At 70.9% G+C, this 54,753-nt stretch carries 59 protein-coding genes (1 of these 59 only partly in view); 35 read left to right on the top strand and 24 right to left on the bottom strand.

Annotated features, from left to right (window positions below; all coding sequences use genetic code 11):
* Positions 1-400 carry the 3' portion of a phosphatase PAP2 family protein gene (locus ACIRPX_RS38515; protein ID WP_404204149.1) on the top strand. 308 nt of this gene lie to the left of the window's left edge, so 400 of the gene's 708 nt are visible here — the last part of the coding sequence; the start codon falls outside the window, past its left edge; the stop codon is at positions 398-400.
* A gap of 69 nt (positions 401-469) precedes the next feature.
* Here the strand turns inward: ACIRPX_RS38515 and ACIRPX_RS38510 are convergent, their stop codons facing one another.
* Positions 470-2,032, bottom strand: coding sequence for an FAD-binding oxidoreductase (locus ACIRPX_RS38510; protein ID WP_404204147.1), 1,563 nt, complete (start codon positions 2,030-2,032; stop codon positions 470-472).
* Between the two features lie 317 nt (positions 2,033-2,349).
* On the opposite strand from ACIRPX_RS38510, the gene pstS reads away from it, so the two are divergent.
* The 4 genes from pstS to pstB all read left to right on the top strand — a co-directional run bounded on the left by pstS (position 2,350) and on the right by pstB (position 6,524).
* Positions 2,350-3,480 (top strand): phosphate ABC transporter substrate-binding protein PstS, encoded by a 1,131-nt coding sequence (gene pstS, locus ACIRPX_RS38505; protein ID WP_404204145.1) that lies wholly within the window; start codon positions 2,350-2,352, stop codon positions 3,478-3,480.
* 134 nt (positions 3,481-3,614) lie between these two features.
* Positions 3,615-4,604 (top strand): phosphate ABC transporter permease subunit PstC, encoded by a 990-nt coding sequence (gene pstC / locus ACIRPX_RS38500; protein ID WP_404204143.1) that lies wholly within the window; start codon positions 3,615-3,617, stop codon positions 4,602-4,604.
* Positions 4,601-5,680, top strand: coding sequence for a phosphate ABC transporter permease PstA (gene pstA / locus ACIRPX_RS38495; RefSeq protein WP_404204141.1), 1,080 nt, complete (start codon positions 4,601-4,603; stop codon positions 5,678-5,680). The genes pstC and pstA overlap by 4 nt, the downstream gene beginning before the upstream one ends.
* A gap of 67 nt (positions 5,681-5,747) precedes the next feature.
* Complete coding sequence (gene pstB / locus ACIRPX_RS38490; RefSeq protein WP_404204139.1) at positions 5,748-6,524, top strand: phosphate ABC transporter ATP-binding protein PstB; 777 nt, start codon at positions 5,748-5,750, stop codon at positions 6,522-6,524.
* 117 nt (positions 6,525-6,641) lie between these two features.
* On the opposite strand, the gene ACIRPX_RS38485 is transcribed toward pstB, so the two are convergent.
* Both ACIRPX_RS38485 and ACIRPX_RS38480 read right to left on the bottom strand, forming a co-directional pair.
* The gene (locus tag ACIRPX_RS38485; protein ID WP_404204137.1) at positions 6,642-7,640 is read right to left on the bottom strand and encodes an anion permease; all 999 of its coding nucleotides are present in this window, start codon (positions 7,638-7,640) and stop codon (positions 6,642-6,644) included.
* 7 nt (positions 7,641-7,647) lie between these two features.
* Positions 7,648-8,268, bottom strand: coding sequence for a DUF47 domain-containing protein (locus ACIRPX_RS38480; protein ID WP_030576801.1), 621 nt, complete (start codon positions 8,266-8,268; stop codon positions 7,648-7,650).
* Positions 8,269-8,492: 224 nt separating this feature from the next.
* Between ACIRPX_RS38480 and ACIRPX_RS38475 the strand changes: the two genes are divergently transcribed.
* Entirely contained in the window at positions 8,493-8,831 is a 339-nt protein-coding gene (locus ACIRPX_RS38475; protein WP_404204134.1) for a metal-sensitive transcriptional regulator, read from the top strand.
* Positions 8,832-8,908: 77 nt separating this feature from the next.
* On the opposite strand, the gene ACIRPX_RS38470 is transcribed toward ACIRPX_RS38475, so the two are convergent.
* Positions 8,909-9,091, bottom strand: coding sequence for a hypothetical protein (locus ACIRPX_RS38470; protein WP_384251197.1), 183 nt, complete (start codon positions 9,089-9,091; stop codon positions 8,909-8,911).
* Between the two features lie 111 nt (positions 9,092-9,202).
* Positions 9,203-10,030 (bottom strand): hypothetical protein, encoded by an 828-nt coding sequence (locus ACIRPX_RS38465; protein WP_404204131.1) that lies wholly within the window; start codon positions 10,028-10,030, stop codon positions 9,203-9,205.
* Between the two features lie 108 nt (positions 10,031-10,138).
* On the opposite strand from ACIRPX_RS38465, the gene ACIRPX_RS38460 reads away from it, so the two are divergent.
* Positions 10,139-10,324, top strand: a complete 186-nt coding sequence (locus tag ACIRPX_RS38460) for a hypothetical protein (protein WP_404204129.1) — start codon at positions 10,139-10,141, stop codon at positions 10,322-10,324.
* Here ACIRPX_RS38460 and ACIRPX_RS38455 read toward each other — a convergent pair.
* The 6 genes from ACIRPX_RS38455 to ACIRPX_RS38430 form a co-directional block, all read right to left on the bottom strand.
* Complete coding sequence (locus tag ACIRPX_RS38455) at positions 10,321-10,734, bottom strand: NUDIX hydrolase (protein ID WP_404204127.1); 414 nt, start codon at positions 10,732-10,734, stop codon at positions 10,321-10,323. The two genes, ACIRPX_RS38460 and ACIRPX_RS38455, sit on opposite strands and share 4 nt — an antisense overlap.
* A gap of 33 nt (positions 10,735-10,767) precedes the next feature.
* Positions 10,768-11,847 carry a CHAD domain-containing protein gene (locus tag ACIRPX_RS38450; RefSeq protein ID WP_404204125.1) on the bottom strand — a complete coding sequence of 360 codons (1,080 nt, stop codon included), beginning with the start codon at positions 11,845-11,847 and terminating at the stop codon, positions 10,768-10,770.
* Positions 11,828-14,062, bottom strand: coding sequence for an RNA degradosome polyphosphate kinase (locus tag ACIRPX_RS38445; RefSeq protein WP_404204123.1), 2,235 nt, complete (start codon positions 14,060-14,062; stop codon positions 11,828-11,830). Before ACIRPX_RS38445 ends, ACIRPX_RS38450 begins: the two co-directional genes overlap by 20 nt.
* Before the next feature lie 350 nt (positions 14,063-14,412).
* Entirely contained in the window at positions 14,413-15,369 is a 957-nt protein-coding gene (locus tag ACIRPX_RS38440; protein ID WP_404204121.1) for a hypothetical protein, read from the bottom strand.
* Positions 15,366-16,286: an ABC transporter ATP-binding protein gene (locus tag ACIRPX_RS38435; RefSeq protein ID WP_404204119.1), complete on the bottom strand. Its 921-nt coding sequence runs from the start codon at positions 16,284-16,286 to the stop codon at positions 15,366-15,368. The genes ACIRPX_RS38440 and ACIRPX_RS38435 overlap by 4 nt, the downstream gene beginning before the upstream one ends.
* Positions 16,283-16,690, bottom strand: coding sequence for a GntR family transcriptional regulator (locus tag ACIRPX_RS38430; RefSeq protein WP_404204168.1), 408 nt, complete (start codon positions 16,688-16,690; stop codon positions 16,283-16,285). The genes ACIRPX_RS38435 and ACIRPX_RS38430 overlap by 4 nt, the downstream gene beginning before the upstream one ends.
* Before the next feature lie 111 nt (positions 16,691-16,801).
* On the opposite strand from ACIRPX_RS38430, the gene ACIRPX_RS38425 reads away from it, so the two are divergent.
* From ACIRPX_RS38425 to ACIRPX_RS38405, 5 genes are all read left to right on the top strand, one after another.
* Positions 16,802-17,353, top strand: coding sequence for an RNA polymerase sigma factor (locus tag ACIRPX_RS38425; protein ID WP_404204117.1), 552 nt, complete (start codon positions 16,802-16,804; stop codon positions 17,351-17,353).
* A gap of 172 nt (positions 17,354-17,525) precedes the next feature.
* The gene (locus tag ACIRPX_RS38420; RefSeq protein ID WP_404204115.1) at positions 17,526-18,341 is read left to right on the top strand and encodes a zf-HC2 domain-containing protein; all 816 of its coding nucleotides are present in this window, start codon (positions 17,526-17,528) and stop codon (positions 18,339-18,341) included.
* On the top strand, positions 18,338-19,198 hold the full coding sequence (locus tag ACIRPX_RS38415; protein WP_404204113.1) for an ABC transporter ATP-binding protein: 861 nt from the start codon (positions 18,338-18,340) through the stop codon (positions 19,196-19,198). Before ACIRPX_RS38420 ends, ACIRPX_RS38415 begins: the two co-directional genes overlap by 4 nt.
* Positions 19,195-20,718, top strand: coding sequence for an ABC transporter permease (locus ACIRPX_RS38410; protein ID WP_404204111.1), 1,524 nt, complete (start codon positions 19,195-19,197; stop codon positions 20,716-20,718). Before ACIRPX_RS38415 ends, ACIRPX_RS38410 begins: the two co-directional genes overlap by 4 nt.
* A complete protein-coding gene (locus ACIRPX_RS38405) occupies positions 20,715-21,386 on the top strand; it encodes an ABC transporter (RefSeq protein ID WP_404204166.1) in 672 nt (223 codons plus the stop codon). Before ACIRPX_RS38410 ends, ACIRPX_RS38405 begins: the two co-directional genes overlap by 4 nt.
* Here the strand turns inward: ACIRPX_RS38405 and mshD are convergent.
* Positions 21,346-22,272: a mycothiol synthase gene (gene mshD / locus ACIRPX_RS38400; protein ID WP_404204110.1), complete on the bottom strand. Its 927-nt coding sequence runs from the start codon at positions 22,270-22,272 to the stop codon at positions 21,346-21,348. The genes ACIRPX_RS38405 and mshD overlap by 41 nt on opposite strands.
* Before the next feature lie 155 nt (positions 22,273-22,427).
* Between mshD and ACIRPX_RS38395 the strand changes: the two genes are divergently transcribed.
* Together ACIRPX_RS38395 and ACIRPX_RS38390 are read left to right on the top strand one after the other, a co-directional pair.
* A complete protein-coding gene (locus ACIRPX_RS38395; protein ID WP_404204108.1) occupies positions 22,428-24,233 on the top strand; it encodes a bifunctional metallophosphatase/5'-nucleotidase in 1,806 nt (601 codons plus the stop codon).
* Positions 24,234-24,753: 520 nt separating this feature from the next.
* Positions 24,754-26,538 carry an ABC transporter ATP-binding protein gene (locus ACIRPX_RS38390; RefSeq protein WP_404204106.1) on the top strand — a complete coding sequence of 595 codons (1,785 nt, stop codon included), beginning with the start codon at positions 24,754-24,756 and terminating at the stop codon, positions 26,536-26,538.
* On the opposite strand, the gene ACIRPX_RS38385 is transcribed toward ACIRPX_RS38390, so the two are convergent.
* The 7 genes from ACIRPX_RS38385 to ACIRPX_RS38355 form a co-directional block, all read right to left on the bottom strand.
* Complete coding sequence (locus tag ACIRPX_RS38385; protein WP_404204104.1) at positions 26,528-27,238, bottom strand: response regulator transcription factor; 711 nt, start codon at positions 27,236-27,238, stop codon at positions 26,528-26,530. The two genes, ACIRPX_RS38390 and ACIRPX_RS38385, sit on opposite strands and share 11 nt — an antisense overlap.
* Positions 27,239-27,343: 105 nt before the next feature.
* A complete protein-coding gene (locus tag ACIRPX_RS38380) occupies positions 27,344-28,786 on the bottom strand; it encodes an ATP-binding protein (RefSeq protein ID WP_404204102.1) in 1,443 nt (480 codons plus the stop codon).
* A complete protein-coding gene (locus tag ACIRPX_RS38375) occupies positions 28,783-29,520 on the bottom strand; it encodes a response regulator transcription factor (protein ID WP_404204099.1) in 738 nt (245 codons plus the stop codon). The genes ACIRPX_RS38380 and ACIRPX_RS38375 overlap by 4 nt, the downstream gene beginning before the upstream one ends.
* 128 nt (positions 29,521-29,648) lie before the next feature.
* Positions 29,649-29,855, bottom strand: coding sequence for a hypothetical protein (locus ACIRPX_RS38370; RefSeq protein ID WP_404204097.1), 207 nt, complete (start codon positions 29,853-29,855; stop codon positions 29,649-29,651).
* 27 nt (positions 29,856-29,882) lie between these two features.
* Positions 29,883-31,055: a S1C family serine protease gene (locus tag ACIRPX_RS38365; protein ID WP_404204095.1), complete on the bottom strand. Its 1,173-nt coding sequence runs from the start codon at positions 31,053-31,055 to the stop codon at positions 29,883-29,885.
* 172 nt (positions 31,056-31,227) lie between these two features.
* Entirely contained in the window at positions 31,228-32,253 is a 1,026-nt protein-coding gene (locus tag ACIRPX_RS38360; RefSeq protein ID WP_404204093.1) for a LacI family DNA-binding transcriptional regulator, read from the bottom strand.
* Between the two features lie 96 nt (positions 32,254-32,349).
* Positions 32,350-33,129 carry a response regulator transcription factor gene (locus tag ACIRPX_RS38355; protein WP_404204091.1) on the bottom strand — a complete coding sequence of 260 codons (780 nt, stop codon included), beginning with the start codon at positions 33,127-33,129 and terminating at the stop codon, positions 32,350-32,352.
* 192 nt (positions 33,130-33,321) lie between these two features.
* Here ACIRPX_RS38355 and ACIRPX_RS38350 point away from each other — a divergent pair, with 192 nt between their 5' ends.
* The 8 genes from ACIRPX_RS38350 (at position 33,322) to ACIRPX_RS38315 (ending at position 38,657) form a co-directional block, all read left to right on the top strand.
* The gene (locus tag ACIRPX_RS38350) at positions 33,322-34,185 is read left to right on the top strand and encodes an alpha/beta hydrolase (RefSeq protein WP_404204088.1); all 864 of its coding nucleotides are present in this window, start codon (positions 33,322-33,324) and stop codon (positions 34,183-34,185) included.
* Positions 34,186-34,240: 55 nt separating this feature from the next.
* Positions 34,241-34,495, top strand: a complete 255-nt coding sequence (locus ACIRPX_RS38345; RefSeq protein ID WP_393871096.1) for a MoaD/ThiS family protein — start codon at positions 34,241-34,243, stop codon at positions 34,493-34,495.
* A gap of 2 nt (positions 34,496-34,497) precedes the next feature.
* Positions 34,498-35,748 (top strand): hypothetical protein, encoded by a 1,251-nt coding sequence (locus ACIRPX_RS38340; RefSeq protein WP_404204086.1) that lies wholly within the window; start codon positions 34,498-34,500, stop codon positions 35,746-35,748.
* A 142-nt stretch (positions 35,749-35,890) separates the two neighbouring features.
* Positions 35,891-36,631: a DUF2993 domain-containing protein gene (locus ACIRPX_RS38335; RefSeq protein ID WP_404204084.1), complete on the top strand. Its 741-nt coding sequence runs from the start codon at positions 35,891-35,893 to the stop codon at positions 36,629-36,631.
* A gap of 207 nt (positions 36,632-36,838) precedes the next feature.
* Positions 36,839-36,946: a putative leader peptide gene (locus ACIRPX_RS38330; RefSeq protein WP_404204082.1), complete on the top strand. Its 108-nt coding sequence runs from the start codon at positions 36,839-36,841 to the stop codon at positions 36,944-36,946.
* 122 nt (positions 36,947-37,068) lie between these two features.
* Positions 37,069-37,908 carry a sulfurtransferase gene (locus ACIRPX_RS38325; RefSeq protein ID WP_404204080.1) on the top strand — a complete coding sequence of 280 codons (840 nt, stop codon included), beginning with the start codon at positions 37,069-37,071 and terminating at the stop codon, positions 37,906-37,908.
* 76 nt (positions 37,909-37,984) lie between these two features.
* Positions 37,985-38,272 carry a DUF1416 domain-containing protein gene (locus ACIRPX_RS38320; protein ID WP_006348354.1) on the top strand — a complete coding sequence of 96 codons (288 nt, stop codon included), beginning with the start codon at positions 37,985-37,987 and terminating at the stop codon, positions 38,270-38,272.
* A gap of 124 nt (positions 38,273-38,396) precedes the next feature.
* On the top strand, positions 38,397-38,657 hold the full coding sequence (locus tag ACIRPX_RS38315; RefSeq protein WP_404204079.1) for a DUF3099 domain-containing protein: 261 nt from the start codon (positions 38,397-38,399) through the stop codon (positions 38,655-38,657).
* 37 nt (positions 38,658-38,694) lie between these two features.
* Here the strand turns inward: ACIRPX_RS38315 and ACIRPX_RS38310 are convergent, their stop codons facing one another.
* Positions 38,695-39,057: a DsrE family protein gene (locus tag ACIRPX_RS38310; RefSeq protein ID WP_404204077.1), complete on the bottom strand. Its 363-nt coding sequence runs from the start codon at positions 39,055-39,057 to the stop codon at positions 38,695-38,697.
* Positions 39,058-39,293: 236 nt separating this feature from the next.
* On the opposite strand from ACIRPX_RS38310, the gene ACIRPX_RS38305 reads away from it, so the two are divergent.
* The 6 genes from ACIRPX_RS38305 (at position 39,294) to ACIRPX_RS38280 (ending at position 44,383) form a co-directional block, all read left to right on the top strand.
* Positions 39,294-39,965 carry a hypothetical protein gene (locus ACIRPX_RS38305; RefSeq protein WP_404204075.1) on the top strand — a complete coding sequence of 224 codons (672 nt, stop codon included), beginning with the start codon at positions 39,294-39,296 and terminating at the stop codon, positions 39,963-39,965.
* Between the two features lie 482 nt (positions 39,966-40,447).
* Positions 40,448-41,209 (top strand): hypothetical protein, encoded by a 762-nt coding sequence (locus ACIRPX_RS38300; RefSeq protein WP_404204073.1) that lies wholly within the window; start codon positions 40,448-40,450, stop codon positions 41,207-41,209.
* Positions 41,206-42,153: a hypothetical protein gene (locus tag ACIRPX_RS38295; RefSeq protein WP_404204071.1), complete on the top strand. Its 948-nt coding sequence runs from the start codon at positions 41,206-41,208 to the stop codon at positions 42,151-42,153. Before ACIRPX_RS38300 ends, ACIRPX_RS38295 begins: the two co-directional genes overlap by 4 nt.
* A gap of 224 nt (positions 42,154-42,377) precedes the next feature.
* Positions 42,378-42,953, top strand: a complete 576-nt coding sequence (locus ACIRPX_RS38290; RefSeq protein WP_404204069.1) for an FABP family protein — start codon at positions 42,378-42,380, stop codon at positions 42,951-42,953.
* 16 nt (positions 42,954-42,969) lie between these two features.
* Positions 42,970-43,407: a Fur family transcriptional regulator gene (locus ACIRPX_RS38285; RefSeq protein ID WP_393871106.1), complete on the top strand. Its 438-nt coding sequence runs from the start codon at positions 42,970-42,972 to the stop codon at positions 43,405-43,407.
* A gap of 10 nt (positions 43,408-43,417) precedes the next feature.
* Positions 43,418-44,383, top strand: a complete 966-nt coding sequence (locus tag ACIRPX_RS38280; protein ID WP_404204067.1) for a YgfZ/GcvT domain-containing protein — start codon at positions 43,418-43,420, stop codon at positions 44,381-44,383.
* Positions 44,384-44,401: 18 nt separating this feature from the next.
* Here ACIRPX_RS38280 and dtd read toward each other — a convergent pair whose 3' ends face one another.
* Positions 44,402-44,827, bottom strand: a complete 426-nt coding sequence (gene dtd, locus ACIRPX_RS38275; RefSeq protein ID WP_404204065.1) for a D-aminoacyl-tRNA deacylase — start codon at positions 44,825-44,827, stop codon at positions 44,402-44,404.
* 157 nt (positions 44,828-44,984) lie between these two features.
* Here dtd and ACIRPX_RS38270 point away from each other — a divergent pair, with 157 nt between their 5' ends.
* Entirely contained in the window at positions 44,985-45,596 is a 612-nt protein-coding gene (locus ACIRPX_RS38270) for an aerial mycelium formation protein (RefSeq protein WP_404204063.1), read from the top strand.
* A 168-nt stretch (positions 45,597-45,764) separates the two neighbouring features.
* Entirely contained in the window at positions 45,765-47,021 is a 1,257-nt protein-coding gene (locus tag ACIRPX_RS38265) for a GNAT family N-acetyltransferase (protein ID WP_404204061.1), read from the top strand.
* Between the two features lie 229 nt (positions 47,022-47,250).
* Here the strand turns inward: ACIRPX_RS38265 and ACIRPX_RS38260 are convergent, their stop codons facing one another.
* Positions 47,251-47,436 carry a hypothetical protein gene (locus ACIRPX_RS38260; protein ID WP_404204059.1) on the bottom strand — a complete coding sequence of 62 codons (186 nt, stop codon included), beginning with the start codon at positions 47,434-47,436 and terminating at the stop codon, positions 47,251-47,253.
* A gap of 173 nt (positions 47,437-47,609) precedes the next feature.
* Between ACIRPX_RS38260 and ACIRPX_RS38255 the strand changes: the two genes are divergently transcribed.
* A complete protein-coding gene (locus tag ACIRPX_RS38255) occupies positions 47,610-48,533 on the top strand; it encodes a winged helix-turn-helix domain-containing protein (protein WP_404204057.1) in 924 nt (307 codons plus the stop codon).
* Positions 48,534-48,569: 36 nt separating this feature from the next.
* On the opposite strand, the gene ACIRPX_RS38250 is transcribed toward ACIRPX_RS38255, so the two are convergent.
* Positions 48,570-48,758 (bottom strand): hypothetical protein, encoded by a 189-nt coding sequence (locus tag ACIRPX_RS38250; RefSeq protein WP_404204055.1) that lies wholly within the window; start codon positions 48,756-48,758, stop codon positions 48,570-48,572.
* Between the two features lie 205 nt (positions 48,759-48,963).
* Between ACIRPX_RS38250 and ACIRPX_RS38245 the strand changes: the two genes are divergently transcribed.
* Positions 48,964-49,842 carry a winged helix-turn-helix domain-containing protein gene (locus tag ACIRPX_RS38245; RefSeq protein WP_404204053.1) on the top strand — a complete coding sequence of 293 codons (879 nt, stop codon included), beginning with the start codon at positions 48,964-48,966 and terminating at the stop codon, positions 49,840-49,842.
* 29 nt (positions 49,843-49,871) lie between these two features.
* Positions 49,872-50,591 (top strand): HAD family hydrolase, encoded by a 720-nt coding sequence (locus ACIRPX_RS38240; RefSeq protein ID WP_404204051.1) that lies wholly within the window; start codon positions 49,872-49,874, stop codon positions 50,589-50,591.
* Here the strand turns inward: ACIRPX_RS38240 and ACIRPX_RS38235 are convergent.
* A complete protein-coding gene (locus ACIRPX_RS38235; RefSeq protein ID WP_404204048.1) occupies positions 50,582-50,764 on the bottom strand; it encodes a hypothetical protein in 183 nt (60 codons plus the stop codon). The genes ACIRPX_RS38240 and ACIRPX_RS38235 overlap by 10 nt on opposite strands.
* 176 nt (positions 50,765-50,940) lie before the next feature.
* Here ACIRPX_RS38235 and ACIRPX_RS38230 point away from each other — a divergent pair, with 176 nt between their 5' ends.
* Positions 50,941-51,816, top strand: a complete 876-nt coding sequence (locus tag ACIRPX_RS38230) for a winged helix-turn-helix domain-containing protein (RefSeq protein ID WP_404204046.1) — start codon at positions 50,941-50,943, stop codon at positions 51,814-51,816.
* A gap of 312 nt (positions 51,817-52,128) precedes the next feature.
* On the top strand, positions 52,129-54,291 hold the full coding sequence (locus ACIRPX_RS38225; RefSeq protein ID WP_404204044.1) for a phosphotransferase: 2,163 nt from the start codon (positions 52,129-52,131) through the stop codon (positions 54,289-54,291).
* The last annotated feature ends 462 nt before the right edge of the window (positions 54,292-54,753 follow it).

Here is a 54,753-nt window from a genome sequence, read left to right as displayed (position 1 = left end):
GGGGCTGGACGTCCTGGTGTCCGGCAAGACCGACTACTCGTTCGTGAGCGACCACGCGACGATCACCATGGCCCTGGGGGTCGGGCTGTTCGTCGCCCACCGCAAGTTCGGTCTCGTCGGGATCGGGCTGGCCCTGCTCGAAGGGTTCTGCCGGGTCTACATGGGGGTGCACTACCCGACCGACGTGGTGGGCGGGTTCGCGCTCGGCACGGCGGTCGCGCTGCTGCTCTCGCCCGTCGCGATGGCCCTGCTGACGCCGCTGATGGCGGCGGTCGGGCGGTCGTCGTGGGGCGGCCCGCTGGTGTGGTCCCGCTCGCGCTCGGCGACGGGGCGGGACGCCGTGATCCCGGAGGCCCGGTCCGGGGCGGCGGGGCCGCAGGAGCGGGACCTCGCGGCCTGAGCGCGCGGCCGGCCGCGCCGCCGGCCGCCGGCGTCGTGGAAACCCGGAACAGGCGCGGTGCGGCGGGCCCTACAGCGCCTGCGGGTAGGTGAAGAAGCGGTTCGGGTCGTACTGCTTCTTCAGCGTCGCCAGGCGGGTCGCCGCGTCACCGTAGTAGGCCTTGCGCCAGTTCGTGAGCGTCGGGTCCGTGTAGTTCTGGTAGGCCGCCCCGGAGGCGTACGGCTTCATCGCGTCGTGGGCCGAGGTCAGCCAGGACTGGGCGGTGGAGCCCGTCGTGCCGGCCCGCCAGGACGCGATGTACTGCGCCAGCATGCGGGAGCGGCGGTGGACGAAGGCCGTGGCGGTGGGGGAGACGCGGTTGACCGCGCCGCCGAGGGCCGTCAGGGCGATGCTGCCGGAGCCGCCGCGTACCGACGTCATCTGCCTGAGCAGGGTCTGTATCCCGGCGGCCGAGAGCGAGCGGTCGAAGAAGTCGGAGCGTGCCGCGTACGTCTCCCTGCCGAGTGCGCCCTGCGTTGAGCGGCCCGGGGTGGGGCCGGGGAGGTGGCACTGCGCCTGGGAGGAGAAGGAGGAGCAGCCGGCGTAGATCTCCATGGCCTCCTCGTAGCCGCGGCGGCGCAGCGAGACGCTGCTCGCGTTGGCGCCGACCTTGTCGGCCAGGCGGTCCACCGCGTTCTTCAGCTCGCCGTAGCCGCCGACGGAGAAGCAGGCGACGGAGACGGTCGGGGTGCCTCCCGCGGCGTTCGCCAGGTGCAGCGCGGACCAGATCTCGTCGGGCTGGCTCGGGCCCCACTCCTGCCAGGCCCTGACCACCGCGGCCGCCTTCGACCAGGGCCAGGTGAGATAGCCCGTCACGGCCTGCGGGGCCGGATGGGTCCTGAAGTGCAGTTCGGTCACGACGCCGAAGTTGCCGTTGCCCGCGCCGCGCAGGGCCCAGAACAGGTCCTTGTGCTCGGTGGCGCTGGCGACGAGTTCCTTGCCGTCCGCCGTGATCAGGGTCGCCCGGGTGAGGTTGTCGCAGGTCAGTCCGTAGGCCCGGGAGACCACGCCGTGGCCGCCGCCGAGGACCAGGCCGGAGACGCCGACCGTGGGGCAGGAGCCGGCGGGGATGGTCACGCCCTTCGCGGCGAGACCGCGGTAGACGTCGATCAGCTTGGCGCCGGCGCCGACGACGGCCTGGCCGCCGCTCACCCGGATCTGCTTCAGCCGGGAGACGTCGAGGACCAGCTTGCCGTTGCCCGAGGACCAGCCGGCGTAGGAGTGGCCGCCGTTGCGGATCGCGACCCGGATGTGGTGGGCGCGGGCGTAGGCGAGGACCGTACGGATGTCGTCGGTGTGGGCGGCGTAGGCCACGGCCGCGGGCTTCAGGCCGTCGAAGCGGGTGTTGTAGAGCTGGTGGGCCGCGGCCCAGTCGGCCTCGCCCGGGCGTATCAGGGTGCCGTCCAGGCCGTGCGCGAGAGCGGTCCAGTTCGCGGGGGCGGCGGGGGTTCCGGTGGCCCGGACCGACGTACCGGTGGACGATGAGGAGGACGACGAACTGCTGGTGTCCGCGTCGGCGGCCCCGCCCTTGCAGGCCGTGGCGAGCGCGGCCAGGGCGGCCGTGCCGCCGCCTATGAACGTACGCCGTTGCATGCTGTGCCTCCCGATTGCTCTCGGGGAACGAGACGGCTCGCCGACCTCATGGGTTCCAGAAGGAAGTATCACCGCTCTGCCACCGTGGACCGGAACCAGGGTGTGCCCTCGCCGTAAGCGTTCCGTGACCTAACCACAACGTCTGCAGGGGTTCACCTCGCGTTCATTTGCGGCCATCGGCGGCTTCACCTGATCTGCCTAATTTCGGCCTTACGCGACGCGGGCCGCTCGAAGTGGGGCGACCTCAGGTCGCCCAAGTTTTCGACTCCGCACGCCGCCGGATTCAGGACGGCGGCTCCTGGAAGGAACTCTTTCAAGTGAAGCTTCAGCGCATGAATCGGCGGGCCATCGCCCTCGGTGCCATCGCCGCGTCGAGCGCCCTGGTCCTCACGGCGTGCGGTTCGGACGACAACAGCAGCGGCGGCAGCAGCAGCGCATCCTCGTCGACGAACGCCAGCGCCATCAAGTGTGCGGACGCCAAGGGCCAGCTCCTGGCCTCCGGTTCCACCGCGCAGCAGAACGCCATGGCCACCTGGTCCAAGAACTTCATGCAGGCGTGCTCCAGCGTCCAGGTCAACTACAAGGGCGTCGGCTCCGGTGCGGGCATTCAGGAGTTCCTGCAGGGCAGCACCTCGTTCGCGGGCTCCGACTCGGCGCTGAAGCCGGAGGAGATGGCGCAGTCCAAGAAGGTCTGCAGCGACAGCCAGGCCATCGACCTTCCGATGGTCGGCGGGCCGATCGCCCTGATCTACAACCTGCCCGGTGTGGACGGCCTCGTCCTGGACGCCTCCACCACGGCCAAGATCTTCGACGGCAAGATCACGAAGTGGAACGACAAGGCGATCCAGAAGCTGAACCCGGACGCCAAGCTGCCCGGCACGTCCATCCAGGCCTTCCACCGCACCGAGGACTCGGGCACCACGGACAACTTCACCAAGTACCTGAAGGCCGCCGCCCCCGACGACTGGAAGTACAGCGGCGGCAAGTCCTGGCAGGCCAAGGGCGGCCAGTCCGCCAAGGGTTCCTCCGGTGTCGCGGCGGGCGTCAAGCAGACCCAGGGCGCCATCGGCTACGACGAGATGTCGTACGCCACCTCCAACAAGCTCCAGACGGCCAAGCTGGACACCGGTGCCTCCGCGCCGGTCGAGCTGACCACCGACAGCGCCTCGAAGGCGATCTCGGCCGGCAAGGTCGTCGGCACCAACGGTGACCTCTCCCTCCAGCTCGACTACGCCACCAAGGAGGACGGCGCCTGGCCGATCGTCCTGGTGACCTACGAGATCGCCTGCCAGAAGGGCAACAAGGCCGAGACCCTGCCCGCCACCAAGGCGTTCCTGAACTACATCGCCAGCGAGGACGGCCAGGCGACGCTGAAGGACCAGGGCTACGCCCCGCTGCCCGACGAGATCGCCACCAAGGTCCGCTCGGCGATCGACTCCCTCGCCTGATCGCCACGAGCAGGAAGACGACGGCATGAGACTGGTCCCGTGGTCCACCGACCGCGGGACCGGCCCCATGACCGTCCCCCATCCGGTGCACCGCCGCCGGGGGTGAGATCCCCCCACCCAGACCGGAGAAATCCATGGGAATACCCGTACAGCAAGAAGCACCCGCGCCCGACGCGGGCACGAGTACACGAACCGTCACCCGCCCCGGTGACCGCGTCTTCGCCGGCCTCTCCCGGGGCTCCGGCATCCTGCTGCTCGTGATCATGGCCGCCATCGCGGTCTTCCTCACCACCCGTGCCGTGAGCGCCATCTCCAAGGACCACGGCAACTTCCTCACGACGTTCGAGTGGAACGCCAACGCCACCCCGGCGGTCTTCGGCATCGCGGTCCTGCTGTACGGCACGGTCGTCAGCTCGATCGTCGCGATGGTCCTGGCGGTCCCGATCGCGATCGGCATCGCGCTCTTCATCACGCACTACGCGCCGCGCCGGCTGGCCGGCCCGCTCGCGTACATCATCGACCTGCTCGCCGCCGTCCCCAGCATCGTCTACGGCCTGTGGGGGGCGCTCTTCCTGGTGCCGCACATGGAAGGGACGACGGCGTGGCTGGACCAGTACTTCGGCTGGACCGTCATCTTCGACCAGTCCAACCCCGGTACCGCGCCCCGCAACCTGTTCACCGTGGGCATCCTGCTGGCGATCATGATCCTGCCGATCATCACCAACGTCAGCCGTGAGGTCTTCCGCCAGGTCCCGCTCGCGCACGAGGAGGCCGCGCTGGCCCTGGGCGCCACGCGGTGGGAGGTCATCCGCATGTCGGTCCTCCCCTTCGCCCGCTCCGGCATCATCAGCGCCTCCATGCTCGGCCTGGGCCGCGCGCTCGGCGAGACCATGGCCGTGGCCACCGTGCTCTCGTCCTCGGACGTGCTGAGCCTGCACCTGCTCGACCCGGGCGGCGGCACCTTCGCCGCGAACATCGCCTCGCACTACGGCGAGGCCACGGGGCTCGGTCTGAACGCCCTGATCGCCTCCGGTCTGGTGCTGTTCGTGATCACCCTCGTGGTGAACGGCGCGGCCCGGGTGATCATCGCCCGCCGCAAGGAGTACTCGGGGGCCAACGCATGAGCGAGACCATCACCCACAAGCGTCCGGCCGCGGGTCCCCGCGTCCCCGGCTCGGCCCTGTCCCATCGCAGGATGCCCCGCTGGGCTCCGGTCGCCATCGCCGCGGGGGCGATCGCCCTCGGCGTGCTGATCGGGATCGTGTTCGGCCTGTCCAGCAGGATCCAGTGGGGCCTGATCGCCCTGATCCTCTTCATCGCCGGCACCTATGTGATCACCTCCGTCGTGGAGGACCGCCGGCAGGCCAAGGACCGCGTGGCCACCAGCCTGGTCTGGGCCTCCTTCGTGGTCGCGGTCGTCCCGCTGTACTCGCTGGTCGAGGAGACCGTCGTGCGCGGCGTGAAGGCCCTCGACGGGAACTTCCTCAGCCACTCGATGGCGGGCGTGCTCGCCACCGACGACGGGGGCGGTGTCTACCACGCGATCATCGGCACCCTGGAGCAGGTGGGCCTCGCCTCCCTGATCGCCGTCCCGATCGGCGTGCTGACCGCCGTCTACCTGGTCGAGTACGGACGGGGCAAGCTGGCCCTGGCCGTCACCTTCTTCGTGGACGTCATGACGGGCATTCCGTCGATCGTCTCCGGTCTGTTCATCCTGTCCTTCTGGATCCTCACCCTCGGCTTCCACTACTCCGGTTTCGCCGGTTCGCTCGCCCTGGTCATCCTGATGATCCCGGTCGTCGTCCGGTCGACCGAGGAGATGCTGAAGCTCGTGCCGAACGAGTTGCGCGAGGCGTCCCTGGCCCTCGGCGTGCCCAAGTGGCGCACCATCCTGAAGGTGGTCCTGCCCACCGCCATCGGCGGCATCATGACCGGCATCATGCTGGCCGTGGCCCGCATCGCCGGTGAGACCGCCCCGGTCCTGCTGCTCGTGTTCGGCAACCAGCTGATCAACAACGACCCGTTCGACGGGCCGCAGTCGTCGCTGCCGTACTACATCTACGAGCAGTACGTCGGCGGTACGCCGCAGGCGTACGACCGTGCCTGGTCGGCGGCGCTCGTCCTGATCGCCTTCGTGATGATCCTGAACCTGGTGGCCCGGGCGATCGCCCGCTGGAAGGCCCCGAAGACCGGTCGCTGAGGCGACAATTTCCGGCTCCGCCGGGCGGGGCCATCGGCGACCGAAGAAATCTGGAAGTGACGTAATCATGGCCAAGCGAATCGACGTCAGCGGACTGACCGCCTACTACAGCTCCCACAAGGCGATCGAGGACATCTCGATGACCGTGGAGCCCCGCACCGTGACGGCCTTCATCGGCCCCTCCGGCTGCGGCAAGTCGACGTTCCTGCGCACCCTCAACCGCATGCACGAGGTCACCCCGGGCGGCCGGGTCGAGGGCAAGGTGCTGCTGGACGACCAGGACCTGTACGGCACCGGGGTCGACCCGGTGTCCGTACGGCGCGAGATCGGCATGGTGTTCCAGCGCCCGAACCCCTTCCCCACGATGTCGATCTTCGACAACGTGGCCGCGGGGCTGCGGCTGAACGGCAACTACAAGAAGAGCGAACTCGGCGACATCGTCGAGAAGTCGCTCAGGGGCGCGAACCTCTGGAACGAGGTCAAGGACCGCCTGAACAAGCCCGGCGCGGGTCTGTCCGGTGGTCAGCAGCAGCGTCTGTGCATCGCCCGCGCGATCGCGGTCGAGCCGAAGGTGCTGCTCATGGACGAGCCCTGCTCCGCCCTGGACCCGATCTCCACCCTCGCCATCGAGGACCTGATCGGTGAGCTCAAGGAGCGCTTCACGATCGTCATCGTGACGCACAACATGCAGCAGGCGGCGCGCGTCTCGGACCGTACGGCGTTCTTCAACCTCGCCGCCGTCGGGCAGCCCGGCAAGCTGATCGAGATCGACGACACGGAGCGGATCTTCTCCAACCCGTCGGTCCAGGCGACCGAGGACTACATCTCCGGCCGCTTCGGCTAGGCCGGCAGGACCCCCCGCGGTGCTGCATGGCGGTGCCACCGCGGGGACGATAGGGGCCCGCCCCCGGCTCCCGGGGGCGGGCCCGTCGTCGTCGCCGCCCGAAGGGGCCCCGGCCTCCTACAGGAACGCCAGGTCCACGAGCCAGTACGCCGCCGCTGCCACCAGGGCCGCGGCCGGCATCGTGATGAACCAGCCGAGGACGATGTTCTTGGCCACGCCCCAGCGGACCGCGTTCACGCGCTTGGTGGCGCCGACGCCCATGATCGCCGAGGTGATGACGTGGGTGGTGGAGATGGGGGCCTTGAAGAGGAAGGCCGTGGTGAACATGATCGCCGCGCCGGTGGTCTCCGCGGCGAAGCCCTGCGGCGGGTCCAGTTCGATGATCTTGCGGCCGAGGGTGCGCATGATGCGCCAGCCGCCGGCGTAGGTGCCCAGGGAGAGCATGACCGCGCAGACGATCTTGACCCAGACCGGGATCGGGTCGCCGTAGGTCTCGTGGCCGGAAATCACCAGTGCCATCACCACGACGCCCATCGTCTTCTGGGCGTCCTGGAGGCCGTGGCCGAGCGCCATGCCCGCCGCCGAGACCGTCTGCGCGATCCGGAAGCCGCGCTTGGCCTTGTGCGGGTTGGACCGGCGGAAGAGCCACAGGATCGCCGTCATGACGAGGTAGCCGACGATCAGGCCGACGATCGGCGACAGGAACATCGGGATGACGATCTTGTCGATCACGCCGTGCCAGATGACCTCCGTGCCGCCGGCCAGCGCCGCGCCCACCAGGCCGCCGAACAGGGCGTGGGAGGACGAGGAGGGCAGCCCGAAGTACCAGGTGACGAGGTTCCAGACGATCGCGCCGACCAGGCCGGCGAAGAGGATGGCCATTCCCGTCGACCCCTGCGGGGTCTCGATCAGGCCCTCGCTGACGGTCTTGGCGATCCCGGAGCCCAGGAAGGCGCCCGCGAGATTCATCACGGCGGCCATCGCGAGCGCCGCCCGGGGGGTCAGCGCGCGCGTCGACACCGACGTCGCGATCGCGTTCGCCGAGTCGTGGAAGCCGTTGGTGTACGTGAAGAAGAGCGCGACCGCGATGGTCACGATGAGAGCGAAGGTGTCCATCGACGCCTCAGGACTCCTTGACGGCGATGGTCTCCACCGTGTTCGCCACATGCTCGAAAGCGTCGGCGGCCTCTTCCAGCACGTCCACGATCTGCTTGAGCTTCAGCACCTCGATCGCGTCGTACTTGCCGTTGAAGAGGTGCGCGAGCAGCTTGCGGTGGATCTGGTCGGCCTGGTTCTCCAGCCGGTTGACCTCGATCCAGTACTCGGTGAGGTTGTCCATCGTCCGCAGGTTCGGCATGGCCTCGGCCGTCAGCTCGGCCGCCCGCGCCAGGACCTCGATCTGCTGTTCGACGCCCTTGGGGAGTTCCTCCACGTTGTAGAGGACGACCAGGTCGACGGCCTCCTCCATGAAGTCCATGATGTCGTCGAGGGACGAGGCGAGGGAGTAGATGTCCTCGCGGTCGAACGGCGTGATGAACGAGGAGTTCAGCTGGTGGAAGATCGCGTGCGTGGCGTCGTCGCCTGCGTGTTCCGCGGCCCGCATACGCTCTGCGATCTCGGCCCGGGCAGGAGTGTCCGCCCCGAGCAGTTCCATCAGGAGCTTCGAGCCCGTGACGATGTTGTCCGCGGACGCGGCGAACATGTCGTAGAAGCTCGTCTCCCTGGGGGTCAGACGAAAGCGCACGTGGGGTCCTCTAGGTGCTTCGGTTTCGGTCAGGCTGATGCTAGGCGCATCATCCGGCCACGGCTAACGGGCCGTCCCCCAGTGTCGCCCATCGGGCAGAGTGGTCGGCACGGGGGCGGTGCGAGGCTTCGGATCCGGTGTCGGCCAAGGGCCCTATACCCGGCAAAGTTCGGTACGATATACCCACCTGGGGTATATGTCCGCACGACTTGTGGGAGGACGCGATGACGACCACCGAGGCCGGCGCGACCGCGCCCACCGGCAGCAGCGCACAGAACGTGACGCACGGGTACCACAAGCAGAAGGACGAGCATCTCAAGCGGCTGCGCCGGATCGAGGGCCAGATCCGGGGACTGCAGCGGATGGTGGACGAGGACACCTACTGCATCGACATACTGACCCAGGTGTCCGCCTCCACCAAGGCCCTGCAGTCCTTCGCGCTGCAGCTGCTGGAGGAGCACCTGCGGCACTGCGTCGCCGACGCCGCTCTCCAGGGCGGCGACGAGATCGACGCGAAGGTCGAGGAGGCCACGAAGGCCATCGGGCGGCTGCTGCGCACCTGAGCGGCCCCCCGTGTGGGGTCCGGCGGCGGGCCGAGGCGCGGCGGGCAGGGGCCCGGCCGCGCCCCGAGGCATGGAGGTCAGGCGTCCGTGTCCCCCGCACGGGCACGCTCTTCGGCCACTTTCAGCACCTCGTCGATGCTCTCCAGGCTGAGCCGCTCCTCCGCGGCCGAGGCCGCGATGATCAGCTCTCCGCACAGCTCGATCTCGGCGAGGGCCACGTGGTCCTGAACTGCCGTACCGCCGACCGGAGCCACGTGCATCACCTCATCTCTGCCGTTACCGACTTCCTAGAGTAGGGAGCGGCCTACGCACCGCGCATGGCACGGACGGGCTAGTTCTTGACGCCCGCAGGCCGTCCCGCCCCCGGCCCGCTACTCGGCGATCTTCCCCGCGTAGATGTCCTTCGCCGCGGGCAACCGTACGTCGACGGGGGTCCCGAAGCCGTACAGCAGGGTCGTCGAGGCGACCGCGACGGCGCTCTTCTCCCGCCCGTTGACGAAGCTGAACCGGTGCCGGATCTTGCGGATGCGGCCCTGGTCGTCGAGGTAGGCGTCGAACGGCACCTCGGCCGTGGCGAACCCTTTCGCCGCCGCGGCGAGCGAGGCGCGGACGCCTTCGGAGGCGCCCTTCGCCGCCGTCGCGAGGTCGGCGGTGCCGCGGTAGTGCCGCACCTCGACGCCCGCGAACTCGGTGCGGCCGAGATAGGTCGCCGTGCGCGTCCCGCGCAGCAACTCCGCGGCGGCGTAGGGGTCGGTGGCCCCGCCGGTGACCAGATTGCCGTCGGAGAGGGACGCCGTGTCGACCCGTACCCATTTGTCGGCCGGCACGCCCGCGCCCCGGTTCTTCATGAACAGGGCCCCGGGTGCGAGCAGTTCGGTGATCGGGCGGTGCTCGGCGGTGCCGGCCGGGGTCTGCGGGAGCTGCACGCGCAGGCTGCCGAGCCGCCGCCGGAAGTCGTAGTCGCCCTCGCCGCGGATCGTGACGCGGGTGCCGCCGGTGGCCATCTCCATCGAGGTGCGGGCCTTCGACGTGCCCGCCTCCACCAGGGTCCCGGCGGCGTGCCGCAGGGTCTCCACGGGGTCGGAGGCGCGGGGGTCCTCGGCGGCGGCCCCGGTGCCGGCGCAGCCGGCCGCCCCCATGCAGACGCAGACCATCAGTCCCGCCGCGACGAGCGTCCCCGTCCGCTGCAGCTCCGCCATCGCCTGTCTACCCCCCAGCCGGTACGTCCGTCACGGGCTCGTTCCGCTTAACGACGGGTGGGAGGGGGCCGTCACGCCCCTGCGGAAGCCCGCTGCCGGAGGCAGCTGATGAATGCGGCACGCGGGCTCGGTACCGTGGTCGGCGTGGCGCAGCAGGAACATCGCACGACGACGGTCGAACAGGGCCGGTTCTGTTTCGCACGGTGCAGCTGCGGGTGGCGCGGCCCCGCGCGCAGAGCCCGCAGCCAGGCCCGTACGGACGCCGACGGGCACGCGACCTCGGTGAAGACCTAGGAAGCCGTGAACAGTTCGTCGACGAGGGTGCGGTCGCGGAACTGGGTCAGGCGGCTGCGGGCCGCCGCGGGGGAGAGCCACAGGATGCGGTCCACCTCCTCGTTGGGCGTGAAGTGGCCGCCGGACGCCTCGGCCGCCCAGTAACGCACCTGCTTGGGGCGGCCGTTGACCATGTACCGCAGGGTGGCCAGCTCACCCCCGGGGACGGCGGTGTACCCCGTCTCCTCCTCGACCTCGCGCAGCGCGCCCGTGACCGGGTCCTCGCCGCGCTTCAGCTTGCCCTTGGGGTGTGACCAGTCGTCGTACTTCGGCCGGTGGACGAGGCAGATCTCCAGCTCGCCGTCGACCGGGGAACGGCGCCACAGGACGCAGCCGGCCGCCAGGATGAGGGTGTCGTTGGTCTGAGTCACCGGCTCACCGCCTCCTTCGACGGGGTTCACAGCTCAGGACGTGCTCACGGCCTGCTTCTGCCAGCACTGCTGGAAGGCGAAGCGGGCCGCCTCCACCTCGTGCCGCTGGTCGGCGTGCAGCACCCCGAGCGCGTAGGCGGTGGCCGGGGCGATGCGCGGGGTGCGGGCCGCCGAGGCCGCCGCGGCCGCGGCCTCCGAGGCGTCGCGGTGGCGGTCGAGGGCCTGGCCCGCGGTCAGCAGGCGGATGTCGACGGGACCCTTGGTGCCGTACAGCGTCTCGCGGGCGTAGCGGTGCAGCCGCAGCAGCAGCCGGACCTGGTGCCAGGGGGCGTCCTGGGGGTGCGGCGAGGGGTCCGGGGAGAGGCCGTGGATCAGGGCCTCCGCGTTGTACGGGCTGCCCGCGGTGACGAGCGGCAGCGCGGTCACGGCGTCCGTCAGCCGCTCCTCGGCCGCGGCGGCCGACGGGCGGAGGTCGGCCGTGGGGGCGGCGGCGGTGAGCGGGACCTCGCTGGCCAGTACGGCGACCTTGTCGGCGACGGCGTGGAAGCGGCTCGATCCCAGGGCCTGCAGGGCGGTGCTGTGGGCGCGGGTCCGGGCGAGGGTGAGCTGGCGTTCGAGCAGGGCGCCCGCCTTCGCCGCGCCGACGGTCAGGTTGCCGCGGTCCGCCGTGGGCGCGTCCCGGCCGCCCGGGGTCGCGTCCACGACGGCGGACATGCCCGCCGGGGCCGCCGTCTGGACCGGGAACGCCGCCGCCCCCGACAGCCTGTGCAGCGCCAGCAGCAGTCGTTCCAGCCGTGCCGCGTACGCGTGCTCCATCGTCAGTGTCCCCGACAGCCAGGCGAGTTCGGGGCGCAGGTCCTCGGACCAGTCGGCGTCCAGCAGGGGGCGGAAGGTGTGCAGGCTGCCGCTGATGCGGCGGACCGAGCGGCGCAGGGCGCGCGCCGCGTCGACGGGATCCTCCGTGCCGCCCTGGGCCGCGGCTCCGGTCTCCCGGTGCTGGCGCAGGGCGCGAAGGAACTCCGTGGCCTGGGCCCGCAGATAGCCCGCGAGGGCGTCACCTGTGGGGGCGGGCCCGGCCGCGGGGTCCGTCGGGTCAAGGTGTTGCTGTGCCACGCCGGCGCCTCCGGGCGTCTATGAGCATCTCCTGGACATTCCGCAGGGGTTGGCCGTCCGCGTCGGTGGCGTGCCGGACCCAGTCGCCGTCCGGCCCGAGGTGCCAGGAGGAGGTCGTGTCGGACATGCCCGTCTCCAGCAGCCGGTTCAGGGCTGCGCGGTGGGCCGGGTCGGTCACCCTGACCAGGGCCTCGATACGGCGGTCGAGGTTGCGGTGCATCATGTCGGCGCTGCCGATCCACACCTCGGGCTCGCCGCCGTTGCCGAAGGCGAAGACCCGGGAGTGTTCGAGGAAGCGGCCGAGGACGGAGCGGACCCGGATGTTCTCCGACAGGCCCGCGACGCCCGGGCGGATGGCGCAGATGCCGCGTACCCAGATCTCGACCGGCACGCCTGCCTGCGACACCCGGTAGAGCGCGTCGATGACGGCCTCGTCGACCATCGAGTTGACCTTGATGCGGACGAAGGCGGGCCGGCCCGCACGGTGGTGCTGGGCCTCCTTGTTGATCCGCGAGATGAGGCCGTCGCGCAGGGACTTGGGGGCGACCAGGAGACGGCGGTAGGTCTCCCGGCGCGAGTATCCGGACAGCCGGTTGAAGAGGTCCGAGAGGTCGGCGCCCACCTGGGGGTCGGCGGTGAGCAGGCCGAGGTCCTCGTAGAGCCGCGCCGTCTTCGGGTGGTAGTTGCCGGTGCCGACGTGGCTGTAGCGCCGTAGCGTGTCGCCTTCCTGGCGGACCACCAGGGAGAGCTTGCAGTGCGTCTTGAGGCCGACCAGGCCGTAGACGACGTGGCAGCCCGCCTCCTCCAGCTTGCGCGCCCACTTGATGTTGGCGTGCTCGTCGAAGCGGGCCTTGATCTCGACCAGCACCAGGACCTGCTTGCCGGCCTCGGCGGCGTCGATGAGGGCGTCGACTATCGGGGAGTCGCCGGAGGTGCGGTACAGGGTCTGCTTGATGGCGAGGACGTCCGGGTCGTTGGCCGCCTGCTCCAGGAACGCCTGCACGGAGGTGGAGAAGGAGTCGTAGGGGTGGTGCAGCAGGACGTCCCGGCTGCGCAGTGCCGCGAAGATGTCGGGCGCGGAGGCCGACTCGACCTCGGCGAGGTCGCGGTGGACGCCGGCGACGAACTTGCGGTACTTCAGCTCGGGACGGTCGAGGCCGGCGACGCGGAAGAGGCCCGTGAGGTCCAGGGGACCCGGCAGCGGATACACCTCGGCCTCGGAGATCTTCAGCTCGCGCACCAGCAGGTCCAGCACCTCGCGGTCGATCGACTCCTCCACCTCCAGGCGCACCGGCGGCCCGAAGCGGCGTCGCATGAGCTCCTTCTCCAGGGCCTGGAGCAGGTTCTCGGCGTCGTCCTCCTCGACCTCGAGGTCCTCGTTGCGGGTGAGCCGGAAGGCGTGGTGCTCCAGGACCTCCATGCCCGGGAACAGCTCCTCCAGGTGGGCCGCGATGACGTCCTCGATGGGGACGTAGCGGCCGGGGGAGCTCTCCAGGAAGCGGGACAGCAGCGGCGGCACCTTGACGCGGGCGAAGTGCTTGTGGCCCGTGACGGGGTTGCGTACGACGACGGCCAGGTTCAGGGAGAGGCCGGAGATGTAGGGGAAGGGGTGCGCCGGGTCGACCGCGAGGGGGGTGAGGACCGGGAAGATCTGGTGGCGGAAGAGGGTGAACAGGCGCGCCTGCTCCTTCTCCGTCAGCTCGCTCCAGCGGACGAGGTGGATGCCCTCCTCCGCGAGCGCGGGGGCGACGTCCTCGTGGTAGCAGGCGGCGTGCCGGGCCATGAGTTCGCGCGAGCGGGCCCAGATCATCTCCAGCACTTCACGCGGCTGGAGGCCGGAGGCCGAACGGGTGGCGACGCCGGTGGCGATGCGCCGCTTCAGGCCGGCCACCCGGACCATGAAGAACTCGTCCAGGTTGCTGGCGAAGATCGCGAGGAAGTTGGCCCGTTCGAGCAGGGGCGTGTTCGGGTCCTCGGCGAGCTCCAGGACGCGCTCGTTGAAGGCGAGCCAGCTTCGCTCCCGGTCGAGGAACCGGCCCTGCGGCAGCTGGGGCCCGTCGTACGGCGACTCCTCGTACGCGTCGAGGTCCGCATCGATGTCGGGTTCCAGGTCGGATACCGCCGCGGCCACCGTGTGCGGGCGGTGCGCGGCTATGGAGCCCACGGAGGGCTGCGCGTGCTGGACCTGTGCCTGGGCGGTGTCGTGCTGACTCATGAACCCATTCTTCCGCGCCACGGGCGATACGGGCGCGTCGGAAAGCGCGGGAGGGAGGGCGTTCACGGAGCCGGGACCCGTCCCGGGTCCCCCTAGGGCGTCCCCGTTCCCCGCGGGCCCCTCTGGGGGTGGCGAAGGCTTCGGCACGGAGGGCGTCATTGGCCGAGGGTCGCAAGCCCGTCTGAACCGTTGGTTACGGCGACATGGCGTGCGGGATATCTGGGGGCGGCTCCCGGGCGTCTACGGCGACGGGTCCGGCGTAAGACCTGGCTGACGGGCCGCCTCCGGAGGATACGGACGTCCCTCCCGTCGGTGGAAGCCCGGGAGGGACGGCGGCGGCGCCGGACGGGTCACACGGCGCGGCGGCGCAGGACGGCGAACGCCGCGGCGGCGGCCAGGGCGGTGAGGGCCAGCAGGACACCCGTCTCCAGGAGCTGGCGGGGCCAGTAGTCGGGGGAGGGGAGGTACGCGCGGCCGAAGCGGGCGATGTGGTGGGCGGCCAGGCAGTGGCGGTCGTCGTAGCAGCCCGGGTCGGGGACCTTGGCGCCGGAGGTGTCGATCGCCCAGCTGCGGGAGTGCAGCTCCGGCTGCTGGTAGCGGCCCTGGAAGGGCCAGTGGTTGCCGCGGAAGGCGTAGACCAGGAAGTAGGCGAACCCGCTGAGGGCGAGCGCGGGCAGGGTGCGGCGCACCGCGAGGCCGATGAGCGCGCCCAGGGCGAGGCCCAGCAGGGGCGCGGCGACGGTGGCCGGGCCGACCGAGAAGTAGAGGGAGCGGGGGCCGATGCCGGCCACCAGCAGATTGCCGTGGGCGTGCCACAGCTGCCGGTAGAGCGTGGCCAGCAGGCCGTTGCCGAGGACGAGGAAGCACGCGGGCACGGCGAGCTTGGCGGCGAGCCAGCGCGCGGGGGAGACCGACTGCGTCCAGGCGAGCTGCGCGGTGCCGTCCTCCAGTTCGCGGGCGATCAGCGGTCCGGCGGCGAACAGGGCCACGGCGAAGGAGGCGAGCGTGATCAGGGTGTCGGGGTCGTAGAAGAGGTTGTTGTACGCGCCCGAGGTGAAGGAGAGCAGGGTCGCCGAGGTGGAGGACGCCTCCAGGACCCCGCCGTAGCCGAACGTCTCCAGCTTGCGCTGGGTGGCGTCGGCGGCGGGACCGGTCAGCCACAGCAGGAAACCGGCGGTGGCGGCGACGAAGGCGAGCCAGATCCACAGCGCGGTGCGGTGCAGGCGCAGCACCGTCCAGACCAGGCCGCGGGGGCGGGTGGGTGTGCGGCGGGCGGGTGCGGGGGCCGAGAGGGCGGTGGTGGTCATGCCGTCACCGCCGCGGGGGCCGCGGTCGTGCCCGGGGTGAGCAGGGCGGGGACGTCGGGGGAGCGCAGATGGGCGAGCAGGAGTTCCTCCAGGGACGGTTCTTCGGTGGCCCAGGTGCCCTCGACCGGGCCGTCGCGGCGGATCAGGGCGGTGATGCCGCGGCCGGCCGCACGGGACTCGACGACCGTGTGCGGGGCGAGGTCGGCGCTGGTGCCGCGGCCGGTGACCACGGTGTGCGCCGCGAGCAGGTCGTCGATGCCGCCGCCGAGCCGTATCCGGCCGCCGGTCAGGAGCAGCAGGTGGTCGCAGGACTCGGCGAGCTCGCTGACGATGTGCGAGGACATCAGGACGGTGGTGCCGTGCTCGGCGGCGTCCGCCATCAGCGTGCCCATGAGCTCGTGCCGGGCGAGCGGGTCGAGGTCGGCCATCGGCTCGTCGAGCAGCAGCAGACCGGGCCGCTTGCCGAGGGCGAGGCAGAGGGCGACGCGGGTGCGCTGGCCGCCGGAGAGGCCGCCCACCTTCAGGCCGGGGTCGAGCGCGCCCTGTTCGGCGACCGCGGCGGCGCGGGCCGCGTCCCAGCGGTCCGGATTGAGCTCGGCGCCCAGGCGCAGGGTCTCGGCGATGGTCAGCCGCGGGTAGAGCGGCTTGTTCTGCCCCAGGTAGGCGACGCGGTCGCGGCACTCGCCGGGCGTCCCGCCGAGCACGGTGAGCGTGCCCGAGGTGGGCCGCAGCAGGCCGGCGGCGAGTGAGAGCAGGGTCGACTTACCCGCGCCGTTGGGGCCGACCAGCGCGCTGATCCGGCCGGCGGGCAGGCGGAAGGAACAGCCGTCGAGGGCCGCGGGGGCCCTTCGGCCGTACCGCATGCCGAGCCCGGTCGCCTCCAGGGCGACGGCCGGGGTGGTGCTCGTGGAACTCACTGGTCCCCCTCAGGGAAGAGCTCGTCGGATTTCGGGAAGTGCGCGTCGAGGACGGCGCCGAACAGGGCGTCGACGTCCTCGCGGTCCAGCCCGGCCGCGCGGGCGCGCTGCGCCCAGGCGTCGAGTTCGGCCCGCAGCGGCGAGTCGGCCGGCTGTGCGCCGAGCGTCCTGCGGACGAAGGTGCCGAGCCCGCGCCGGGCCTCGACCAGGCCCTCGCGCTCCAGCTCGCGGTAGGCCTTGAGGACCGTGTTGGGATTGACGGCGGTGGCCTCCACCACCTCGCGGGCCGTGGGGAGCCTGTCCCCCGGCTCCAGCAGGCCCAGCCGGAGGGCCTGCTTGGTCTGCTGGACGATCTGGACGTAGGTGGCGACGCCGGAGCGCCGGTCGATGCGGTACTCGACCACTCGTACAACCACCCTTTCACTAATTGAGTAGTGAAAGGGTGGTGGAAGGGGTGCGGCAAAGTCAAGCGCGATCCTGTGAACCGATGCGGCCGGGCCGTCCGATGAGGAGACGTGAGCGAAACGAGAAGCGACGGGGAGCTGCTGCGCGCCGTCGCCGCGGACGGCGACCGGCGCGCCTTCGAGGAGCTGTACCGGCGGTACGCGCCCTGGCTGACCGCGCGTCTGCGCGGCCGCTGCGCCGACGCGGGTGTGGTCGACGACGTCGTGCAGGAGACGTTCCTCGCGATCTGGCGGGGCAAGGCCCGCTACCGCGAGCAGGGCCACGGCGAGGACGCGGCCGGATGGCTGTGGCGCATCGGGTCACGGCGGCTGATCGACGCGCTGCGCGGCGACGGGGCGCGCGGCCGGCTGCGGCAGGCGCTCGCGCGGCTGCGCCACCGGGACGAGGCGTCCGCGGAGGAGCGCGTGCTCGCGGGGGTGGAGCACGGGGACCTCGCGGGCGCCCTGGTCCGGCTCTCGCCGGAACTGCGGGCGGTCCTGCAGGCCACGGTCATCGACGGGCTCACCACCCGCGAGGCCGCCGTCCTGCTCGGAATTCCACCGGGCACGGTCAAGACACGGGCGATGCGGGCCCGGAAACAGCTGCGGGAGGCGCTGGCATGAGCGGGCGGGTGTGCGATCGGGGCTGCGGCGCCGTGGGCGGGTACGGGGACGGCCGTGGGGGTGGGCGCGGCGGGCCGCCGGGGTCCGCGGGCGCACGGGCCGGGGCGGAAGGCGCCGGCCGGAGCGCGCGGGTGTGCGATCGGGGCCGTGGGCCGGTGCGGGAGGTGACGGTATGACGTGGCATGTCGCCGAAGAGGATCTGCGGACCTACGCCCGCGGTGAGCTGGCGCCGCCGCTGCTGTGGTCGGCCGACGCCCACCTGGTGGCCTGCGCCGAGTGCCGCGCGGTGCTCGCCCGTAGTGCCGACCGTGCCCGACTCGACGCGGGCTGGGAGCGGCTGGACGCCGAGCTCGACGCGCCCCGGACCGGCCGGCTGGAGTCGCTGCTGGTGCGGCTGGGGATCGCCGACCACACCGCACGGCTGCTCACGGCCACCCCGGTGCTGCGCCGCTCCTGGCTCGCGGCGGTGGTGTTCCTGCTGGTGGCGACGGTCGGGGCGGTGTACTCGGCCGGTTCGCCCACTCTGTTCCTCGCCCTCGCGCCGCTGCTGCCGCTCGCCGGGGTCGCGCTCGCCTACGGGCCCGCGATGGACCCGACGTACGAGATGGCGGTCGTCGCCCCGCTGCACGGGTTCCGGCTGCTGATGATCCGTACCGTCGCCGTGCTCGCCACCGGCATCGGGCTCAACCTCCTGGCCACGCTGGCCCTGCCGTCCTACGGACTGCGCGCCCTCGCCTGGCTGCTGCCCGCCCTCGCCCTCACCGCGACCGGGCTCGCGCTGACCCCGCGGCTCGGGCCGGTGCTCGCGCCGTCGCTGGTCGGCGGGGCCTGGGTCGCGCTGCTCGCCGCACAGGCGGGGAGCGACGGCCCGCCCGTGCCGTTCACCGCCGCCGGGCAGGGCGCCGCCGCCGTGCTGGCCGCCCTCGCCGTGGGGCTGCTCCTCCTCGTACGTGACCGCTTCGACTTCTTCTCCAGGAGTGCCGCATGACCCCCACCGTCTCCGCCTCAGGGCTGAGCCTCCGCTACGGCGGGACACAGGCCCTCGACGACGTGTCGCTGCGGCTGACACCGGGCGTGACCGGCCTGCTCGGGCCCAACGGGGCCGGAAAGACCACCTTGCTGCGGGTGCTGGCCACCGCCGTGCCCGCCGACCGGGGCGCCTTCACCGCGCTCGGGCACGACCCGGCCTCCGCGGCCGGCCGGCAGGAGGTGCGGCGCAGGCTCGGCTACCTGCCCCAGGCGCCCGGATTCCACCCGGACTTCACGGCCTTCGAGTTCGTCGACTACGTGGCGATCCTCAAGGAGCTGACGGACCGGGCCGCGCGCCACCGCGAGGTGCGCCGCATCCTGGACGAGGTCGACCTCGCCGACGTGCGCGGCAGGCGCATCAAGAAGCTGTCCGGCGGGATGCGGCAGCGCGTCGCGCTGGCGGCCGCGCTCGTCGGCGACCCCGGCTTCCTGGTGCTGGACGAGCCGACCGTCGGTCTCGACCCCGAACAGCGCATGCGCTTCCGGGAGTTGATCGCCCGGGCGGGCGAGGGCCGCACGGTCCTGCTGTCCACGCACCAGACCGAGGACGTGGCGATGCTCTGCCACCGCGTGCTGGTGATGGCGAGCGGCCGCATCCGCTTCGACGGCACCCCGGCCGAGCTGACCGCGCAGGCCGCCGGCCGGGTGTGGAGCAGCGCCGAACGCGACCCCGGTGCGAAGGCCGGCTGGCGCACCGGCACCGGCTCCTTCCGCAACGTCGGCAGCCCGCCCGACGGCGCCGACCTGCTCGAACCCACGCTGGAGGACGGCTACTTGCTCACCCTGGACGACGCCGGCACGGAGGTGGCCGCATGACCGCGACACTGGAGGAGACCCCGGTCGCCGTGCGCGGCACCGGGACCCGGCACTCCTGGGCGGCCGTCTTCGCCCTCGCCCTCTTCGAGGCGCGCCGGCTGCTGCTGAGCGTGCCGGTGCTGCTCGCCTTCGCGGCGTACGCCGCCTGGATCGTGTGGCAGACCCCGGACTTCGAGAACGGCTTCCCCGCGCTCCAGGACGCCGACCGGGCCACCCAGGGCACCCCGATGCTGGTCGGCCTCGCGGTGCTGGTCTCCGCCAACCGCGCGGTGCTGCGCTCCCGGCGGCGCGACACGGAACGGCACTTCGCCGTCACGGTGCTCCCGCAGTCCCTGCGCACGGCGGCCCACGCGCTCGCCGTCGTGCCGGCCGCCGTGCTCACCGCCGCCGGCGTGCTCGGCCAGTTCGGCTGGGCGGCGCTGCGCCCCGGCGCGGTCGGCAGCGGTTCGCCCGCCGAACTGCTCGTGGGGCCGCTGACGGTGCTGCTGTTCGGGATGCTCGGCGTGCTGCTGGCCCGGCTGCTGCCGTCGCTGATCGCCGCGCCCATGCTCATCGTGCTGCTGCTCCTGTTCTTCGTCGGCGGAGGGTTCCCGGCCGGCAGCGGTGAGCGCGGCACGCGCTGGCTGGCTCCGGTCGTGACCGTGGCGAACGCCAAGGCGCTGCCGTCCGCTCTGCTGGACCGGCCCGCCGCCTGGCACGCCCTGTACCTCGCCGGGCTCGGCCTGACCGTGGCGCTGCTCGCGGTGCTGGCGGGCGGCGGCCGCGGCTGGATCCTCTCGGGCGCCGTGGCGGGCGCGGTGGCGCTCACGCTGACCGGCGGCGTCCTGCAGACCGGTGCCCTGCCGGCCGCGACCACGGCGGCGCGGGAGCGGGTCTCGGTCTCCCCCGAGAAGGAGCAGATCTGCGTACGGCGCGAGACCTCCACGTACTGTGCCTACCCGGAGTGGGCGCCCCGTGCGGACACCTGGGCCGCGGTGGTGCACGACGTGCAGTCAGCGGCCGGCGGCTCCGCCCGCACCCAGCCCCTCGTCGTGCGGCAGCGCATCGACGTCCGCTACGGCCTGGACAGCGACGCCGCGATCCAGCCGTCCGCCAACCCGCACCAGGTGTCGGTCGGTACCGGCTGGGGCGGCAACCGGGTCCCCGAGTTCTCCGCCGCCGTCGCCGCCGTGCTGGTCACGGGCGACGAGAAGGCGGCCGGCTCGCTGTGCGACGGCCGGATGGTCACCGTCATGTGGCTCGCCCTGAGTCATCTGCCCGACCCGATGACCTCACTGCGCAACGTCCGCCTCGACGACAGCGTGACCGGCTCCGCGATCGTCCTGTCACCGACGGACCCGATGGACATGACGGCTGGTCAGACCGACGTCGTACGGGAGCTGCTGGGCCGTCCGGCCGCGTCGGTCGCCGCGCGTGTGCGGGCGCACTGGGCGGAGCTGACGGCGCCGAAGGTGACGACCGCGCGGGTCGCGCGGCTGCTGGGCGTGACCGCGCCGAAGGCGGCCGACACGTGCGAATGACACGGGAGTTGGCGCCGCCCGCCTGGCGCGCGCTGCCCTGGCGGGCACCGGCGGCGGGGGCCGGCCTCGGGCTGCTGATCGTCGGAGCGCCGCGGCTGGCGGGCGGCACGCCGGATTCCTGGCTCGCCCTGACCCTGCTGCGCGCCGCGATCCTCGCCCACGCGCTGGGCCTGGCCTTCCTCCTGGACGATCCGGCCCGCCACACCACCGCCACGGTGCCGGTCCGGCGTGCCCTGCGCACGGTCCTCAGGCTCGCGCCCGTGGTGCCGGTCACCGCCCTGTGGTGGACGGCCGCGCTCCTCCTGGTCCCGGAGCGGGTGCGGCCCCCGGTGGGCGCCCTCACCCTGGAGGCGGCGGCCACCTGCGTGCTGGCCCTCGCGGCCGGCGCGGCGGCCGTCCGCCTGACGGACGCTCCGGCGCCGGGCCCCTCGGTGGCGGCGGCCTTCCTGTTCACCGCCGTGGTCGCCCCGCTGCTCCTGCCGGGTCGCTGGGCCCTGCTGGTCCCGGTCGGGGACGAGCGCTGGGCCGCGGCGCACCACCGGTGGGCGGCGGTGCTGGTCGGGGCGGCGGTGCTGTGGGGCCTGTGCCTGCCGGAGCCGCTGCGGCGCCGGGCGGCGGCCGCCCGGATCAGGTTTCCGTCCGGTACATCAAGTCCGTCTCGTACGTGATGAATCCCAGCCGCTCGTACACCGACACCGCCGCCTTGTTGTCCCCGTCGACGTAGAGCATCGCGGCCGGCAGCCCCTGGGCCGCCAGGTGGCGCAGGCCGATCGTGGTGAGGGCCTTGCCGAGGCCGCCGCCCTGCGCGCCCGGCCGGACGCCGAGGACGTACACCTCGCCGAGCTCCTCCGCCGCGTGGACCTTCGTCCAGTGGAAGCCGACGAGTTGCCCGCCGCGGAAGGCGAGGAAGAAGCCCGCGGGGTCGAACCACGGCTCGCCCATGCGGTCTTCGAGGTCGCGCTGGGTGAGGGAGCCCTGCTCCGGATGGTGGGCGAAAGCGGCGGAGTTGACCGCGAGCCAGTCGGCGTCGTCGGTGCCGGGCACGAAGGCACGGACCGTGACGTCCGCGGGGAGGACCGGCTCGGGCAGGTTCAGATCGCGCAACGACCGCCGCATCTGGCGCAGTTCGCGGAAGAGGGTGAGCCCGAGAACCTGCGCGAGGTGGCGGGCCGCGGCGTGCCCGCCGTGCGCCCAGACCCGCAGCCGCTTGCCGGAGGCGGCCAGCAGCGCCGAGCCCAGCGCCCGCCCGTGCCCCTGCCCGCGGTGCGCGGGGTGCACCACCAGCTCGGCGGCCGGCGCCTCCACCGGGTCGGTGTCCTCCAGCTGGGCGTAGCCGACGAGTTGGCCGCCGGCGCTGAGCAGCAGGTGGGACACGCCCTCGCGCTCTCCGCCGCGCAGTTGGAGCCGGCCCTGTTCCGACACCGCCTGCTGGCCGTCCTCACGGGCGGCGTCGGCGAGCAGGGAGAGCACGGCCCCGGTCTGCTCCGGGGTGAGCACGGAGTAGGTCTCGATGGAGCGGTTCCGGCCGGGCCGGGCGGTGTCGTCGCTGGTCATGCGTATGAGGGTAATTGGCGGGACCCGCAAAGTGGGGGTCAAGGGAAGGGCAAAGGGAAACCAGGATGTAACCGCCCGTCCCTTTTCGTGCTACGCGCGTTGACCCTATTCTGCGCCGGACGGTCCACTTCCTCAGCAGACCCACAGGGGGGCGTATGTCAGCCACTTCCCAGCCGAGTCCGCGCCGCAGACGGGCACTCCGTCTCGTCGCCGCGGCCGCCGGTCTCGCCACCGCCGGCGCGCTCGCCGCGGCGCTTCCGGCCGACGCGCACGAGTCCAAGGGCGGCGGCCGCCACCACGGCCCGGGCCGCTACCAGGACGTCCAACTGCTCTCCTTCAACGACCTGCACGGCAATCTGGAGCCGCCGACCGGCTCCTCCGGGCGGGTCACCGAGCTCCAGCCCGACGGCACGACGCAGACCGTCGACGCGGGCGGTGTCGAGTACCTGGCGACCCATCTGCGCCAGGCCCGGGCGGGCCACCCGTACTCCATCACCGCGGCCGGCGGCGACATGGTCGGCGCCTCCCCGCTGATCTCGGGCCTCTTCCACGACGAGCCCACCATCGAGGCGCTGAACAAGCTCGACCTGGACGTCACGTCCGTCGGCAACCACGAGTTCGACGAGGGCGCCGGGGAGTTGGCGCGCCTGCAGAACGGCGGCTGCCACCCCACCGACGGCTGCTACACCGACAAGAGGTTCAAGGGCGCCGACTTCCCGTACCTCGCCGCCAACGTCCTCGACGAGAGGACGGGCCGGCCGATCCTCAGGCCGTACTGGGTCTGGAAGAAGAAGGGCGTCAAGGTCGGCTTCATCGGCGTGACGCTGGAGGGCACCCCCGGCATCGTCTCCGCCGAGGGCGTCAAGGGCCTGAAGTTCAAGGACGAGGTCGAGACGATCAACAAGTACGCCAAGGTGCTGCAGAAGCAGGGCGTGCAGTCGATCGTGGCGCTGATCCACGAGGGCGGCTTCCCCGCGTCGGGGGCCTACAACTACGACTGCGACTCCGCGGGTCCGGGCAGCGGCGTCTCCGGCCCGATCGTCGACATCGCCAAGAACATCACCCCGGCCGTGGACGCCCTCGTCACCGGCCACACCCACACCGCCTACGTCTGCACGATCCCCGACCCGTCGGGCAAGCCCCGCATGGTCACCTCGGCCGCGTCCTTCGGCCGCCTCTACACGGACACCACGCTGACGTACGACCGCGTCACCGCTGACATCGCCCGTACGTCGGTGAGGTCGGCGAACCGCGTGGTCACCCGGACCGTAGCCAAGGCGCCCGACATGACCGCGCTGATCGGCAGGTGGAACACCCTCGCGGCGCCGATCGGCAGCCGGCCGATCGGCTACATCTCGGCCGACGTGCCGAACACCGGCACCGAGTCCCCGATGGGCGACCTCATCGCCGACGCCCAGCTCGCCTACGGCAAGGAGCTGGACCCGGAGACCGACCTCGCGCTGATGAACCCGGGCGGCGTGCGGGCGGGCCTGACCTACCAGGCCACCGGCGGCGAGGGTGACGGCGTGGTGACCTACGCCGAGGGCTTCACCGTCCAGCCGTTCTCCAACACCGTGAACCTGCAGGACTTCACCGGCGCCCAGCTGGTCCAGGTCCTCAAGGAACAGGTCAGCGGAGAGAACGCGAGCTCCCCGAAGGTCCTCCAGCCGTCGTCGGGCCTGACGTACACCCTGGACCTGACGAAGACCGGCGCGGACCGGGTGGTCACCGACTCCATCAGGCTGAACGGCGCCGCGATCGACCCCGCCGCCACCTACCGCGTCGCGACCAACAGCTTCCTCGCCGGCGGCGGCGACGGCTTCACGACGCTGGGACAGGGCACGAACGACCTGGTCGGCACCGACGACCTGGCCGCCCTGGAGCAGTACATGACGGCCAACTCCTCGGCGTCGAGCCCGATGTCGCCGCCCGTGCCGGACCGGATCACGATCGTGGGCTGACGGGTGTGGGCCGCGGGTGGGGGACCAGGGCGCGGGGCCGCCCGTCGGATAAGTCCTGTGTGAATACGGATTCGGTTCCCGGGCCAGTCTGAGATTTTATTTTCAGAGGCAACCCACATCGAATCTTATTGATATCCAAGGTGAATCGTCTTTTTCTCCTTCGGTGATGTCGTAGTGTTTTCCATGTCGAAAGCGAACGGCGCTACCGCGGTAAATCAAGGCGATTCGCACACGGAATACACAGAGAAAGGCAGACTCCCATGAGCTTCCACAAGATCGCCCCGGTCAAGAAGGCCCACAAGCCCGCCCCGGCCCCGAAGAAGAAGGCGCCGAAGAAGCCGGTCCCGAGGCGTCCCGTCGGCCACCGGCACTGATGTCCCCGCGAGGCGGGGCCACCGGCTTGCGTCGAGCGTGTGCTCGCGCCGGTGGCCCCGCCTCGGCCATGTCCGGGGCCCGGTGTCCAGAGCCCGGTGCGCCCCGTGTCCCGTGCCCCGTGCCCTGTGCCCGAGAGGAGTTGACCATGAACGAGGTCCGGGCGGCCTTCGGCCGCTTCTGGCCGCTGACCCGCGGCGACCGCGGATGGCTCGCCGCGGTCGTCGGCTGCGTGGTGGTGTCCGCGCTCGCCGAGACCGCCTCGATCCTGCTGTTCGCCGAGCTCACGGACCATGCCCTGAAGGCCGGTTCGCTCTCCGCCTTCTGGGGCCCGGCCGGCGCCTGGCTGGCCGTCGCGGTGCTCGGCGCGTTCGTCGGCTACCTCGGCAACTCGCTCGCCACCTGGACCGCCGAGAGATTCGTGCTGCGGCTGCGGGCGGGCGTGTTCCGGCACGTCCAGCGGCTCCCGCCGCACTTCTTCCAGCGGCACCGCCGCGGCGACCTGGTGGAGCGGCTGACCGGTGACGTCGAGGCCATCGAGGAGATGGTCGTCTCCGGCGTGGTCGGCACGGTCTCCGCCGCCTTCTCGGCCGTCTTCTACGCGGCGGCCGCCCTCTGGCTGCGCTGGGACCTGGCCCTGGCCACCTTCGTCCTCGTGCCCCTGTTCCTGCTCGCCGCCCGCCGCTTCTCCGGCCGCATCAGGTCCGCGTCCCAGGACGAGCGGGTCGCCGACGGCGCGATCACCTCCGTGGTCGAGGAGTCGCTCGGCAACATCGTCCTCACCCAGGCCTACAACCGCGGCCGGGACGAGGAGCAGCGGCTCGACCGCGAGGCCCGCGCCTGGATGCGGGCGAGCGTGCGCGGCGCCCGGCTCGGCGAGATGTACGAGCAGTTCGTCGAGGTCGTCGAGACCCTGTGCGTCCTCGCGGTGATCGGCCTCGGCGTCTGGGAGATCTCGGCCGGCCGCATGACCCTCGGCCGGCTGCTGGCCTTCGCCGCCTTCATCGGCCACCTCTACCCGCCGGTGCGCAGCCTCGGCCGGCTCGGCCTCACCCTCACCGCCGCGACCGCGGGGGCCCAGCGCCTGAACGAGGTCCTGGACGCGCGGCCGTCCGTCACCGACCCCGCCGAGCCGGTCGCCCCGTGGCCGGTGCGCGGCCGGGTCGCCCTCCACCACGTGTCCTTCCGCTACCCCGCCTCCCCCCGCGCCTGTCTGCGCGACGTGACCTTCACCGCGGGCCCGGGCGAGCTGGTCCTGGTCACCGGCTCCAGCGGCGCCGGCAAGTCGACCCTGTCCAGGCTGCTCACCCGCTTCTACGATCCCGCGCAGGGGGCGATCACTCTCGACGGCGTCCCGCTCACGGACGTGAACCTGGAGTTCCTGCGCGAAAACGTGGCCCTGCTGCCGCAGGAGACGCTCGTCCTCAGCGGCACGATCCGCGAGAACATCGCCTGCGGCCGGCCCGGCGCGAGCCACGCGGAGATCGAGCGGGCGGCCCGGGACGCGGCGGCGCACCACTTCATCGACGCTCTGCCCGAGGGCTACGACACGCCCATCGCGCCCGGCACGGCCGCCCTCTCCGGCGGCCAGCTCCAGCGCATCGCCATCGCCCGCGCGATGCTGCGCCCGGCACCGGTCCTCGTCCTGGACGAGCCGACGGCGGGCCTGGACGCGGTCGCCGCACGCCAGGTGGTGCAGCCGCTGCGCAGGCTGACGGCGGGCCGTACGACGATCATGATCACGCACGATCTGAGCCTCGCGCCGGACGCGGACCGCATCCTCGTCGTCGACCGCGGACGCCTGGTGGAGACGGGCACCCACCGGGAACTCCTCGCCCGGCGGGGCGCGTACGCCAGGCTCGCCGAGCCGCTGCCGGACGCCGCGGCCGACGCACCGCCGGCCCACGACGAGACGATGATCCTCAGGTGGTAGCGCGCAGGGTGTAGCCGTGTCCGCGCACGGTCTGGACCAGGCGCGGCTCACCGCCCGCCTCGGTCTTGCGGCGCAGGTACATGACGTAGACGTCGAGGGTGTTGGAGGAGGGCTCGAAGTCGAAGCCCCACACGTCCTGGAGGATCTGCCGCCGGCCGAGCACCCGGCCGGGGTGCCGCATCAGGTACTCCAGCAGGAGGTACTCGGTCCTGGTCAGCTCCAGCCGGCGGCCGCCGCGGGTGACGGCGCGGGTGCGCGGGTCGAGCGTGACGTCCTGGAAGGCGAGTGCGCCGGCGGCCCCTGCCTCCTCGGCCGGCTGCCGCGGCACGCGGCGCAGCAGCGCCCGGACCCGGGCGAGGAGTTCCTCGGGGGCGAACGGCTTCATCAGATAGCCGTCGGCGCCGTTGTCGAGGGCGACGATACGGTCGCCCACCGCGTCCCGCCCGGTGATCATCAGGATCGGCACGGTGCACCCGGAGGCCCGGATCCGCCGCGTCGCCGCCAGCCCGTCGAGGCCGGGCATGGTGACGTCCATGAGGACCAGGTCGGGCGCGTCCCCGGGCACCCCGACCAGCTCGACGGCCGTGCGGCCGTCCCCGGCGAGGAGCGTCTCGTACCCCTCGAACCGGAGCAGCCGCCCGATGCCCTCCCGCACGTCCGCGTCGTCGTCGGCCAGCAGAACCGTTGTCTTGCGCGCCATCCGAACACGGTGGGGCGAAGGGCTGTGCCAGGACTGGCAGACGGGTGTGCGCGAGCTGGGGGATCGTGCCTCGGCGTGGCCGGTTGCGCGGGTCTCCCGGGGCCGTTACGGCGTTTCCGGGGTCTCCGGCGGCGGTGTCGGCGCCCCCGGCAGCCGTACCGTCACCGCCGTGCCGCCGCCCTCGGCGCGTTCCAGGGAGACCTCGCCGCCGACCTGCTGGACGGTGCGGGCCACGATGGACAGGCCCAGGCCCGAGCCGGGCAGGGCGCGGGCGCTGGGGGAGCGCCAGAAGCGGTCGAAGACGTGGGGGAGTTCGTCGGCGTCGACGCCGGGGCCGTGGTCGCGGACGGTCAGGATGCCGCTGCCGAGCTCCACCTCGATCGTGCCGTGCTCCGGGCTGAACTTCACCGCGTTGTCGAGGATGTTGACGACGGCCCGCTCCAGCGCGGCGGGCTCCGCCCGCACGTACCAGGGCTGGAGGTCCGCGGTGATCGTCAGCTCCGGGCCGCGCAGCCGGGCGCGGCGCAGCGCGGCCTCCACGGTGTCCTCCAGCGAGACGACCTGCACGCGTTCGCCGCGCTGGCCCTCCGAGCGCGACAGCTCCTGGAGGTCGCCGATCAGCGCGGCCAGTTCGGTCATCTGCGCCTTCACGGACGCGAGCAGCGCCTTGCGGTCCGCCTCCGGCAGGGGGCGGCCGGTCTCCTCGCTCCGGCTGAGCAGCTCGATGTTCGTCCGCAGCGAGGTGAGCGGGGTGCGCAGCTCGTGCCCGGCGTCCGCGATGAGCTGCTGCTGCAGGTCGCGGGAGCTGGCGAGGGCGGACGTCATCGAGTTGAACGACCGCGACAGCCGCGCGACCTCGTCCTCGGCGTCGTCCTCCACGGGGATCCGCACACTCAGGTCCTCCGTCCGCGCCACCGTCTCCACGGCCTCGGTGAGCTTGTCGACGGGCCGCAGCCCGGCCCGCGCGACGGCAAGCCCGGCGGCACCGGCACCGAGCACTCCGACACCGGAGACGACCAGGAGGATGAGGGCGAGTTCGTTGAGGGTGGACCGGGTGCCCTTGAGCGGGGTCGCGAGGAGTACGGCGACCCCCTTCGAGTCGTTCGTGTCGACGCCCAGGTACAGGGTCAGCACCCGTACCGAGTTGCCGTCCTCGTCCGTGCCGTCACGGAACAACCCGGCATTGGGCTTGGCGTCCCTGATGACCCTCCTGTCGGCGCCGGTGACCTTGACCGTGCCGGGAGATGTCGGGTCGACGCAGGGGCGGCCCCGTTCCTTGATCGCCTGGACGTAGTCGTTCCGGCCGTGGAACGGCTGGGTGTTCTCCGCCGGGGTCTGCGTGCACCTCGCCAGCAGCGCCTGGACCGTACCGGGACGCCGGGCCATGTCCCGCAGGTCGCCGTCGACCTGTTCGTACAGCTTCCCCTGCACGATGAACCAGCACGTCACCGAAACCGCCGCCACCGCGAAAGCCACGGCGGCAGCGACGAGCATCGCCAGTCGCGACCTGATCGGCAGCGTCTGGAAGCGTCGCAGGACCTTCCTCACTCGGCGCCGCCCTGGCGCAGCACGTACCCCACCCCGCGCACCGTGTGCACGAGCCGCGGCTCGCCGCCCGCCTCGGTCTTGCGGCGCAGGTACATGACGTAGACGTCGAGCGAGTTGGAGGAGGGCTCGAAGTCGAAGCCCCACACGGCCTTCAGGATCTGCTCACGGGTGAGCACCTGCCGCGGGTGGGCCATGAACATCTCCAGCAGCGTGAACTCGGTGCGGGTCAGCTCCACCGGCCGCCCGCCCCGCGTCACCTCCCGCGTCGCCAGGTCCATCCGCAGGTCCGCGAAGGACAGCGCCTCGTCCTCCTGGTCCGTGCCGGCGAGGGCCGCGGCGGCGTAGGAGCTGCGCCGCAGCAGCGCGCGGACGCGCGCGAAGAGCTCGTCCAGCTCGAAGGGCTTGACCAGGTAGTCGTCCGCGCCGGCGTCCAGTCCGGTCACCCGGTCGCCGACGGTGTCCCGCGCCGTGAGCATCAGGATCGGCGTCGTCGTACCGGCCCCGCGCATGCGGCGCGCGGCGGTCAGGCCGTCCATGCGCGGCATCTGGATGTCGAGGACGACCAGGTCGGGCTGGTACACGGTCGTCTTCTCCAGGGCGTCCGCGCCGTCCACGGCGACCTCGGTGTCGTACCCCTCGAAGGCGAGGCTGCGCTGGAGTGCTTCGCGTACGGCCGGCTCGTCGTCGACGATCAGGATGCGCTGGGGGTCACGGTCGCCATCGGCGGGGCTCATGGGCTTCGGGTTCCTCGGGTGCGGTGGGACGGCAAGGGGGCTGAAAGGACCGGTATCTGCTTGAACCTGCTGAATGCCTTCAGCCTCGCATGGTTCCCCGGCGCCGGGTACGGAGCGGGGGTGCGCGCTCAGCCGCGCAGCGCCGCCAGGTGGTTCAGCGGCACCTTGTGCCGGTGCGGGCGGGCCGCGGTGGTGCGCAGGCCCATCAGCTGGGGAACCGCCGCCACCTCGGGCGCCCGGCCCACGGGGGCGTGCAGTTCGTACGCGACCTCGAGGGCCAGTGCGAGGCTCGCGGGGCCGAGGCCGCAGACCGGGTGAAACACCTGCTTGATCATGACGTGCTCCTGTGGGTGCGTGCGGGGTCAGCTGTCGCTGCCGCCCGCCCGGAGAGTGGCCAGGTCGGACTTGACGGTGTTGATCGGGATGGCGAAGCCGAGGCCGACGCTGCCGGCGTCGGAGGACCCCGAGGAGGACTGCGAACTTGCGCTGTACATCGCGGAGTTGATGCCGATGATGTTGCCCGCCGCGTCGATCAGCGCGCCGCCGGAGTTGCCCGGGTTGAGCGAGGCGTCGGTCTGGATCGCCTTGTACGTCGTCGTCGAGGAGCCGGTGTCGCCGTTGAACTGCCGGCCGCCGAAGGAGAACGGCCACTGGTCGCTGCCGCCGCCCTGGCCCTGCCCCTGCCCCTGGTTCTCGTCGGTCGAGACGGTGACGTCGCGGTTGAGCGCGGAGACGATGCCGCTGGTGACGGTGCCGCTCAGGCCCTCGGGGGAGCCGATCGCCACGACGGTGTCGCCGACCTGCACCCCGCTGGAGTTGCCGAGGGTGGCGGCCTTGAGGCCGGAGGCGTTCTCCAGCTTGATCAGGGCGAGGTCCTTCTTGCTGTCGGTGCCGACGACCTTCGCGGTGTAGCTCTTGCCGCTGCTGGTCGTCACCTTGATCGAGGAGGCGCCGGAGACGACGTGGTTGTTGGTGACGATCTCGCCGTCGCTGGTGATGATCACGCCGGAGCCGGTGGACTGGCCGGCGTTCGAGGCGGCGTTGATCTCGACCACGCTGGGGCTCACGGCCGCGGCGATGGTGGCGACGTCACCCTTCTTGCTGGAGGGCACCACGCTGGTGCTGGTGCTGCTGGAGGCGACGGTGTCGCTGCCGGTGAGCTGCTGGAAGGCGTACGCCGTTCCGCCGCCGACGGCCGCGGCGACGATCGCCACGGCGGCCAGCAGGGCGACGGGGCCCCGGGTCCGCTTCTTCCGCCCCGCGGCCGGCGCGGGCCCGCCGAAGGCGGGGTCGGCGGCCAGGGTCGCCGTACCGCCGCCGTTGCCGTCGCCGCCGTAGCCGGAACCCTCGACCGTGGCCGGCTGCACCGGGGCGGCCTGCTGTGCCGGCGCCTGGGGCACCGGCGGCTGCGCCGGCGGGGGCGGCCACTCGGGGTTCACGGGGGACGGGGCGGGCTGCTGCCGGGGGTACGCGTGCTGCTGCTCGCCCTGGTAAGGGTTCTCGTACTCGCCGCTGCGGCGGAAGCTCTCGGTCATGTGGAAAAGCTTGTCCCGCGACCATGAGAGCCCGCTGAGTGCCACCTGAGAAGCCCGGCAGAACCTCGTTTGCCCGATATAAAGACGCGGCACGGCCGGGGCCGGAGGGAAACGAGGCGTTGCCGTGACAGGAGACCACGGCGGACCGCGGCAGGGCGTACGGCGGTGCCGCTCAGTCCTCGCAGCCGCAGGACCGCCGTACCACCAGGCTGGAAGGGAACTGCTTGAGCCGCTCCCGCCGGGAGCCCGCCACCCGCAGCCCGTCGTCGAGCACGAGGTCCACGGCGGCCCGGGCCATCGCGGAGCGGTCCGAGGCGACCGTGGTCAGGGGCGGGTCGGCGAGCCCGGCCTCCTTGATGTCGTCGAAGCCGGCCACCGCCAGCTCGCCCGGCACGTCGATGCGCAGCTCGCGCGCCGCCCGCAGCACGCCGATCGCCTGGTCGTCGGTGGAGCAGAAGATCGCGGGCGGTCGCCGGGGCCCGGCGAGGATCTCCAGGGCCACGCGGTAGGCGTCGTAGCGGTTGTAGGGCGCCTCGAAGAGCCGGCCCTCGGCCGGGATGCCGGCCTCCTCCATCGCGCGCCGCCAGCCCTCGACGTGGTCGGAGACCGGGTCTCCGACGACGGGGGTCTCGGCGGTGCCGCCCATGCAGGCGACGTACGCGTAGCCGTGCCCGAGCAGATGGCGGACGGCCTGCTGGGCGCCGTCCAGGTCGTCGATCACCACGGCGACGTCGTCGATGGCCTCGGGCCGCTCGTGCAGCAGCACCACCCGGGCGTCCCAGGCCTCTATCTCGGCCGCCGCCAGATCGTTCAGGGCGTGGCTGACGAGGATCAGCCCGGACACCCGCATGCCGAGGAAGGCCCGCAGATAGTGGACCTCGCGCTCGGCCACGTAGTCGGTGTTGCCGACGAGCACCATCTTCCCGCGCTCGGAGGCGGCCTGTTCGACCGCGTGTGCCATCTCCCCGAAGAAGGGCTGGCGCGCGTCCGGGATGATCAGGCCTATGAGGTCCGTGCGCCGCGACGCCATCGCCTGGGCGACCCGGTCGGGCCGGTACCCCAGCTCCTTGATGGCGGCGAGGACACGCTCGCGCGTGGCCGGGGCGACCGGCCGGGGTCCGTTGTTGATGACATAGCTGACGACGGCGGTCGAGGTCCCCGCCAGCCGTGCCACATCATCCCGAGTCACCTTGGCCACGCGCGGAGTCTACGCGGATATACCCGCCCCGGGCAGGGCGGGAGGGGCATCCCCCGGGACCGTCCGTGCGGAACCGATGCCCCCGTCGGCGGCGCGCTATGCCTCCGCCGTCACCTCGGCTTCGTCCCGGACGGCGGCTTCGTCCGTACTGTCCTGCTTTGCCCGGTCCGCCGTGGTCTTGTTCTCCTCGGAGGAGCGATCGCCCTTCTCGGGCGTAACGAATCGATAACCGACGTTCCGGACGGTTCCGATCAGCGACTCGTGCTCGGGGCCGAGCTTGGCGCGCAGCCGCCGTACGTGGACGTCGACCGTGCGGGTGCCGCCGAAGTAGTCGTAGCCCCACACCTCCTGGAGCAGCTGTGCGCGCGTGAAGACGCGGCCCGGGTGCTGCGCGAGGTATTTCAGGAGCTCGAACTCCTTGAAGGTGAGGTCGAGCACCCGGCCCTTGAGCTTGGCGGAGTACGTCGCCTCGTCCACCGACAGGTCGCCGTTGCGGATCTCCATCGGGGAGTCGTCGTTGACGATCTGCTGCCGCCCCATGGCGAGCCGCAGTCGCGCCTCCACCTCCGCGGGGCCGGCGGTGTCGAGCAGGACGTCGTCGATGCCCCAGTCGGCGGTGACGGCGGCCAGACCGCCCTCGGTGACGACGAGGACGAGCGGACAGCCGGGGCCGGTGGAGCGCAGCAACTGGCACAGGCTGCGCACCTGGGGCAGGTCGCGGCGGCCGTCGACGAGGATGACGTCGGCGCCGGGGGTGTCGACGAGGGCGGGCCCCTCCGCCGGGGCCACGCGCACGTTGTGCAGCAGCAGGCCGAGGGCGGGGAGCACCTCCGTCGACGGCTGGAGGGCGTTGGTCAGGAGCAGCAGAGAACTCATACGTCTGGTTCCTCCTCGGTCCCTGCGAGGACGTGTGCGGTGCGTCACCTGCTCTGCGATCCCGAAGGCCCCGTACACCAGCGGTCACCTGGAATTTCCCGGCCGTTCCCGCTTCGTATACAACGCGTCCGAAAGCACAAAAGGACCCGGGGGCTACGCTGCCCGAGTCCTCTGCCCAGCAGAATAGCCCACATGAGCATCACTCCGGCAGGTCATGTGGCGCGTTCCACCGCTCGTCCGCATCCCGAGACGGTCACTCGCACGCCTATGCGGACGTTTCTGACCACGGACGACCGGGTGCCGATCGATGCCGTATACGATCCGCCCGCTCGTGCGCCCGAAACGCCCGGGACACCCTCCCGCGGCCTCGTGTTCGTGATCGCGCACGGCTTCACGGGCGACGTGGACAAGCCGCACGTGCGCCGCGTGGCGGAGGCGTTCGCGCAGTACGGGGCGGTCGTCTCGTTCTCCTTCCGGGGCCACGGCGCGTCCGGTGGGCGCTCCACCGTCGGCGACCGCGAGGTGCTCGACCTGGCGGCCGCGGTGCGGTGGGCCCGCGGGCTCGGCCACACGCGCGTGGTGACCGCCGGCTTCTCCATGGGCGGCTCGGTGGTGCTGCGGCACGCGGCGCTGTACGGGCCGGGGCGCGAGGGGCGCACGGATGCGTCCACGGATGCGGTGGTTTCGGTGAGTGCACCGGCCCGCTGGTACTACCGGGGCACGGCCCCTATGCGGAAGCTCCACTGGCTGGTAACGCGTCCCGCGGGCCGGCTGGTGGGCCGCTACGGATTCGGTACGCGCATCCACCACCGCGAGTGGGATCCGGTGCCGTTGTCGCCGGTGGAGGCCGTCCCGCGGATCGCTCCCACGCCGCTGCTGCTCGTGCACGGCGACCGCGACGGATACTTCCCGCTCGATCACCCCCGCATGCTCGCCGCCGCGGCCGGTGACCACGGCGAACTGTGGATCGAGGGCGGCATGGGGCACGCCGAGCACGCGGCCGCGGACGAGCTGCTGGAACGGATCGGGGACTGGGCCGTCGCACGGGCGGGCTAGCCTGACGGGGTGGACAGCCGACCGGCTGCCCGTGGACCGTCACGTGAGGAACCGGATGCCAAAGGTCACGGTGCGCTTCTGGGCCGCCGCGAAGGCCGCGGCCGGGGTCGCCGAGGAGCCGTACGACGCGGCCACCCTCGCCGAGGCGCTGGACGCCGTGCGCGAGCGACACCCGGGTGAACTGACGCGCGTCCTGCGGCGATGCTCGTTCCTCGTCGACGGCGACCCCGTGGGTACCCGCGGACATGAGACGGTACGGCTGGCCGACGGCGGCACGGTCGAGGTGCTCCCGCCGTTCGCAGGAGGGTGAGGATGACCGATCAGCCGTACGACCCGTATCAGCAGCCGCGGCAGCAGGCGTGGCCCGGGCAGCAGCAGCCGCAGCAGGGGTACGAGGGCCACGAGGCGTACGACGACCCGTACGCCGCCCAGCAGTACACGCAGCAGTGGCAGGGGCAGACGTGGGACGCCCGGCCCGCGCCCTCGGCGATGTCCGGGGCGGAGACGGCGTACCTGCCGGCGCAGCCGCCCCAGCCGGCCGCCCACCCCGACTCCCAGCCCCAGCCGCAGTGGCAGCAGGAGCCGCAGCCGCAGCCCGAGTCGCAGTGGCGGCAGGAATCGCAGCCGCAGCCGCAATGGCAGCAGGAGCCCCAGCCCCAGCCCCAGCCCCAGTGGCAGCAGGCGTCACAGCCGCAGCCGCAGCCCGAGCCCCAGTGGCAGCAGCGGCCGCAGGCACCCGCGCCGGCCGCCCCCGCCGCCTCCCCGGGCGCGGGCTACGGCCCCGCCACCCTCGCCGGCAACGCCCGCGTCACCGACGCCCAGCGGGCCCGCCTCGAGGGGCGTTCCCCGATCATCGAGCCGGGTATGCAGCCGGCCGGGCTGACCGCCCTGCTCGGGCTGCTGCTGGCGGGCACGGCGGCGGTCGGCTCGTACGCCCTGCTGGTTCCGCTCGTCGTGCTCCAGGCGGTCACCGCCGCGGGCTGGTTCCGGCTGAACGGCATGTGGCCGGCCCGGCAGGGCATCGCGCTGGCGTTCCTCGGCGCGCTCGCCGCGGACGTCGCGCTGCTGGTGGCGGGCCGGGCGAACGGCCCGGCGGCGATCCTCGGCACCCTCGGCGTCTGGGTCCTGCTCTCCCTCGTCCTCCAGCTGCGCTCGCACGCGGACCCGGACGAGCGGATGTACGGCCTGATGGCGGGCGTCGCCTCGGCGGCGCTGTCCATCGTCGCGGCCGGGTTCCTCGCCGCCTCGGCCGACGCGGCGACCGTCGGCGCGGCCGCGGTGGCCGTGGCCGTACTGGCCCGCGCCCTGCCGCTGCCCACCCCCGCGTCGGTCGTCGTCTCGCTGCTCGCCGCCGCGGGCGCGGGCATCGCGGCCGGAGCGATGAGCGGCTTCGGCCCGAAGGGCGCGCTGCTGGGCGCGGGGGCCGCGGTGTGCGCGCTGATCGGCCACCGGGTGGCCAGTTACGACTACCCGTCGAGGTTCGTGCACTTCACGGCGGGTGTCGCGCTGCCGCTGACGGCCGCGGCGCCGGTGGTGTACGTACTGGGGCGGGCTCTCGGATAAGGCCTGCCGTGCCGCGGCGGCTCCTGTCACAGGTGATCGACAATTCCCGGTCGGCCGCCCACCCCAGGGTTACGCTCGCGCTGGGCGGCCACCCGGTCGTCGGGACCACTCGTGAACGTCCGGCCAGGTGGGGGAAGATCGCATGCGCGCGCTGCGAATACTGCTGATCGTCGTCGTGATCCTCGGCGGCCTGTTCGTGGTGGCGGACCGGGTCGCGGTGTACTTCGCCGAGGAGGAGGCCGCCTCCAAGGTGAAGACGACCGAGAACCTGGCCTCGACCCCGGACGTGTCCATCAACGGCTTCCCCTTCCTCACGCAGGTCGCCTCCGGGAAGCTGGACGACGTCGAGGTCGGCATCAAGAACTACGAGGCCGACACCGGCAGCGGCGGCAGCGGCGGCCCGGCGACGATCCGTATCGACGACCTGAAGGCGCACATGAAGGGCGTCTCCTTCTCCGGCGACTACAGCTCCGCCACCGCGACCAGCGCCACGGGCACCGCGACCATCGCCTACGACGAACTGCTCAAGGCGGCCAGGTCGCAGCCGACGCAGATCGTCAGCGGGGTCACCGCCCAGGTCGTCGGCCTCTCCGACGGCGGCAACGGCAAGATCCGGGTCGACGTCAAGTTCCGCACCCCGCTCGGCACCCGGACCTACCCCGTGCTCAGCACGGTGGCCGTCCACGGCGACGACGTGCAGGTGCACGCCGACAACCTGCCCAAGCTGGTCGTCGACCTCGCCGACTCCCGCGTCCGCGCGATCACCGACTTCAAGCAGACGATCGACCAGCTGCCCGGCGACGTGAAGCTGGACAGTGTGCGGGCCGCGCGGAACGGCGTGGAGATCACGGTGAAGGGTTCGAACGTCAGGCTCGCGGGGTAGGACGTCGGGCGGCGCCGACGGTGACCGCCGGCTGTCCGAAACGCGAGACGGCGGCGTCCGCGCCGTAGCCGTGCTGACCGATACATCCGCCCGTGAGCCGTGCCGCGCCGGTCCGGACCGAGATCGTTTCCCGCATTCTGGACGATCGCGTCTCACCATACGACACACCGGTGACATGCCGGGCTGTCCGTCCCTACGATCGACGGCATGCAGTGCTACTCGAGCGTCCTCCAGCCGCGGGGACAGGCGGATCTGACGAAGCGGCGGGCAGTCGACCTGTGCCGCGTCGCCGCCATGCTCTGTCGCACCTTCTGAGCGGAAGTTCGACTTCCGCATTCCTGCCGCCCTGACCAGGGCACCTCTGCGCGCCGCCGCCTGCGCCCGCGCAATCTCGCACTCGCACGCCCCGCCGTAACTGCCCCGGAGGAGAGAAGAAGATGAGCCGCAGCGACGTCCTCGTCGACGCCGACTGGGTCCAGGAGAACCTGGACTCCCCGACCATCGCGATCGTGGAGGTGGACGAAGACACGTCCGCCTACGAGAAGAACCACATCAAGAACGCGATCCGCATCGACTGGACCAAGGACCTGCAGGACCCGGTCCGCCGCGACTTCATCGACCAGGAGGGCTTCGAGAAGCTCCTGTCGGCGAAGGGCATCGCCAACGACACGCTGGTGATCCTCTACGGCGGCAACAACAACTGGTTCGCGTCCTACGCGTACTGGTACTTCAAGCTCTACGGCCACGACAACGTCAAGCTGCTCGACGGTGGCCGCAAGAAGTGGGAGCTGGACGCCCGCGAACTGGTCGAGGAGGTCCCGGAGCGGGCCGCCACCGACTACAAGGCCAAGGCGCAGAACACCGCGATCCGTGCCTTCCGCGACGACGTCGTCGCCGCGATCGGCTCGCAGAACCTGGTCGACGTCCGGTCGCCCGACGAGTTCTCGGGCAAGCTGCTCGCCCCGGCCCACCTGCCGCAGGAGCAGTCCCAGCGCCCGGGCCACGTCCCGACCGCCCGCAACATCCCGTGGTCGAAGAACGCCAACGACGACGGCACCTTCAAGTCGGACGAGGAGCTCAAGGAGCTCTACGCCGACGAGCAGGTCGACCTCGCCAAGGACACCATCGCCTACTGCCGCATCGGTGAGCGCTCCGCGCTGACCTGGTTCGTGCTGCACGAGCTGCTCGGTGTCGAGAACGTCAAGAACTACGACGGCTCCTGGACCGAGTACGGCAGCCTCGTCGGCGTTCCGATCGAGCTCGGCGCCAACAAGTAACCCGACCAGCCCGCAACCCGACCAGCCCGTAAACCGACCGGCCTTCCCTCCGGTCAGACCCCTCTTGGAGAAAGACATGTGTGGAGCGAAGGCCGGCGGCCCGGACGCCTCGACGATCAAGCCCGGTGAGACCACGATCCAGGGCCAGGTGACCCGCGACGGCGAGCCGGTGACGGGCTACGTCCGTCTCCTGGACTCGACCGGCGAGTTCACCGCGGAGGTTCCCACCTCCGCGACCGGACAGTTCCGCTTCTACGCGGCCGAGGGCACCTGGACGCTCCGCGCCCTGGTCCCCGGCGGCACCGCCGACCGCACGGTCGTCGCCCAGCAGGGCGGCCTGGCCGAGGTCGCGATCGCGGTCTGACCGCTTGACCGCTTGACCGCTTGTTCGCCTGTTCGCCGAAGGGCCGCACCCCTCCCGGGGGCGCGGCCCTTCGCCGTCCCCGGCGCCCACGACGTACCAGCGCCCGCGGGCCTACCCTGGAGTCATGTACGCACGGCGACGGCACACGTACTTCGCCATGATGGGCACCTGCATCGGGTTGTTCGTCCTGGCGTGGGGGGTCGTACGTATCTGGTCGATCCCGGCGGCCGTGGGCATGTGCGTCGTGGCGATGCTGATTCCGCCCGTCGCCGCCATGGTCGCCAACCGCCGCGGGCCCGAGGACCGTTGGTGGGACGACCCGTCCGGCGACCCGACGTCCGACGAGTGGTGGGACGAGCTCGACGGCAAGAAACGGCCCCGGTAGCCCGCCCACCGCAGCCCACGGCAGCCCACGCGGGGGCTCAGTAGACGAGCGCCTGCGTCTCGTCGCCGAGGGCTTCCTGCACGAAGACCTGCGCGCCCGCGATCCGGACGCCCTCGATGACGTCCTTCTCGGTGATGTCCCGCCGCGCGGCGCACTGCGTGCACAGGGTGACGTGTCCGCCCGCCAGCAGCGAGTCCAGCAGGTCCGGCAGCGGAGCGGCGTGCGGCAGCTCGAACTCGGCCGCGCGCCCCGGCAGCGCGAACCAGGCGGATTCGCCGGTCAGCCACACGGAGACGTCGACCCCGCTGGCCACGGCCACCGCCGCCACCGTGAACGCCTGCGAGCACCGCTCGGGCGCGTCGGCGCCCGCCGTCACCTTGATCACCAGCTTCTTGGCCATGGTCGAATCGTAATCAACGCGGCTACAACCGCGGCCTCCGGCCATGAGTCTCCTGTGAGCACGCATACGGAATGCGTGCTTCTTGTTTGTGGGGGGACGTGTTGGAAGGACCCGAAGAGCCCGAAGAAGCGGTCGACGCGCAGGTTGCGCCGATGGCGCCGGATACGCCCGCCGCGTCTGCCGCGCCCGCCGCGTCTGCCGCGCCAGCCCGCCGTGGCCGCACCACGCTGCTCGTCGTGGGCGCCGCACTCCTCGGCGTCGTGGCGGGCACCTGCACCGGATACCTGATCCAGGCCGGCCGCGAGCCGACGAAGCTGCCGCCGCTGTCCCAGCCGACGCTGGCGCAGTCGAAGGGCAAGGCACCCGAGCCGCTGTCCGCCGCCCAGGACCGCCAGGTGCGGGCCGACGGCGACCTGCGCAAGCTGCTGCTGAAGAAGCCGGCCGGCACGAAGACGGCGGACTGGATCCCCCGCGACGGCTGGATGAACCTGGCCGAATTCGCCGAGACGTACGGCAAGTCCGGCACCATGTTCAACAACCTCATCACCGACGAGTTCCGCCGCGCGGCCGTCATCGGCTGGCAGGTGGGCGGCCACCAGACGGTGGAGATCCGGCTGATCCAGTTCCGCCAGGACGAGTCCCTGGAGGCCGCCGACTCCAGCGACAACAACCAGTACTGGGCGGACCGCAAGCCCGACATCGACAGCTGGCCCATCCCCGGCACGGGCAGCGGCACGGCGTACGTCCTCCACCGGCCGGAGACCAAGGCCGGCTTCCTGCCGATTTACGGCGCGGAGGCGTACGCCTACCGCGGTGACATCGCCATGGAGCTCTGGATCTACGACACCAAGCCGATCACCAAGTCCCGGATCATGGACCTGGCCAAGCGGCAGATGGAGCGGCTGTGAGCAAGCCCCCCACCAACCCGACAGACCCAACACCCGAGCCCGAGCCCGCCCCCGAGCCCGCACCTGAGCCGGCCCCTCGTCCGGCACCTGAGCCCGCAGCCGAGCCCGTCGCCCGGCCGACGGCCGAGCCCGCGGCCGAACCCGCGCCTGGGCCCGCAGGCAGGCCCGCGCCTGAGTCCGCGTCCGAGCCGGCGCTTGAGCCTGTGGCCGACTCCGTGCCCGAGCCCGTCGCCCAGCCGGTGTCTGAGCCGGCCGTCCAGCCCGCGGCGGAGTCCGCGGCTGGGTCCGTGGCCGAGTCGGTGTCTGAGCCGGCCGTCCAGCCCACGGCTGCGTCCGCGTCGGAGTCCGAGTCCGCGCCCCAGCCCGTCGCCCAGCCAGTGGCTGAGCCCGCCGTCCAGCCCGAGCCCGAGCCCGAGCCCGAGCCCGCGTCCGAGCCCGAGTCTGCGCCCGCGCCCGGGGCTGACCAGGAGCCCGTTTCTCAGGTGGTCGGGAAGGGGCGTTCTCGTGGGCGTATCGCCGTCGTCGCGGGGAGCGTCCTGCTTGCCGCGGCCGTGGTCGCCGGCGTCGCCTGCACCGTCGTCACCGTGAACCGCGCCGACCGCGACGCCGGTGCGGCCGTCTGGAAGTTCCCGGAGCCGAAGAGCATCGACGACCAGAAGGAGGCGCCCGCGAGCGGGCTCTCCGGGATGCTCGTGAAGTACGCCGACGGCTGGAAGCGCGGCCCGGACCTCGGCGAGTACCCCGCCGACGCCCAGTTCAGCGGCGCCCAGGCCACCGCCCTGCGCAAGGAGGCGCTGCGGAACCTGCCGCGCACCCAGCGCAGGCAGCTGGAGAAGCTGATCGACAAGCAGCACATCCAGGGCATGGCCATGCGCAGCTACGTCAGGGAGGCCGGCAGCTCCTTCTTCACGGACACCGCCACGGCCGTGACCATCGAGCTGTCCCAGATGCGGAACCAGGCCGCCGTGCGCGACATCTCGACGTCCCAGAACGCGTTCCTCGGCGGCCTCGACATCTTCCGCAAGGGGCCGAAGATCAAGGGCTACAAGGACGCCGCGTGCTTCCTGCCGCCCAAGAAGTCGGGCTCCCACGAGAAGCTCGACTCGATGCTCTGCTCCGCCTACCGGGGAGACGTCCTGGTCACCGTCACCGCGTACGGAGTCAAGCCCTTCGACGCCGAGGGGGTCGCGGCGCTCCTCGAGAGCCAGCTCGACCGCATCGCCGAGCCGGGAGAGGCCGTATGACCGAACAGACCGAGCCCACCGTCCAGACCGAGCCCACCGCACACCCCGAACCGGCGGTGTCCACCGCGCAGGCCGAACCGGCGGTGCCCACCGCGCACCCCGAACCGGCGGAGCCCACCGTCCAGACCGAGTCCCAGGCCGCCGTAGTGCCGCCGGTGCAGGACCCGCCCCCCGTGAAGAAGGACCGCCGTGTCCTGCGTGCCGTCCTGCGCTGGACCGCGGCCGTCGTGGTGTTCGCGGCCGCCGGTGCCGCAACGGCGTACGGCATCACCGGGATGGAGCGGACCGACGTACCGGGCCTGGCGACGCGGTCGGACGGCCGCTGGGACTACCCCACGCTCGTGAAGCCGCCGCTGCCCTCCGGCAGCCCGGCACCCTTCGACGAGCGCAACCCGTCCGGTACCCACTACGCCGACCTGCGCGCCCTCGTGCTGCCCGCGCCCAGGGGAGCGGTGGAGGACAAGAAGCTGCGAGGCACGGACGGCTGGCTGGCCACGAAGGACTTCGTGGCCGAGTACGCGGAGAAGTACGTCCGGGACCAGTTCAGCCAGACCTTCGTCGACAACGGCCTGCGGCACATCGCGGCCCGCGGCTGGACCACCCCGGACGGCACGCACACCCGCGTCTACCTGCTGCAGTTCGGCACCGCGGCCGTCGTGGACGAGCTGATGCACCGGGACGTCGCCCCGGCCGACGGCCCCCGCGAGCAGCTGCGCGGCGCCGGCACCTCCCTCTTCGACGACGACTTCCCGTCCGAGGCCCACGACGACAACATCCCGTACTCCGTGTACGTGGAGTCCAAGCCCTACGGCGCCGAACAGGTCCGGCAGGGATACCTGTCCGCCGGTGACGTCCTCGCCGTGATCGTGCAGTCGAGGAAGGGCGCGGCGAAGGCCGTACCGTTCCGCCAGACGGTGGCCCTGCAGAGCGAGCTGCTCGGCTGACTCCCGCATCGGCGTACCTCGCACGGAGGGGCCGCCCCCGGCCGCGTAAGCTGGGGGCGGCCTTTGTACCGCTCGTCCCTCAACCAAGGAGCACCCCGTGCTTGAGGCATTCTTCGAAGCCCTGCTGGTCCTGGTCTGCGTCGGCGTCCTCGCCTTCGCCGGGCTGACCGTGAAGAAGCTGTACCAGGGCCAGCGCTGACCCCCATCAAGGAACTGCCGACCCCATGATCGAGATCCCGTCCGACCTCCACAAGGACCTCGTCCCGCTCGCCTTCCTGCTCGGCAACTGGGCCGGCGCGGGCGTGCACGACTTCCCCGGCTCCGAGAAGTGCAACTTCGGGCAGGAGGTCACCTTCACCCACGACGGCCGTGACTTCCTGGAGTACCACTCCCGCACCTGGGTCCTGGACAACGACGGCAACAAGGTGCGGCCGCTGGAGTCCGAGTCCGGCTTCTGGCGCGTCGACGCCGACCGCAAGGTCGAGGTCACGATGACCCGCGACGACGGCGTCATCGAGATCTGGTACGGCGAACTCGCCTCCCAGAAGCCGCAGATCGACCTGGTCACCGACGCCGTGGCCCGCACGGCCGCCTCCGCCCCGTACTCCGGCGGCAAGCGCCTGTACGGCTACGTGAAGAGCGACCTGATGTGGGTCGGCGAGAAGCAGACCCCCGAGGTCGAGCTGCGCCCCTACATGTCGGCGCACCTGAAGAAGGTCGTCACCCCCGAGGACGTCGAACGCTGGGCCAAGGCCCTTCCCGACGACATGCCTGACGACGGGATCGCCTTCTTCAAGTAGCTCTAGACTCGTCGGTGTGGTGAGCACCGACTGGAAGAGCGACCTCAGGCAGCGCGGCTACCGGCTGACGCCGCAGCGGCAGCTTGTCCTCGAAGCCGTGGACACCCTTGAGCACGCGACCCCCGACGACATCCTCGTGGAAGTGAGGAAGACGGCGTCGGGGGTCAACATCTCCACCGTGTACCGCACCCTGGAGCTCCTGGAGGAGCTCGGCCTGGTCAGCCACGCCCACCTGGGGCACGGCGCGCCGACGTACCACCTCGCGGACCGCCACCACCACATCCACCTGGTCTGCCGGGACTGCCAGAACGTGATCGAGGCCGATGTGTCGGTGGCCGCGGAGTTCACCGCGAAGCTGCGCCGGGAGTTCGGCTTCGAGACGGACATGAAGCACTTCGCGATCTTCGGCCGATGCCGCGACTGTTCCCTGCAGGGTTCAACTACCGAGTCGTAGGCTTGTGCCCATGAAGAGCCCCCTGCTGTCCCTGCCCGGCGCCGTCCCCGCCGAGGGCGCGGACGAAGGCGTAGCCGCCCACTACGGCGATCTGTTCCGCGAGCAGCGCGCCCTCGCCGACGGGTCCGGCTTCGTCGATCTCTCGCACCGCGGCGTCGTCACCGTCACCGGCGAGGACCGGCTGAGCTGGCTGCACCTGCTGCTCACCCAGCACGTCGCCGACCTCCCGCCCGGTCTGGCCACCGAGGCCCTGATCCTCTCCGCACACGGCCATATCGAACACGCGCTCTATCTGGTCGACGACGGGGAGACGGTCTGGGCCCACGTCGAGCCCGGCACGCAGGACGCGCTCCTCGCGTACCTGGAGTCGATGAAGTTCTTCTACAAGGTCGAAGTCGCCGACCGCACGGCCGAGTTCGCGGTGGTGCACCTGCCGGCCGGTTCGATCGCCGAGGTCCCGCAGGGCGTCGTCGTACGCGAGACGCCGTACGGCCGCGACCTCTTCCTGCCGCGCGCGGACCTGGAGTCCTACGCCGAGAAGGCGGGCCCGCCCGCGGGAATCCTGGCCCACGAGGCGCTCCGCGTCGAGCAGCACCGCCCGCGCCTCGGCTTCGAGACCGATCACCGCACCATCCCGCACGAGCTGGGCTGGATCGGCAGCGCGGTGCATCTGCAGAAGGGCTGCTACCGCGGCCAGGAGACCGTCGCCCGCGTCCAGAACCTGGGCAAGCCCCCGCGCCGCCTGGTCTTCCTCCACCTGGACGGCAGCGAGGTGCACCTGCCCACCCCCGGCACGGAGATCCGCCTCGCCGACGACGAGCCCGACGGCCGCAAGATCGGCACCATCACCACGTCCGTACGCCACCACGAACTGGGCCCGGTCGCCCTGGCCCTGGTGAAGCGGAACGTTCCGGTGGACGCGAGGCTCCTGGCCGGAGAGACGGCGGCGGCGCAGGAAGTGGTCGTCGAGCCGTAGCGACGGCGCCCCTGGGGCTCACATCTCCAGCAGCACGGTGAACGGGCCGTCGTTCGTGAGCGAGACGCGCATCTTCGCGCCGAAGCGGCCCGTCGCCACCGTCGCGCCGAGCGCGCGCAGCCGGGCCACGACCTCCTCGACGAGGGGCTCGGCGACGTCGCCCGGGGCGGCCGCGTTCCAGGTGGGCCGGCGTCCCTTGCGGGCGTCCCCGTACAGGGTGAACTGACTGATGACGAGCAGCGGTGCGTCGATGTCGCTGCACGACTTCTCGTCCTGGAGCATGCGGATCGACCAGAGCTTGCGGGCGAGCTGGGCCGCCGTCTCCTTGGTGTCCTCATGAGTCACCCCGACCAGGACGCACAGCCCCTCACCGGTGATCTCCCCGACCGTCTCGCCGTCCACGACGACGTCCGCGCCGTCCACTCTCTGCACCACTGCACGCATACGACCATCATGCCGGGCCGTTCACGGGAGACCGCACCGGCATTCTTTTTGCTCCTTACCCCCCCATCTGGGGCCGATCGGGGGCACTCGGTCACATAGCGGCCACTTGGGGTGGCACGATGCTTCCACACGCCGGTCGAGGGGACGGTAGAGGCACATGAGCACATCGAGTACCGGGCAGCAGCCCCCTGGGGCTGTCCCGTTGATCGGAACGGGGGAGCGGATGACCCTGCGGCCGCCCGTGCAGCGCACCGACAGCCCGGGCCCGCAGCTGCCCGCCGGCCCGCCGGAGCACGATCTGACCACGCTGAGCCTGCCCGAACTGCGCACCCTGCGCCGGGACGCCCAGCGCGACGAGGCCGACCTCAGCTATGTGCGGCGGCTGCTGCAGGGCCGTATCGACATCCTGCGCGCGGAGCAGGCGCGGCGGTCGCCGGCGGGCGCGGGCAGCGTGGTCGAGCGCCTTCCGGAGATCCTCACGGACGCCCCGGCCCGCCAGCGCTCCTCCGCCCGCCACGTCACGCTGGGCACGCCGCACAACGAGGAGTACCGGCGCCTGGCCGCCGACATGCTCGCCGAGGTCGAGCTCTCGGACCTCAGCGCCCGCACCGACCTGGAACTGACCACCGCGATGGCCCGCCTGGTCCGCTACGAGCAGCAGGTGTCCCGGCGACGCCACCGCCTCCAGCGGACGGCGGACGACTGCAGCGCGGAGATCGCGCGCCGGTACCGGGACGGGGAGGCGCAGGTCGACGATCTGCTGACGTGACGCGTGGCCTGCGGGGGACGGGCGGGGCGAGTGGGCGTGGCGCGGGCGGGCGGGGCGAGCGGAGGAGTGCCGGCGGGCCGGCGGGGCGAGCGGAGGAGCGCCGGGCGGGCCGGCGGGCGGCGGGGAAAATCGGGCGACACCCCAGCGCCGTGGATCTACGGTGATCCCATGACCCGCGCGCACTCCGACATAGACGTCCGTCCGATCACCGAGGCCGAGCTCCCGGAGTGGCTCCGCGCGGTGAAGACCGGCTTCCTGCAGGCGCCGACCGTCTCCGAGGAGGAACTCGAGGCCCGGCGCGAGCGCTTCGAGGCGAGCCGCTACCTCGGCGCGTTCGACGGGGGCCGCTGCGTGGCGACGTTCCGTTCGTTCGAGCAGGAGGTCACCGCGGTCGGCGGCACCCCGGTCACCGCCGACGCCGTCTCCGGCGTCACGGTCAGCGCCACCCACCGCCGCCGCGGCCTGCTGACCCGGATGATGGGCCAGGACCTCGCGGCCGCCAAGGAGCGGGGCGACTGTGTGGCCACCCTGATCGCCGCCGAGTACCCGATCTACGGCCGCTACGGCTTCGGCCCGGCCACCTCGGCCGCCGAGTGGACCGTCGACGTCCCGCGCGCCGGCCTCGACCCCCGCTGGTCCGGGCCGGAGGACGGCGGCCGCATCGACCTGGTGAACGGCGAGGAGGTCCGCAAGCTCGGCCCCGAACTGCACGACCGCGTCCGCGCCGCCACCCCCGGCGTGGTCAGCCGCAGCGAGTGGTGGTGGCGGCACAACACCGGCGTCCTGCGCCTGGACCCGAAGTGGACGGAGCCGTTCTACGCCGTGTACCGCGCGGCGAACGGCGAGGTCGAGGGTTTGACCGCGTACGTGGTCGACGACAAGTGGGGCGACGCCAACCAGCCCCAGGACACGGCGACCGTACGGGAGCTGCTGGCGGCGACCCCGGCCGCCCATCGCGCCCTGTGGCTCTACCTCTGCTCCATCGACTGGGTCACCCACGTCAAGAGCGGCCAGCGGGCCCCTGACGACCTCCTCCCGCTCCTCCTGCCGGACGCGCGGGCCGCCCGCATCACCTCGGCCTCGGACTGGCTGTGGGTGCGGATCCTGGATGTCGTACGGGCGCTGGAGTCGCGGGCGTACGAGGGCGCGGGCTCCCTGGTGCTGGAGGTCGCCGACCGCGCCGGTCTGACGGGCGGCCGCTACCGGCTGGAGGCGTCGGCGCAGGGCGCGTCCTGCGCGCCGACCACCGAGTCCGCCGAACTCACCCTGGACGTCGGCGATCTGGCGCGGCTGTGGCTGGGCGACGAGTCGGTCACGCGGCTGGTGGCGCTCGGCCGGGTCCGGGAGGAACGAGCGGGCGCCGCCCTGGTGGGCGACGCCCTGCTGCGTACGTCCAGGCGCCCGTGGTGCCCGGACATGTTCTGAACTCCCCTTCTTCAGGCGATTGCTGACTCATCCGTAGCTGTTCGGTTGTGGCGGTGCCGTTGTGCCTGTTGAGGTGTGGCTGTGCTCTTGAGTTGTGGCTGTGCCGGTGGAGCTGTTCGGTTGTCGGTGTTCGGTTGTGGCTGTGCTGGTGCAGCTGACCAGGCTCCCGGCTCCCCTCCGGAAGGGAGCCCGGCCAGCCGGATCCTGGGGGCCGGCGAACCGGCCGGGCTCAGCCGGACTGGGCGAGCAGCATCACGAGGATGACCGCGCCGAGGCCGCTGATCGCCGTGTTCCTGGCCTTGAGTCCCACGGACAGTGCGACGAACGCGATGATGCCCAAGGGCCCGTACTTCCACTGGATGAGCTGCTCGAATCCGATGGCGAGGGCGGCGGCGGCAAGGGCGATGAGCGGCATGACGGTCCCTCCTTCGGGACGGTGAGGCGGACCCCGTGGTTGCGGCCAACCCTCCTGAAGTTTGACCATGTTCCTGAAGTTGGCGACCAACTTCACAGTACTTATCTGCCCTTGGAGACGTCTTATAACCACCTCTTCTGGAACTGCCCAAAGATGGCGGGAAGTTGTAGGGTTTGGTCGTGGACCCGAAACATGCCGCCGTCAACGGGCGGAAGAGGTCACAGCGGTCACAGACGTCACCGACGTCCCATCAGGATGTGGCCGACGAGCTGCGCGCCCGCATCAGGTCGGGTCAGCTGCGACCGGGTCAACGCATGCCTACACAGGCCACTTTGGCGGACGAGTTCGGTGTCGAGCGCGGCGCCGTACGCCAGGCACTGCGTATTCTGCAGTCGGAGCACCTGCTGACCAACGTATCCAAGGGAAGTCCGGCGACGGTGGCCGCTGACCTGGGCCTCGGCAAGGCGCTGAGCGGTCCGGGGGCTCCGCCGCTGCCGACGATGGTGGCCCTTGCCCCGCGCATAGAGGACGCGTTCGCGGCCCCGCACGTCGAGATAGACGCCCTCTGCCTGACCTCGGTCTCCCTGACCCTCGCCATCGGCGAGCCGCTGCGCCGGATCCACGAGGGGCGACTGAAACCGGCCAAGGTCGACGTCCGTGTGCTGCTGCCCAGCCGCGACATCGAGCTCGCCTTCCCGACGCCGGTCGATCCGTCGGCCGACGGCAAGCTGCAGCGCCGCTGGCTGGCCCAGCGCAACGCCCAGGGCCAGGTGCTGCGGCACAACCTGCTGGCGCTGCGCGCCACGCACGGCATCGACGTGAACGTCACCTTCCGCGCGCTGCCCTTCACCCCGCCCGTGAAGTTGTACCTGCTCAACGGCATGGAGGCGCTGTTCGCGTACTACACCCTCACGCGGCGCGAGGAGGAGGTCGACCACGAGCACCTGGAGATGTACGACGCGGAAGGCACCCAGTCGATGCTGTTCGCCTTCGCCCAGGGCGCCGGCCTGCGCGACACCACCTTCGTCGAGCAGTCCCACCTGTGGTTCAACGCACTGTGGGAGACGATCAGTTCGGAGCTGGTGCTCACGAGCTGAGGTCTCCCACGGTGTCCGACCGGTCCGTGTCCACGCTCATAGAGCGGGCCCCGCGACCAGCAGGGCGAGCACGACGGCTCCGATCGAGCTGACGGCCGGGTTCTTGGCCTTGATGCCGATGGTGAGCAGGAGCAGGCCGATGATTCCGCTGGCGCCGTAGCGCCAGCTGATCACCTGATCGAAGCCGACGACGAACACGGCGGAGAGGAGGGCGAGAGCAGGCACGGTGGTTCCCCCTTCAGGCTGCGCGGGCGGGACGATGCGGTGGGGGGGTTGTGCGAGGGGAGCAGAGGCGGACTCAGACAGGAAGCAAACCTTCCGCCAACTCCTGGAAGTTGGCAGCCAACTCTGATGTAGTTGTCCCCGCTTGGCACCCACTCATAAACCAAGCTGCAAACAACTCCCTGTAGATGGATCGAAGTTGTAGCGTTTGGTTGTGACCCAGGAGAACGTGGCAGTGAACGGCAGCAGAAGGCTCTCCCCCCAGGAGATCGCCGACATCCTGCGGGAACGCATCCGCTCCGGCGACCTCAAGGCAGGAGACCGCCTGCCCACCCAGGCCGAACTCGCCGACGAGTTCGGAGTGGAACGAGGCACCGTCCGCCAGGCCCTGCGCGCGCTCCAGGAAGACGGCCTGCTGAGCAACGTGAGCAAGGGAAGCCCGCCACGGATCGCGGCACCGCCGGCGCCGGTTGGCGAGCCCCAGCCGACGATGGTCGGGCTGGCACCGCGGATGACGGAGGCGTTCGCGGCACAGCATGTCCGTGTCGACGCCGCGTGCCTCACCGCCGAGACCCTGATGCTGGCCCTGGGAGAACCCATTCGCCTGATCCATGAGGGCCGCATCCGCCCGAAGTCGATCGACGTCCGCATCCTCCTCCCCTCGCGCGACATCTCTCTCGCCTTTCCCGTCCCGGTCCAAGGACGGTCCGACGACGACCCGGTCCACGAACGGTGGCTCGCTCAGCGCAACTCACAGGGGCACGTGCTGCGTCACAACCTCCGCTCGCTGCGCTTCTCCCACGGCATCGACGTCAACGTCACCTTCCGCGCGCTGCCCTTCACCCCGCCCGTGAAGCTGTACCTGCTCAACGGCGCGGAGGCACTGGTCGCGTACTACATGATCACGCGCCGCGAGGAGCCCACGGACGCCGGCACGATGGACATGTACGACGTCCTGGGCACCGAATCGCTCCTGTTCTCGTTCGAGAAGCGGGCGAGCCAGCGCGATGAGGCGTTTGTGGAGGAATCCGAGAAGTGGTTCAACGCCCTCTGGGAAACCATCACGACGGACCTGACACTCTCCTAGTGACTTCTGAAACGACGCAGACTGAGCCGGTGACAGAAGAGACCGAGAACGACACGGAGAAGCTCCGAGAACTGATCACACACGCACGCGTCGTGCTATGGGACTTCGACGGCCCGATCTGCCGCCTGTTCGCCGGTCACTCGGCGGAGAAGGTGGCCGCCGACCTCGCGGGCTGGCTCGAGAGCCGCGGCCTCCACGGCCTGCTGACGAAGTCCGAACTGAAGACCCTGGACCCCCACGTCGTGCTGCGCGCCGTGGACCGCCGGCATCCCCGCAGCGATCTGGTCGCGGAACTCGAGGAACGCCTCACCCAGGAGGAACTGCGCGCCACGGCAACGGCGTTGCCCACGGCCTACGCCGACCCCCTGATCCGCACCTGGAGCGCGATCGGCTCACGCCTGGCCATCACCACCAACAACTCCCCACGGGTGGTGCGCACCTACCTGGAGGGCCGCGGCCTCACCTCGTGCTTCGCCCCCCACATCTACGGCCGCACCCAGGACCTCCACCGTCTCAAGCCGGACCCGTACTGCCTCAACCGCGCCCTGAACGCGATGGGCGCGTCACCGTCGGCCGCCCTGATGATCGGCGACACCCCCTCGGACTTCGAAGCAGCGCAGAACGCCCGTGTCGCGTTTCTGGGCTACGCGCGTAACGAGGACAAGGAGAAACGGTTGCGCGACGCGGGCGCCACGGCGATCGTGACCTCGCTCGAACAGGTCCTGCGACTGCTCAGGGATCAGGCTTGAGTCATCAGCAGCGCGAAGACGACTGCGGCAGCCACGGCGACCCTGGCGTGTCGAGCCCGGATACCCGCGCCGATCAGCAGCAGAAGCAGCACACCAATGACACCTAGTCGCGCCTGGGCCTGTAACCCCAGAACCACTTGGGCGAGCTCCCAGCACACCTGGATCAGGAGCATGTCCCCCACCACCCCTTCCACTTACGGCCGACCGATCAACTAGCGGTCCAATTGGACTGCATGGCCTGAGGTTGGTCTGCCCAGTCCGTTTGATCCCTTAACTGACCCGTCCAATCGGCCTTGTTCACATGACTGGAAGTGGTGTGCCAGTGGACTGGGGGCGGTAGTTTCGATGTGTGGACGCACATCAGAGCTCCGACGGTGGCGGCAAGGAGTTCCAGCGGGTATCCGACGAACTGCGTGCCCGGATGACCGACGGCACGTACGGGCGAGGTTCCTTCCTGCCTTCACAGCGCGACCTGGCCGAAGAGTTCGAGGTTTCGCGCGACACGGTCCAACGGGCGATGAAGGATCTGGTCCGAGAGGGCTGGATCGAGTCGCGGCAGGGCAGCGGGTCGCGCGTCATCAAGACGCAGCTCATACAGTCATCCACGCCCAAGGCCAGCAGGACACCGCGGGGGATGACGCTGGGGCCGCTCATCAGCGAGGCATTCGAACAGCCTGAAGTCACCCTGGATGTCTACACGTTGACGTCCGAGTCACTGGACGCGCACATCCGCCTGCAGGCGGAACGTATCCATGGGCAAGTGATCAAGCCCCGGCGAATCACTCTGCGCATGCTGCTGCCTGACGAGTCGTTGGCTCTTCCCTACCCCCGGCTAAGCGATGACAAGGACGACCCCCGCCCCTGGCGGCGCCTTCATGCCATCACACAGCGGCACACGGACTCTCTGCGCGGCCTGCTGAACGACTTGAGGACCGAGAGGCTTGTTGACGACGTCGACCTGCAGATCCGGCGTGCACCGCTGATCCCGTGCTTCAAGCTCTATCTGCTCAACAAGACGGAAGCTCTGCATGGCATGTACGAGGTGATTCAACGTCAGATGGAGCTGGAGGCCGGAGATGTCGTCTCGGCTCTCGATGTGCTCGGGCTTGGTGCGACGCTGACTCATCACGTGAAGGATGTCTCCGACCCCAACGCACCAGGGACGGTCTTCGTGGAAAGCATGCAGAAGTGGTTCGACTCGGTCTGGAACCTGTTGTCCGAATAGCAGGAAATGACCACACAAAGTGGTTACACGGACGTTACCAGTCTTGGGTGGCGCCCATGCCCTAATCCTGTAGGATCCCCGCACCGAGCATGGATTAAACCCCGCAATGAACGGTTGCGGGCTTTCGCGCGTATGAGATGACGAACACGCCGAGTCGTCAACCGTCTCGTACAGAGTGCTGCAGTCGAGTGGCAAACCGCTCGCTCAAGTCTGCCTCTGGCGTGTCGTGACATACATCTTTCATCCTCTTTCATGTCCCATCTCTTCTCGGAGCGGCCTGTGGGTGCACCGCCTGTTCCCACACGCCTTCTGATGGGACATGCCGCTGGCGACATGCGCAGTGGCGTCTACCGGTCCTTCGTGAAAGCCGCAGAAGAAGGAAAGCCGGCCAGCGGTCACCACAACCGGAACTACACGGTGCGGCTACCGGGGGTCGTGGCCCGCCTGCTGGAGCGTGAGCCTGGTACGCGCGTGACCGTGCGGATCCGACGATCCGACGCGCTCCCTGTGGTGATCAGAACCTGGCAGGACGAGGCTGAGATCCTCCACGCGATCCGCGGTGTCCTGCCGCACGTACCAGAGTGCCTCGTCAAGGGGGACGGGTTCGCCATCCATAGCTACGTCGAGGGAGTGCCACTCTCCAGCGTCTGCGGGAACGGTAAACCTGTCGACACGCTGCTGATCAAGGCGCTGACGGGCTTACTCGCCCAGATGGCACAGGTTCGCCGGGTGGCACTCCCGGCGCTGCCCCACACCTGGCCGGCCAACCTGACGGACAGCCAAGGCTTCCTGAAGACTCTCGCCCACCTTGCTGACAAGCAGATCCGGCAGCCCAATTGGCCGGTCTTCGGCGGGCTCTTTGCGGCACTCGGCATCCCCGAGAACGCCTTGGTCGGAATGGCCGAGAGGGTGCCCGCCATGGCCCGGAGGCCGTACAGCCTGCTCCATGCCGACCTGCACCGGGACAACGTGATCATGTCGTACGGCGCTGACCCTCCGCTGATCTGCGTCGATTGGGAACTGGCGACGTACGGCGATCCCCTTCATGATCTTGCGACACACCTGGTGCGCATGCAGTATCCAACCCATCAGTGGCCCGAGGTCATCGATGCTTGGGCGCTCGCCATGCAGGAGATCCGGCCCGCCGCCGTAAACGGTTTGGGTAAGGATCTGCGCCGTTACGTGGACTTCGAGCGAGCTCAATCCGTCTACCCGGACGTCATGAGGGCTGCCAGGTCGTTGGAGGAGTCGCTCACCCAGAAGAGGCTGAACGAGGCGACGGCTGTGGTCCGCAGGGCGTTGGAGTTGGCCGCTGGGCCACTTCGCCTGGCGAACGTACCGAGCGAGCGTGAGATCGAGCGGGCACTCTTTCGGTGGCTGGCATCGCGCAGCAACGGTGACATCAGCGGTCGGGACTGGATCGCGAAGGCTTTCGACTGGGTACCTGACCGGCGTGTTCCCGAGCGTCCCGAGTTTCGGGACTCCGCCGTGCGGGAGGCACTGCTGGCGGAAGGCGCCGCTCAATCGGGCCAGGTGTTCAAAGGCACCGCCCACCTCAACTCGGTCGTGTGGGTGCCAAGCGTGGACTTCCCGGTGGTGGTGCGCCGAAGACTCCCCGAGTTGTGTCGCAGAGAGCCCAGCTTTCTCAGCGAGCACGCCGTGCTCCAAGCTATCGAGGAAGCGACCGGCGAGGTCGCCGCACCGAGGGTCCTGGCACTCGGTGAGAGCTATCCCAAAGACAGCTTCGCCATCCACACCTACGTCGGATCGCGTGACATCGGCCGACCTCCCAACCATCCGGTGCACGGTCTGCTGCCGCATGAAGCGGACGGTCTCGTGGATCAGCTGCGTGCCCTGACGCGGGTCGATTACAAGCGAGTCGATCCGGCAGCCGGTGAAGGGGGCTTTTTCCCATGGCTGAGAGCTCAACTCGTTGCCATCGTCGCTGAGTTGCCTGAGGACTCAAAGCAGTTGGCCAAGCTCCTGGGCCTGCCAGGTGCCGAACGTCTGGAGCAGATCCTTTCCAGGCACGAGGTGAGTCATCGAGAGCCGGGCTTGCTGCACGGCGACCTCAACCCGTGGAATCTCGTTCGCCGCGACGACCACTTGGCGTTGACCATCATCGACTGGGAGATGGCGATCGTCGGTGATCCGCTCTACGACTTGGTCCGGCACATGCATCTGACGCCGACTCGCCCAGAGATCCGAGACCGGATGTTCCGCCGTTGGGAACGGTTGCTACCTGCTAAGTACACTTCAAATTGGCAGCAGGACTGGGCTGTTTACCGGTGGATCGAGATCGTGCGATCTGCCTACGTGGACTTGGATCGCCTTGTGACGGGCGAGAGCCTGGACGCCCCTAACGTGCGGCGAGCCGTTGACTCGTACGCCATGACTCTGGCCGCTGCTACGGCCTCCCTTGGGCTGCGCGTTCGCCCAACGGCAAACCCCTACCTTGCCCGTGCCCTGGCCTAGGGGAGGCAGTTGAGGCGCTTCCGAGATCGGTTCGACCCTGTGGTGGCGCAGTCCTTGTTACTTGGAATGTTCGCCACGGGATTGGCCGCGCCGTTCGTCAAAACGGTGGGCGGCGCCCTGGACGGCAGGCCTATCTCGCAGCTCCGTTCAGCCTCTCCGGGCGTACTGTCTGACCATTTCAAGGAATTGATTTCGTCGGTGAGAGCCCCAGCCGGCGCCTTGGTCAAATACAGTGAAATCGGCAAATTCGTCGGAGACGCTTTCCAAGCCCGTAGGGTCGAAATCGGATTCCTTGGATATACCGGCGAGACTCTGTGTGCAACGCTCTTCACCATCGTTTTGAGAACCCCTTCGAAGCCCCCCGGGGGCAGGGCTGTTGCAAAGTCTTTTGATCTTGCGTGAGAGCGCTGGTCAGGCAAGGCCGAGGAGGTCCAGTGGTCGGCGGAAGCCGTCGTAGGACAT

This window comes from Streptomyces sp. NPDC101225 (assembly GCF_044767585.1).
Taxonomy (GTDB): Bacteria; Actinomycetota; Actinomycetes; order Streptomycetales; family Streptomycetaceae; genus Streptomyces.
Note: the sequence above shows the minus strand (reverse complement) of the source record. Positions and strands in the feature narration are given on the sequence as shown.

Coding starts and splice junctions, on each gene's coding strand:
- ACIRPX_RS38510 (WP_404204147.1), bottom strand. CDS start 2,032: ATGCAACGGCGTACGTTCATAGGCGGCGGCACGGCCGCCCTGGCCGCG.
- pstC (WP_404204143.1), top strand. CDS start 3,615: ATGGGAATACCCGTACAGCAAGAAGCACCCGCGCCCGACGCGGGCACG.
- pstA (WP_404204141.1), top strand. CDS start 4,601: ATGAGCGAGACCATCACCCACAAGCGTCCGGCCGCGGGTCCCCGCGTC.
- pstB (WP_404204139.1), top strand. CDS start 5,748: ATGGCCAAGCGAATCGACGTCAGCGGACTGACCGCCTACTACAGCTCC.
- ACIRPX_RS38485 (WP_404204137.1), bottom strand. CDS start 7,640: ATGGACACCTTCGCTCTCATCGTGACCATCGCGGTCGCGCTCTTCTTC.
- ACIRPX_RS38475 (WP_404204134.1), top strand. CDS start 8,493: ATGACGACCACCGAGGCCGGCGCGACCGCGCCCACCGGCAGCAGCGCA.
- ACIRPX_RS38470 (WP_384251197.1), bottom strand. CDS start 9,091: ATGCACGTGGCTCCGGTCGGCGGTACGGCAGTTCAGGACCACGTGGCC.
- ACIRPX_RS38465 (WP_404204131.1), bottom strand. CDS start 10,030: ATGGCGGAGCTGCAGCGGACGGGGACGCTCGTCGCGGCGGGACTGATG.
- ACIRPX_RS38460 (WP_404204129.1), top strand. CDS start 10,139: ATGAATGCGGCACGCGGGCTCGGTACCGTGGTCGGCGTGGCGCAGCAG.
- ACIRPX_RS38445 (WP_404204123.1), bottom strand. CDS start 14,062: ATGAGTCAGCACGACACCGCCCAGGCACAGGTCCAGCACGCGCAGCCC.
- ACIRPX_RS38440 (WP_404204121.1), bottom strand. CDS start 15,369: ATGACCACCACCGCCCTCTCGGCCCCCGCACCCGCCCGCCGCACACCC.
- ACIRPX_RS38420 (WP_404204115.1), top strand. CDS start 17,526: ATGACGTGGCATGTCGCCGAAGAGGATCTGCGGACCTACGCCCGCGGT.
- ACIRPX_RS38415 (WP_404204113.1), top strand. CDS start 18,338: ATGACCCCCACCGTCTCCGCCTCAGGGCTGAGCCTCCGCTACGGCGGG.
- ACIRPX_RS38410 (WP_404204111.1), top strand. CDS start 19,195: ATGACCGCGACACTGGAGGAGACCCCGGTCGCCGTGCGCGGCACCGGG.
- ACIRPX_RS38405 (WP_404204166.1), top strand. CDS start 20,715: ATGACACGGGAGTTGGCGCCGCCCGCCTGGCGCGCGCTGCCCTGGCGG.
- mshD (WP_404204110.1), bottom strand. CDS start 22,272: ATGACCAGCGACGACACCGCCCGGCCCGGCCGGAACCGCTCCATCGAG.
- ACIRPX_RS38395 (WP_404204108.1), top strand. CDS start 22,428: ATGTCAGCCACTTCCCAGCCGAGTCCGCGCCGCAGACGGGCACTCCGT.
- ACIRPX_RS38390 (WP_404204106.1), top strand. CDS start 24,754: ATGAACGAGGTCCGGGCGGCCTTCGGCCGCTTCTGGCCGCTGACCCGC.
- ACIRPX_RS38385 (WP_404204104.1), bottom strand. CDS start 27,238: ATGGCGCGCAAGACAACGGTTCTGCTGGCCGACGACGACGCGGACGTG.
- ACIRPX_RS38375 (WP_404204099.1), bottom strand. CDS start 29,520: ATGAGCCCCGCCGATGGCGACCGTGACCCCCAGCGCATCCTGATCGTC.
- ACIRPX_RS38370 (WP_404204097.1), bottom strand. CDS start 29,855: ATGATCAAGCAGGTGTTTCACCCGGTCTGCGGCCTCGGCCCCGCGAGC.
- ACIRPX_RS38365 (WP_404204095.1), bottom strand. CDS start 31,055: ATGACCGAGAGCTTCCGCCGCAGCGGCGAGTACGAGAACCCTTACCAG.
- ACIRPX_RS38355 (WP_404204091.1), bottom strand. CDS start 33,129: ATGAGTTCTCTGCTGCTCCTGACCAACGCCCTCCAGCCGTCGACGGAG.
- ACIRPX_RS38350 (WP_404204088.1), top strand. CDS start 33,322: ATGAGCATCACTCCGGCAGGTCATGTGGCGCGTTCCACCGCTCGTCCG.
- ACIRPX_RS38345 (WP_393871096.1), top strand. CDS start 34,241: ATGCCAAAGGTCACGGTGCGCTTCTGGGCCGCCGCGAAGGCCGCGGCC.
- ACIRPX_RS38340 (WP_404204086.1), top strand. CDS start 34,498: ATGACCGATCAGCCGTACGACCCGTATCAGCAGCCGCGGCAGCAGGCG.
- ACIRPX_RS38335 (WP_404204084.1), top strand. CDS start 35,891: ATGCGCGCGCTGCGAATACTGCTGATCGTCGTCGTGATCCTCGGCGGC.
- ACIRPX_RS38330 (WP_404204082.1), top strand. CDS start 36,839: ATGCAGTGCTACTCGAGCGTCCTCCAGCCGCGGGGACAGGCGGATCTG.
- ACIRPX_RS38325 (WP_404204080.1), top strand. CDS start 37,069: ATGAGCCGCAGCGACGTCCTCGTCGACGCCGACTGGGTCCAGGAGAAC.
- ACIRPX_RS38320 (WP_006348354.1), top strand. CDS start 37,985: ATGTGTGGAGCGAAGGCCGGCGGCCCGGACGCCTCGACGATCAAGCCC.
- ACIRPX_RS38315 (WP_404204079.1), top strand. CDS start 38,397: ATGTACGCACGGCGACGGCACACGTACTTCGCCATGATGGGCACCTGC.
- ACIRPX_RS38310 (WP_404204077.1), bottom strand. CDS start 39,057: ATGGCCAAGAAGCTGGTGATCAAGGTGACGGCGGGCGCCGACGCGCCC.
- ACIRPX_RS38295 (WP_404204071.1), top strand. CDS start 41,206: ATGACCGAACAGACCGAGCCCACCGTCCAGACCGAGCCCACCGCACAC.
- ACIRPX_RS38290 (WP_404204069.1), top strand. CDS start 42,378: ATGATCGAGATCCCGTCCGACCTCCACAAGGACCTCGTCCCGCTCGCC.
- ACIRPX_RS38280 (WP_404204067.1), top strand. CDS start 43,418: ATGAAGAGCCCCCTGCTGTCCCTGCCCGGCGCCGTCCCCGCCGAGGGC.
- dtd (WP_404204065.1), bottom strand. CDS start 44,827: ATGCGTGCAGTGGTGCAGAGAGTGGACGGCGCGGACGTCGTCGTGGAC.
- ACIRPX_RS38270 (WP_404204063.1), top strand. CDS start 44,985: ATGAGCACATCGAGTACCGGGCAGCAGCCCCCTGGGGCTGTCCCGTTG.
- ACIRPX_RS38265 (WP_404204061.1), top strand. CDS start 45,765: ATGACCCGCGCGCACTCCGACATAGACGTCCGTCCGATCACCGAGGCC.
- ACIRPX_RS38260 (WP_404204059.1), bottom strand. CDS start 47,436: ATGCCGCTCATCGCCCTTGCCGCCGCCGCCCTCGCCATCGGATTCGAG.
- ACIRPX_RS38235 (WP_404204048.1), bottom strand. CDS start 50,764: ATGCTCCTGATCCAGGTGTGCTGGGAGCTCGCCCAAGTGGTTCTGGGG.
- ACIRPX_RS38225 (WP_404204044.1), top strand. CDS start 52,129: ATGGGACATGCCGCTGGCGACATGCGCAGTGGCGTCTACCGGTCCTTC.